This is a genomic window from Streptomyces sp. NPDC051909 (assembly GCF_040681095.1).
Lineage (GTDB): Bacteria > Actinomycetota > Actinomycetes > Streptomycetales > Streptomycetaceae > Streptomyces.
Map to the genome: position 1 here is coordinate 341,217 of NZ_JBFAYA010000004.1, position 57,671 is coordinate 398,887.

Sequence of the window (57,671 nt, forward strand, 5' to 3'; positions counted from 1 at the left end):
GTAGACGGTGGCCGAGTTGCCCCCGGCGGCGACGGCGCTGGGCGCGGTCATGCCGGGGAGCAGGGTGACGAGCAGTCCGAGCAGGACGGCGAGGACGCCGGCCGACAGGGGCGAGCGCCTCTTTCCGGGCGGGTGATGGGTCATGGTGGGGGAACTCCCTGGACGCGCGGGCGGGTGGTACGGGGCCGGTGGCATGAGCCGAGGGGGCCGGAGGAGCCTCTTGGCGGGGCGGGCTACTTGGCGATGAGGACGAGCGTGGCGCGGCCGTGGAGGCGGTAGACCGTGCCGGCGCCGCCGATCAGGGATTCGGTGCCCGGCTGGGCGAACTGGTCGGCGCCTTCGGCCCAGGTGGAGGTGTCGGTGACGCGGTACCAGTTCTTGCCGGCGCCGGGGGAGGGGAGGGTGAAGTCGACGTCGCCGGACCAGCCGTTGTAGCCGACGTAGAGGGCGCTGTTCGGGTCGCCGAGTTCGGTGCCGTCGTAGCGCCAGGCCAGGGCGTGGTTGTTCGCGTTGCCCCAGTAGGCGCCGTCGGGCGCGGTCCCCGCCGGGGTGAACCAGTCCAGCTGTCCCATGCCGTTGGCGTTGCCGTCGGAGGCGCTGTAGAAGTTCGCCGGGCGCAGGGCGGGGTGGGCCTTGCGGAAGGCGATGAGACGCTGGGCGTAGCTGCGGAAGGTGCTCTGGTCGGCGCTCCAGGAGGTGGTGAGCCAGTTGGCGGAGGAGTCGAGGTTGTAGGGGTTGTTGTTGCACTGGAGCGAGCGCAGGTACTCGTCTCCGCCGGTCATCATCGGGACGCCGGCCGACAGCATGAGCAGGGCGAGGCCGTTGCGGGCGGCCTTGCGCTGGTCGGCGGCGTTGCCGCCCTGGTCCCAGGAGATGTTGTAGTCGGATCCGCCGTCGGACGGCCCGTACGGCCATGCCTGGCCGTTGTTCTTGCCGTTGCAGGAGTACAGGTCCTTGAGGGTGAATCCGTCGTGTGCCACCACGAAGTTGACGGAGGCGGCGGGCTTGCGGCCGGCCGCCTGGTACAGGTCGGAGGAGCCGGCGAAGCGGGTGGCGAGGTCGGTGGGGGTGACGTTCTCGCTGCCCATGGCGTTCTGGTCACGGCGCACGGTGTCGCGGAACTTGTCGTTCCATTCGGACCAGCCGGAGGGGAAGTTGCCGACCTGGTAGGTGCCGGCGCCCAGGGCCCAGGGCTCGGCGATCCAGTCGGTGCCCGTGCCGCCCGCTGCGGGGCGGGCGGGCATCAGCGCGGTGATGCGGTTGAGCGCGGTGTCCGGGTCGGTCCGGCTGTACTGGAAGCAGCCGTGCTGGCAGGTGTTGCCGAGCACGGGGGCGAGGTCGAAGCGGAAGCCGTCGACGCCGAGGGTGTCCTTCCAGTGCGCGAGCGAGTCGGTGATCAGGGCGCGCGTGACGGGGTTGTAGGTGTTGAGATTGCCGTTGACACCGGTGTTGTCCCAGGACGCCTGCATGTCGCCGGTCAGCGAGTAGTAGGTGGGGTTGTCCAGGCCGCGCATGTTGAACAGGCTGTAGGTGTTCTTGTCGCCGGCGTTCCACGGGCCGCCCTCGGCGGCGTGGTTGTAGACCACGTCCGTGAGGACCTTGATCCCGGCGTCGTGGTAGGCCTTCACCATCTCCTTGAACTCGCGCGTCGGTCCGCCGGCGCTCTTGTCGGCCGCGTAACGGCGGTCCGGCGCGAAGAAGTTGAGCGTCTCGTAGCCCCAGTAGTTGTCACCCGCGGTGCCGGTCGGGTCGACGTCGTCGGTGTCGTTCTGGGTCTCCTGCACGGGCAGGAACTCCACCGCGGTCACGCCGAGGGCGGCGAGGTCGGCGGCCTTGAGCCCGGCGCCCTTGTACGTGCCCCGGTAGGCCGCCGGTATGGCGGGATCGCTCTTGGTCAGGCCCCTGACGTGCACCTCGTAGACGATGTCGTCCTTCAGCGCGCGCGTCGGCTTGCTGCCGGTGCTCGTCGTGTCGGCCGCGAGGACGATGCCCTTGGGCGCCTGCGCGCCGTTGTCCACCGCGCGGTACGAGGGGCCCGTGCCGTACACGGTCTTCGACGGGCCACCCGGAGTGAGCGGGTCGTGGCTGAGCTCCAGGGCGTACGGGTCGGTCAGCAGCTTGTTCGGGTTGAACCGGTTGCCCGCGCTGTCCACGTCCGAGACGAAACCGGCGCTGGATCCCTTGGTCCACGCCGCGGCGTAGGGCCAGTTCGGGCCCCAGGCGCGGTACCCGTAGTGGATCGCGCCGGTGATGCCGTACTGCTGCCGGATCGTGGTGACCGGAACGGTCACGGACCAGACCCCGGTCGCGGAGTCCAGGGTCAGGGGGATCCGGGCGGCCTCCTGAACGCCGGTCGCCGCCGCATACAGGTAGAGCTCGACGCGGGTGGCACGGGAGGAGTGGATCCGGAACTCCACGTTGGCGCCGGACGCGTCGTAGCGGGCGCCGAGCGGGCCGCCCGCAGCGGCCGCCGCGGGCGTGGCGAACGGACCGGGCGCGATCGGTGCGGCAAGGGCGGCGGCGACGGCCAGGACCGCGGTCGCGGTGCGTATCCCGCGACGGTGGGCTGTCCGCTGGAGGGCACGGGTGAGCGAAGACACGGCGGCTCCCGAAGGCAGGCAGGGGCAGTCCCCGGCACCTGTCCCTGGTGCCGTGACTGAAAGTGGTTGCTGAATCTTGCGGAAAAGTAGTGCAACCTTGGATCGCCGTAAAGAGTCTGCGCACGGTCGGAGACCGGGGAATCCGGTTGCGCGCGGGAGACCCGTCCCCGCCTGGTACGCGAAACGCGGCAGCGCCGCCGCGGCCGGAGCCGAGCAGCACTGCCGCGCCGATGCATGCGTCGCGTACGCGGCCCCGGTCGTCGGGGCCGTGGTCGAAGGTCGCCGCCCAGCCGGCGCAGACCCGCGGTTACCGGTAGCGGATGTGCAGGTGGTTGTCGTGGTTCGGGTAGCTGGTGGTCAGCCCTTCCGAGATCAGCTGCGGATCGTTGAAGAAGATCAGCTCGACGTGACCGGGGGCCTTCGCCCGGATCTCCTGCACGAGCCGGCGGGTGGCGGCGCGGTCGTACGTCCCCGACTGCCAGGTGATGCGCCCCGCGGTGCACTGCGCCGAGTCGGTGCGGATCGGCCACACGTCGATGTCCATGCCGACTTCGTGGCTGGCGTGGCCGGGGATGTCCCCACCGTGCTCGAAGCCCGCGTCACCGACGGGCAGTCTGCCGTTGCCGGTGGTGGCGAACACGGCGGCGGCCGCCTCCAGCTGCCCGACGGCGCCCGCGGTCGCCCAGTGCGCGTCGGCGTTCCCGTCGGGGCTCTGCGCGCACATCGTTCCGGTGCCGAAAGAGATGTTCTCGTAGTGCCAGAGCAGGTTCTTCCACGCGGCCGGTCCGACGACGCCGTCCGCGCCGAGCCCGGCATGGGACTGGAAGGTGCGGACGGCGGAGTCGGTACCGGGGCCGAACGCGCCGTCGACCGCGAGACCGGACCCCCGCTTGGCGTTCAGCAACGACTGGACGGCCTTCACCGCCGGCCCGTTGTCGCCTTGGCGTACGGTGAGGGCGAGCGCGCTCCAGGTGGCGGACCCGACGATGCCGTCCGCGGTGAGGCCCTTGGCCTGCTGGAAGCCCACCACCGCGCTGCGCGTGCCCGAGCCGAAGACGCCGTCGACCGCCACGGCACGGCCGTGCGCGGCGAGCAGGTGCTGGAGCGCGACGACGTCGGAGCCCCGGTTGCCGCTGCTCACCAGCGGGAAGGCGGCCTGGGAGAAGGCCTGCGCGGGGACGCCGAGGCCGAAGAGCAGGCCCGCGACCGCGGCGAACAGTGTGATGATCCTTGCGAGTCGTCTCATGGTCTGTTCCTCACTTTCCCGACTGGAGGGCGCCCCAGGTGCCGGACCCGACGATGCCGTCGGCGGTCAGCCCGCGGGAGGACTGGTAGTCGCGCACGGCCTGATCGGTGCCCGGGCCGAAGACGCCGTCGATGGCCACCGTCCGGCCGAGCGCGGCGGTCAGGGCACGCTGGAGCCGGGTGACGGCCTCTCCCGTCGAGCCGTTCTGGACGGTGGGGGTGGAGCCGCGGGACAGCAGGGCCGTCCAGGTCTTCGGACCGATCACGCCGTCCGCGGTGAGCCCCCTGCTGGTCTGGAAGTTCTTGGCGGCGGTGGTCGTGGCGGGACCGAAGACGCCGTCCGGGGAGCCCGGGTCGTATCCGGCCGCCTTCAGCAGGCACTGGGCCGCCTTGACCTGGTCGCCGGTCGAGCCGCTCTGGACGGTGGGGTACGAGGCGAAGTCGAGGTTCGCTCCGGAACAGGTGGGCGCGGGCGGGGTGCCGGTGCCCACGTCCAGGTAGTCGCGGTCGATGTTGATCGAGTAGCCGCCGTACGACTCGGTGACCTCGCCGACGTACTGGTGGATCCGCTGGTGGCCGGCCCAGTACGTGGAGGGCACGTAGGAGCCGGTGCCGGTGTCGGCGGCGCCGTTCCACCACGCGTAGAAGATGTGGTCGACCCGCGTGTACGCGCTGTTGTCGTACTCGCTCGCGGCGTCCTTGATGCCGGAGGCGGCGCTGGAGTAGAAGCCCGACAGATAGCCGCTGCTGTGCAGGCGCTGGGTCCAGCCGGACAGGTACGACAGCACGGCGGCCTTGCAGGAGGCCGTGGAGGTGTAGGCCTCGATGTCGCTGTAGATCGCGCTGCCAGCCGGGATGCCGAGGCCCGACGCGGCGGTGACGGCGGCGGCCGCCGCGCTGACGCCCTGGGACCTGGCCGTGGCCGGGTCGGTGGACATCTTCAGCGAGTAGCCGGTGCACGGGGCCTGGCGGCCGACGTCGATGGGGATGAGCCGCCATCCGTTGCCGGTCTGGCTGCTCACCCAGCTCGCGGTCAGATTCGGCTGCGCGCAGCCGCGGAAGGAGCCGCTGATGTAGACACCGACCGCGCTGTACGGCGAGTTCGCCTGCCAGGCGTTCATGGCGGCCCCCGAGGGTGCGGCGCAGGCGTCGAAGCCCTTGCCCAGGTAGCTGCCGGGCTGCGGCCCGGCCGCGGCCAGGGGAGTGGCCTCGGTCCGCTGGGCGGCACGGGGCAGTTCGGTGCGGCCGGCGCTCACGGTGAGCTCGGCCGAGCCGAGAACGCCGCGCACCAGGCTCTCGGTCTCCGGGGTGTGGGCGGCGGTGACGAGCACACCGGCGTCCTCGACCGCGATCTGGATGGTGTCGTTGCTGGACACGGCGGTCGGGGCGGTGGCCTGGCCGTGCCGGGCCCGCGCGGTCGCCGCCGTCGCCCGGGCGGCGGAGCGGGCGGTGAGGGGCTCCACGACGATGCCCGCCGTGCGGCCCACGAGGTGTGCGGGGCAGTCGTTCTCCTCGGCGGGTTCACCGAGGTAGACGGCGGGTCTGTCGAAGCGGAGACAGGCGCGGGGGTTCGCGGTCAGATCGACGACCTGCCAGTCGGCGGGCACCTCGACGCGGTAGCCGTGGTAGCTGACGGTCTGTCGGCCGGTCTCGGGCGGGGAGGCCGCCGCGGCGGAGCCGGGAACGGCGAACGCGCCGATTCCGGCGAGCACCGCCAGCAGGGTGGTTCCGGCGCGGGCACGCCAGGGGGTGCGGGACGACATCAGGGCACTCCTACTCGGATGCGGGGAGAGCGAGGGGGAGCGGCGCGGCAGGTCTGCTCCGTGCCGGGATGAGCGGTGGCCGCCCGCCGGTCGCCCGTGGCCGATGCCTCGCCGGACGCGCGCCTCGGGCGGTGCGGGTCCTCCTCCGGCCCGGCCCCGGCCCGGAGGAGGACTGCCGTGCGTGCCGTACGCGCTGTTCAGACGCCGCAGTTGGGCGCGGACCAGGAGCGGCTGGTGCGTCCGTCCACATGGGTGTGGTCGTTGTGGTCGGGGTAACCGGGGCCGAAGATCCCGCCGAAGCCGTGGTAGCGGGCCTGCTGCGCCAGCTTGCACAGCGACGGGCTGCCGGTCAGATCGGCGGCGTCGCCGTACAGGTGCCGGCTGTTCGAGGCGCCGCCCGCCGCGCTGTTGCAGGCGTACGAGCGGAATCCGCTGGACACGGTGATCGGCACGTCGCCCAGGGCGTGCCGCATGGCCTCCAGCTTCCACATCGTGCGCAGGCCGTTGGACTTGGCCGTCGCCGCGCTGACGGCGCCGCCGGACCAGTCCGAGTTGCACTTGTTCAGCTCGGCGTAGGTGAAGTGGATCGGCGTGCAGTCCGGGTCCTGCAGGGCGTAGATCTTGCTGAAGGTCTGGGGGCCCGCGACGCCGTCCGCGGACAGCCCGTACGCCTGCTGGAAGCGGGTCACCGCGGCCTTCGTGGCCGGGCCGAAGGAACCGTCGACGGCGATGACCTCGCCGTACGCGGCATGCCCGGCCACCCGGATCTGCAGCTGTGTCACGTCGGAGCCCGACATGCCCTGGGACAGGGTGCGGCCCCAGGTGTAGCACTCGTCGGCCTGGGCCGGGCCGGCCGTGGCCAGCACCCCGCCCATCGTGGCGGCCATGACCATGACAAGCGAAAGGATGAGTTGGATCACGCGCCGTGGCATCACGTCTCCGTCCGGATTCCTGGTCCCCGCCAGGGGGCTGAGGAGAGTGTGGCGTCCGGCAGCGAGCCGTGTCCACACCGTCACCGTCTGCCACAGGACCAGACCTCCGGCACAACCGGCTTGTAGGTAACGGTCGTTGCGGTGCCTGGTAGGCGCCGTCAGCCCTCCGAGGGTTCCCGGGGGCGCGCGGCGCTTGGCGCGGGGGTGCCGAGGAGTTCGGCGAGCCCACGGCGTGTGGTGGCGACGACGACCCGGTCCCCGGCTTGCAGGACGTGGCCGGGGTGGAGGTCCCACAGGAGCGAGGGGTGCTGGTCGTCGTGGCTCGAGTTGGCCAGGTCGGGTGAGCGGGACTCGGGCCTCGCGGTGTCGAGGGCGAGGACGCGCCAGGCGCCGGGACGGAAGGCTTCGGCGACGGTACGGCCTTCGAGCTGGGGGTGACCGGCGACCAGGAGCGCGGCGAAGAGCAGCACCTTGCGTTCCACGAAGATGGCGCCGAGGATCTGGCGGCCCATCATGGCTCCGGCGAAGGCCGGGGCGGCCAGGTGGGAGACGCTGCGGCTGCGGGTGACGGCGTGGGGGTGTGCGGAGCGCAGGGTGCGGTAGACGGCGGTGGCGACGTCGTCGTCGTAGAGCCGGAGCGCGACCCGGAGATCGTTCTTGAGCGCCCGGGCGGCCAGCGTGGCCTCCAGGTTGGTGGTGTCCGAGCTGGTGAGGGCGAGCAGGGCGTCCGCTCGACGTATGCGTGCCGCGTCGAGTACGCCGTCCTCCGTGACGTCACCGAGTACCACCGGCACGCCGAGGTCGCGGGCGAGCGGGATGCCCCGGGCGTCGGGGTCCTGTTCGACGCAGACGACGGGGATGCCGAGTTCGTGCAGACGGGCCAGGACACGGGCACCGATCTTGCCCAGGCCCAACAGCACGATGTGGCCCTGGAGCCCTCGGGGCGGGCGGCGCAGCGCACCGGTCGTGCGGAAGGTGCCGAGGGCCTCCAGCGCGCCGGCGACGAGCAGGGGCAGGAGGGCCAGGCCGACCAGCCCGGACAGGAGCTGGAGGACCTGCCGGGTGGTGGACTCCTCCAGCGCGGGATCGTTGATGGAGAACAGGTCGAGCAGCGTCAGATAGGCGGCATGCAAGGGGTCCGCGTCCGTGAGCACCGTGGTCGTGACCGTCAGCGCGACGACCGCGGCGAAGATGCCCGCGAGTGACCACCGCAGCCGGGCGGAGAACACCTCCCCGAGGGGAGCGCCCCGCCGGGCGAGCCGACGCGCGGGCAGAGCGGGGCCTTCGCGCCGCACCGCCTCCAGAACCACCGTGCCGCGCCCGGCGCTTCCCCGAACGGTCCGGTCGTCGGGAAGGAGTTCCGGCCCACGGGTGCCGCTCGCTTCCGAGCCGTCGGAGCCGGCCGGGTCGGCCGTGGTCGAGGTCAGCAGAGCCAGCGTGCACAGGCCGGGAACGGGCACTTCTCCCCGGCCGGGGGCCGGGCGCTCGGCGGCGCGCAGCAGCAGCCCGTCGGCCTGGACCACCTTGTTGGTGTCGGCGACGGCGGTGGCCGCCAACGCCGGAGCGGCGGTGTCGGCGTCGGAGAGCACGGTCGTGGACGCCTCCAGCACTGTCCGGTCGATACCGGGTGCGGCCACGAGGGCGGCCTGGTCGAGGAGCTCCTCCAGATGCTGGCCGAGCTTGCGGTTGTACATGCGGACCACGAGGCGCAGGCCGGGGCTCAGGCGCCGGGCGGCGAGCGCGGCCCGCAGGTTGGTCTCGTCGTCCTCGTAGAGCAGGGCCAGCGCGGTCGCGCGGTCGACTCCGGCGCGCAGCAACGCCTCCTTCGTGGGGGCCTGCGCTGTCACGAGCCGCACGGGCGCGACGGCGTCGTCGGACGACGAGTCCGCGGGCTGTCCCGCCGGCTGCGCCTCGACCTGGTCCGCCGGGACGACGAGGACGACCTGTTGCCGGTAGACCTCCCGCAGCTCGGCGGCCAGCCGGTGCGCGAGCCCGTCGTCGCCGCAGACCACCATGTGTTCACCGATGTATGACAGTGCGTCACCCTGGCGGGGCAGCCCGCTCATGTCTTCCCCCGTGGCGTCGAGATGTGGTGTGGTCGATCATCCCTCAGTCCGCTGCCGGCCGACGGCGCCACGGCGGGGTCCTTTGCGGAGGACACGCCGGCGGTGGGCCAGGAATGCGCCGGCCGCCGCGGCGGCGGGTGTCCAGAGGGTGAGGAACAGAGTGAGACTCGCGTCCTGGCTGCCCAGGGCGACCATCAGCACGAAGGTGTGAACGACCAGGCCGGTCGCCGCCCAGCCGGCGGCGGCGAGGGCGGGCGGATGCCCCCGCCGGGTGTGTTCGGGACAGCGGATCCACCACCACGCGGCGTACGCGCCGAGCGCTCCGGTCACGAGCAGCAGGATGCCGAATGCGACGGTGAGCAGGGAGTCGCCCACGGGGTGGTCGACGGTGCGCTGACCGCCTTCGCCGTCCGACAGTGCGACGATCTCGCCCCGCCATACCGTGCCCGTGACACCGTCGCCCGGGCGCACCCGCTTCAGGAACTCGCTGACACCATCGAATTTCACCGGAGCCGGGCCGGCTCCGGCCCCCGAGAGCCGGACCCGGCCGCCCGCGTTCTTGCCGTCGTGGATGGTGACCGACTCGACGGTGAAGGGGGCCGCCCGCAGGCAGTCGCGTGCGGACGTCACGCGGCATTCGGTGGCGGACAGGAAGGCCCGTTCGTTCGCCGATGCCTGGGGCAGCACGATGGTCAGCAGTACGGTTCCCGTGAGCAGGGCGAGGACTCCGCCGATGGCGACCAGGATGTTCTGGAGACGTCGTCTGACGGCGCTGTAGGGCTTGCCGTGCCGGGTACCCCTGCTCGTCACTCGCCGGCCCAGGCGTCGAGTTTCGCGAAGACAAGCGTCAGGCCTCCACCGCCGGCCGCGATGAGGCCGTACCCCGCGAAGAGCGACGTCTGCTCGTCCTTGCGCAGGGCTTCGTACGTGACCCGTGTGATCTCTGTCCGCTGCCGTCTCGGATCGGTGGTCTCCACGGCGAAGTACCGACCTTCTGCGGAGCCGGGGTTCACGAGGTGCGAGGGGGCGTTGTCCGTGCCGACGAACAACGCCGCCCCGGCCAGGCCCGCACCCGCCAGCAGGAGCCGGGTCGGGCGCGGGAGGGCGCGGAGGGCACGCCACTGGTTCGCCTTGGTCGTGAGGCCGTCCGTGCGCAGAGCGACGATGTTGCTGCGGACGATCGTCGCCACGTGGAGTGGTACGAGCAGGGCGATGCCGATGCCGAGCGCGATCCACTCGTCGCCGAGGGGCGGCAGGTGCGGCAGAGCGGTATACGTCGCGGCGAGCAGCCCTGCGAGAGAGAGGGCGAACTGCAGCCCCGCGTGGACCTTGAAGCTGGTTCTCAACGTGCCCCCTCCCCCTGCTTCTAGTCGGTGATCTCGACGGGCGTGCCCGGGCCGGCCGGGGCCGGAGCGGTCTCGGGTGCGGTCTTCTTCTGGGTGATGCCCTGGAGGAGCGAGGCGAGGTCGACCCCGGTGGCGGAGGAGAGCAGTTCCATGCCCTGGGCGACGTTGTCCGTGACCGTGCGGGTCAGCCGGCTCGCGCCGTCGGTGGAGATGACGGTCATCTTGTCGACGGCGGCGAGCGGCTCGGACGCCTTGGCGACGACCTGCGGAAGGACCTCGACGAGCATCTGCAGGACGGCGGCGTCGCCGTACTGGGCGAAGGCGTCGGCCTTCTTCTGCATGGCCTCGGCCTCGGCGGAACCCCTGGCGGCGATGGCGGCGGCCTGGGCCTCGCCCTCGATGCGTACGGCCTCGGCGAGCGCGGCGCGGTGGGCCTTCTCGCCCTCACCGGTCAGCCGGGAACGCTGGGCGTCGGCCTCGGCCTGCTTCACCAGCGCGATACGGCGGGCCTCCGCCTCCTGCTCGGCCTGGTAGCGGGCGGCGTCGGCGGGCTTGCGGACCTGCGTGTCGAGCTGGCGGTCGGTCAGCGCGGCCTGGCGGGCGGCGACCTTCTCCTGCTCGCTGAGGATGTCCTGCTGCCGCGCCGCCTCGGCGAGCGGCCCCGCGGCGTTGGCCTGGGCCGTCGCCTCGTCGGTCTGTGCCTTGATCTCGGCCTGCTTCAGGTGGAGGGTCCGCTGCGCGATCGCGATCTCCTCCTCCGCCTTCAGCCGGGCCTGCTCGGCGGCCCGCCGGGCGACGGCTTCGGCGATGTCGGCCTCCTGCTTGGCGCGGGCGGCCTCCGGCCGGCCCAGGTCCTCCAGGTAGGAGCCCTCGGTGGTGATGTCCTGGATCTGGAAGGCGTCGAGCACCAGGCCCTGCCCGGACAGGCTCGCCTCCGCCTCCTCGGCGACCTGGCCGGCGAACGCCGCGCGGTCGCGGATGATGTCCTCCACCGACATCCGGCCGACGATGGAGCGCAGCGCGCCCGACAGCACCTCCTGCGTGAAGCCGACGATGCCGTCCTGCTGCATCAGGAAGCGCTGGGCCGCCGCCCGGATCGAGTCCTCGGTGCCGCCGACCTTGACGATCGCGACACCCTCCAGGTTGGCCTTCACACCGCGCAGGGTGACGGCGCCGCGCACGGCGACCGGGATGTGCCGGCTGGACAGGTCGAGGCTGAACTTCTGCTGCACGAACGGCACGACGAACACGCCGCCGCCGACCACGACCTTCTGCCCGCTGTTGTCGGTGAACACGCGCCCGGTGGCCGGATCGGTGGCCTTCTTGCCGCGTCGGCCGGTGATGATGAACGCCTCGCTGGGACCGGCGACCTTGTACCGGGTGACGACGGCGAGGCCGAGCAGCACGACGAGGACGACGATGCCCACCACAGCGGTGAGGACAGGGCTCATGAGGAAACCCCCTTCGATCAGAATGAGAAGGACAGAACGTGGCTCCGGGCCCGCGTTCGACGGGTCAGCGTTCGACCGGGCGGACGCAGACGGAGGTCGGTGAGAGCACGGCTTCGACCCACACCTCGGTGCCACGCGTGACGGGAGTCGCGGCCTTCGCGGCGTACTTCACGGGCTGGCCCGCGAGATAGAGCAGGACCTCGCCGTAACCGCCCGCCGGGATCGCCGTGACCACCGAACCGCTCGTGCCGGTCAGATCCTCGCCACGCGGTGCGGGCGTCACGCCGTCACGCAGGAGCGCACGGCCGAAACGCCATGTCCCCCACCCGACGACAGCCCCCGCCACCACGCCCGCACCGCCGGCGATCCCCGCCCCGGTACCGAAGGCACCCATCGTGATCGCGCCCGTGAAGCCGACCGCGGACACGAAACCGGCGATCACCGGCAGCGACAGAAGCCCGTCCAGCCCCCCACCGAGCGAGTCGAGGATCCCCTCCAGCACCCCGTCGAAGACCAGGGACACGACGAGCAGGACAAGGCCCGCGATGCCGAGACCAAGAAACCAGCCCATCCAATCCACCTGCCCGTGCCTTGCTTCTCCCGTTGTCCACGCACGCTTTCACAGAACAGCACAGGCGTTCACTGCCGGACCCCGGCAGTCTTTATGCGTTCTTGATGCCGTCCGCCCACGGTCGCGCCCCAGTCGTCGGCGTCAAGCGCCCGGGCGAGGGCTTCACGCCGGTCAGCGAGCTGACGGGGGAACGGGCGAAGGCGGGTCCGGGCGTACGGGCTCTCCGTTCAGGTGTCCGTGTCCGTGTCCGTACCGCTGCTCGTGCCGCGGAGTGAGTGCCGCTGGACGAGCCGGGTGATGTCACGTGCGGTGATGATGCCTTCCAGGAGGCCGGCCTCGATGACGAGGATCCGCAGGCCGCTCCTGCTCGGGCGGGCCCTTTCGAGGACTTCTTCCAGGAGGTCGTCAGGCGTGCAGGTGGTGCACTGCGCGAGCGGGGACGCGATGTCACGTACGCGCGACGTCGTGCGCTGGGCCGCGGGGATCCTGGCGAGCCGCGACAGGTCGAGCAGGCCGCTGGGACGGCCTGCGAAGTCGAGCAGGGGCAGGGCGGAATGGCGGGCCCGCATCGCCACGTCGTCGACGCAGCGTTCCACGGTGAGCCAGTCGGGGCAGGTCTCCACCGGGCTCGACATGGCGTCGGCGGCTCGCACCCCGTGCAGGGCCGACGCCGTTCCCGCCTGGCGGTGTTCCGCGTTGGCGACGATCAGGACGAAGAAGCCGATGACCATCGACCACAGGCCGCCCGGGGCGCCGCGCAGGACGAGGATCCAGCCGCCCGCGATCAGCAGGAAGCCGAGCACCTGACCACTGCGCGCGGCTGCTCGCTCGGCCCGGTCCCGGTCTCCGGTACGCCACCAGATCACCGACTGCACGACACGGCCCCCGTCGAGCGGTGCGGCGGGCAGCAGGTTGAACACTCCCAGCAGGAGGTTCACCCACGCCAGCCACACCAGGACCGCCGCCGGCACGTCCCAGCCGAACAGCGCGTTCAGTCCGACGCCCGCGCCGAGCGCCGCGCCGCCGACGACAAGGCTGGTGAGCGGCCCGCCGACGGCCACCAGGAAGGCCGCGCCGGCCGTACGCGGCTTGCCCATCTGAGTCATCCCGCCCAGCGCCCAGAGGGTGACGTCCTGGACGGGGATGTCCTTCCTCCGGGCGATGACCGCGTGCGCGGCCTCATGAGCGAGCAGACTCCCGACGAGCAGCAGGGCTCCGACCAGCCCGGCCACCGTGTACACGGCGTTCGACCGGCCCGGCAGCCAGGCGGGAAGTGTCTGCGCTCCCAGGCCGTACCCGAAGAGGACCACGAGCAGCGGCACGGTCCAGTGGACGCGCAGCGGCACGCCGAGCAGTCGTCCGATGCGCACCGAGCCGTTCATCGCCGTCTCCCGTGGCTCAAGCAGGCGGCTCTCCGCCCGTCCCGCAGGCCTGTGGGGCGCTCACGGTGACCGGATCGAGTGCGGTGTCCGCCTACTCACAGTGTCGCAGGGTGTTCCAGCCGGTCCCTCGATGTCGGTGGTGGCCGGCCCGGCGGCGTCGAGTGCCTGCCGCAGCCCCTCCCCGGCGAGCCGCTTGAGGAGGGCCAGGGGGTCACCGGCGTATGGATCGCGTCAAGAGAGGTGATGGCCGCGTAAGGACGTCGTCAAGAAGGGTCGGGTTCACGCCAGGCATGGGGTCTTCTCGTCAACCCGGCCCGCACGGTGACAGCAGGAAGGCGGCCTACCGAATGACCCGGGTGTTGGTGGTCGAGGACGACCCTCAGCTGGTCAGAGCGCTCACGATCGACTTCCAGGCGCGCTCGTACGTGTCGCCGTCCGCCGCGGCCGCCCGTCCTCGTCGGGCGAGTCGGCGGACGCCGTCATCACCACGCCGGATTTCACCATCGACCTCGCGGCCGAGAAGGTCCGCTCAGCTACGGCGCAAACTGGAGAGGGATCCCTCCCATCCGCGCTACATCGCCACAGAACCCGGGTCGGGCTCGGGCTACCGCTTCGGAGGCTGAGCCTCCGACGCGCCGGTTGTCGACCAGAAAGATCACGCACATGGGACGCGGCAAGCTCCGGATCTACCTCGGCGCCGCACCGGGCGTCGGCAAGACGTACGCCATGCTCTCCGAAGGACATCGACGCGTCGAGCGCGGCACGGATGTCGTCGTCGCCTTCGTGGAACACCACAGCCGGCCCCGCACCGAGGTCATGCTGCACGGCCTGGAGCAGATTCCGCGCCGCACGATCGAGTACCGGGGTGCCACGTTCGCGGAGATGGACGTCGACGCCGTCCTGGCCCGCAGGCCGGCCGTGGCGCTCGTCGACGAACTCCCGCACACCAATGTGCCGGGCTGCCGCAATCCGAAGCGCTGGCAGGACATCGAAGAGCTCCTCGCGGCCGGGATCGACGTCGTCACCACGGCGAACATCCAGCACCTGGAGTCCCTCGGCGACGTCGTCGAGTCGATCACCGGGGTACGGCAGCAGGAGACCGTCCCCGACGAGGTGATCCGCCGGGCCGACCAGATCGAGCTGGTCGACATGTCTCCCGAGGCCCTGCGCAGACGCATGGCCCACGGCAACATCTACAAGCCCGACAAGATCGACGCGGCCCTGTCGAACTACTTCCGGCCCGGCAACCTGACCGCGCTGCGCGAGCTGGCACTGCTGTGGACCGCCGACCGGGTCGACGAATACCTGAACCAGTACCGCACCGACCACGAGGTCTCCACCATCTGGGGTTCGCGTGAGCGGATCGTGGTCGGCCTCACCGGCGGCCCGGAGGGCCGCCAGCTCATCCGCCGTGCGGCCCGGCTCGCCGAGAAGGGTGCCGGCGGCGAGGTCCTGGCCGTGTACATCGCCCGCAGCGACGGCCTCACCTCGGCCTCGCCGAAGGAGCTGGCGGTCCAGCGGACCCTCGTCGAAGACCTCGGCGGCACCTTCCACCACGTCATAGGCGACGACATTCCCACCGCGCTGCTCGCCTTCGCGCGCGGCGTCAACGCCACCCAGATCGTCCTCGGCGTCAGCCGCCGCCGCTCCTGGCAGTACGCGTTCGGCCCGGGTGTCAGCGCCACCGTCGCCCGTGAGTCGGGTCCGGACCTCGACGTCCACATGGTCACCCACGACGCCGTCGGCCGGGGCCGGGGCCTGTCCAAGCCGCGGCGGAGCCGACTCGGAGGGCCGCGCACCGTGGCGGGCTGGCTCGTCGGCGTGGCCGGCCCGCTGCTGCTCACCCTGGCGTTGACGTCGTTGAACGGCGGTCCTGGGCTCGCGAACGAGATGCTCCTGTTCATGGCGGTGAACGTCGCCGCCGCGCTCCTGGGCGGGATGTGGCCGGCGCTGGCGTCCGCCACGGTCAGTTCACTGCTGCTGAACTGGTACTTCACGCCACCCGTCCACACCTGGACGATCGCCGACCCCGAGAACATCGTCGCCTTCTTCGTCTTCTTCGCCGTCGCGGTCTCCGTGGCCTCGGTCGTCGGCCACGCGGCCCGCCGTACGCAACAGGCCGCGAGGCTGCGCGCGGAGTCCGAGACCCTGTCCCTCCTCGCGGGCAGTGTGCTGCGCGGCGAGACCAGCCTGGAAGCGATCCTCGAACGGGTACGGGAGACCTTCGCCATGGAATCGGTGGCCCTGCTGGAGCGGGAGAGCGAGGTCGACCCCTGGAAGTGCGCCGGGTACGTCGGAGGACGGCCCGTGGGCCGCCCGGAGGACGCGGACGTCGACATGCCCGTCGGCGACCACCTGGCGCTCGCCCTGACCGGCCGGGTCCTGCCCGCCGAGGACCGGCGTGTCCTCGGTGCCTTCGCAGCCCAGGCCGCGGTCGTCCTCGACCGGCAGCGGCTCGTCGGTCAGGCCGCGGAGGCCCGCAAGCTCGCCGAGGGCAACAAGATCCGCACCGCGCTCCTGGCGGCCGTCAGCCACGACCTGCGTACGCCCCTGGCCGGCATCAAGGCCTCGGTGACCTCGCTGCGCTCGCCGGACGTCGAATGGTCCGACGAGGACCGGGCCGAGCTGCTCGCCGGCATCGAGGAGGGGACGGACCGGCTCCCGGCTGCAGACGGGCACGGTCATGCCGCTGCTGCGCGAGACGGACCTGGACGAGGTCGTGCCGATGGCTCTGGGCGGCGTGCCGGTGGAGAGCGTCGAGCTGGACATCCCCGAGACGCTGCCCATGGTCGCCGTCGACCGGGGCCTGCTTGAGCGGGCCGTCGCCAACGTCGTCGAGAACGCCGTCAAGTACTGTCCCGAGAACATCCCGGTCCTCGTCGCGGCGAGCGCCATAGAGGACCGGGTCGAACTGCGCGTCGTGGACCGTGGACCCGGAGTCCCGGACGAGGCCAAGGAAGCGATCTTCGAACCCTTCCAGCGCTACGGGGACGCCCCGCGCGGCGCCGGTGTCGGCCTCGGGCTCGCGGTCGCCCGCGGTTTCGTGGAGGCCATGGGCGGGACCGTCACCGCCGAGGACACCCCGGGCGGCGGCCTGACGATGGTGATCGCCCTGCCGAAGGCGGCGGGGCACGACCTCGTGCGGCCCGCGCTGCCGGCGGAGACCACCACCTGACATCCGCCCGGGCGGAGGCCACTGTCGCCCGGCGCGCCGGCGGTGCCGACCGCCGGACACCTCGTCGGGCCGGTCGGCACCGCCGGTGAACTTCCGTCGCGCCGCCACCTCCTGACGTACCGTCAACCGCTGCGTGCGGCGCTCGTGTCCCTCGGTGAAGGCGTCCACGCCCTGCTCGCCGACTGCGACCGGGCGGACCTGGAACTCGTCGTCCGTGGCTCGCGACACGCCGAGTTCGCCGCCCTGCTCAGGCAGTGCCTCTGACCGGCCATGATCCTGCTACCGCACCGAGGAGCGCCGGGCATGCCCTGCGCACGGTCGGGGCGGAGGGCCGATTCCGCCGGCGTGGCCGATCGGTCCGGCCCTTTGGCGGCGGGCGCAGGGGTCAGTCGAGGAGTGCGGTCGCCTCGACCTCGACGAGGACGTCCGGCTCGAAGAGGTGGTCGACACCGATGAGGGAGGCCGGCGGCAGGGGAAGCCGGAGACCGATCTCATCGGCGACGGCCTCCACGCCGGCCATGAAGTCGCCGATCCTCTCGGGGCTCCACCGGGTCACGTAGAACGTCAGGCGCAGTACGTCTGCGAACGACGCCCCCGCGCCCGCCAGCCCGATCGCCGTGTTGCGCAGCGCTTGGGCGACCTGCCCGGCCAGATCGCCGGTCGCCACCGGAGTCCCGTCGGCCCGGCGCGCGACCTGGCCGCTGACGTGGACGTGCTTCGTCCCGGTGCCCACGGCGACGTGGTGGTAGGGGACCGGCTGCAGCATGCCTTCCGGGGTCAGGTACTGAACAGTCATGGGCTTCTCTCCTCCTGGGTAGGTATCTGTAAGCTACTTAGTAGGAGAAGGACACTTCAACGAGACCAGGTTTCGCCATGGATACCGACGACGAACTCCGCATCGACACCCCACACCGCGAACTGCTCGACCAGATCCTCGACAAGTGGTCGCTCAGCGTTCTCAACGAGCTCTGCGAACGCCCCTGCCGCTTCAACGAACTGCGCCGGGCCATCCCCCGGGTCACGCAGAAGTCGCTGACCGCGACACTGCGGCGACTCGAGCGCAACGGTGTGATCGAGCGCGAGGTCGTCTCCACCCGCCCCGTGGCGGTCAGCTACCGGATCACCCCCCTCGGCAAGACTCTTCGGCACCCCGTCGACGTGCTGCTGGCGTGGGCCGCGCAGAACATGCCCGCCATCGAACGCGCGCGCGAAGGCTTCGACGCGCGGGAGGAGGCGGCCGAGCTCTGACCTTTCGATCCTCGGAGCCGTGGCGTCCTGTGCCCAGCGGGCTTCCAGTACCCCGGAAGGAGACGTGGAAGCCCGCGCCCGGCCGGATCAGCAGGCGCCGTCGTCGCGCCACACCGCCCACGAGCTGGGGTCGTTCGGCACCGCGCCGGTGGAGTAGTAGGTCGCGGTGTACTTGTGGCCCGCGTACGAGACGACGTCACCCGGGACGTACGACGTGGTCGAGCTACAGGCGGCCGGGCAGGCCGAGCCGCCGCCCCCGCCGCCCCCGCCGCCGCCCCCGCCACCACCGTCGGTGGAGACGAACTTCCAGGTGATACCGCTGACGACACCGAGGTCGAGGTCGGCCAGCTTCTGGAAGGCGGTCTTGCTGAGGTCGATGTGCTCGGAACCGCACGACGGGCACTTGTCCTTGACCGGGACCGTGATCGTCCTGCCGTTGTAGGTGACCTGCACGGAGATGCCCTTGCACAGGTCGTCGTCGTTCGGGTTGGCGGCGGTCCACCACTGGTACGAGACCGCGACCAGGTCCTCGGCGGCGGCGTTGATGGCGGTGCCGCAGGCACCGGTGCCTGTGTCGTCGTACCAGGTCATCTTGCCCGTACGGGACTCGCCGATCGGGATCGCGGCGAAGGCGGGCCCGATGCCTGACGCCGTGAAGACCACGGCGCCGAGCAGGGCGGTGGCCCACAGACCTATGCGCTTCAGAGCGCGGTGCATGCGTCCTCCTGGACTCTCCGGTCCGAACCACGCGTCGGGAGACGCGTGTTGACGGACGCAGAGAACGACGGCGAGGCCGTCCCGGTCAACGCGCTCCGGTGCCGACGGCCGCGCTTCCGCTCGAGGAACGGCCCAGGGGCCGCGCGTCGGTCGCGGCGCCGTGGGCGCGTTTCCGGTGTGATCCCGACGCTCCGGCGTCACATCGAGGCAGATCAGCCGCCCTTGAGGGAACGCCGTGCGGCGGACCCCGCGTCCGGGCACGAATGGAATTCGAATGGAATCGCGCTACCGGTGTCTTCCGTTCGGCTGCCGCGGCCTCGGTGGCCGCAGGGTGGCACGCGGGGCGGGCGGGAGACCGTGAATCCCGTGCTCACCAGGGGGATCGCCGGTGCGACGGCAGGCCCGGCCGCCGTACGGGGCGCATGAACCGACGTTCGGCGACGAGTGGCGCGGCGGCAGCACGCCCCATGTCACGGCCTTGACCGACGAATTGGTCCAGGCCAGTGTGGGCGCGCACTCCGGGCCGGCCGGTCGCGACGCCACCGAGCGTTCGTGCGCGCCGGGCCCCTTCCCATCCCCCCGACTTCCTCTGGAGGTGCGGTGCGTACCCGTAATCGTGTGGTGGCGTCGCTGGGCGCGGCCCTGCTCGGCGCGGCGGCGGTGGTCGCCGTCCCCGGCTCGGCGCACGCCGCGAACCTGCTGACCAACCCGGGCTTCGAGTCCGGCAGCCTGTCCGGCTGGAGCTGCACCGGCGGCCTCGGCTCGATCGTGTCCAGCCCTGTGCACAGCGGGACCAAGGCCCTTGCCGGCGCGGCGAATTCGAGCGACAACGCCAAGTGCAGCCAGACCGTCTCCGTCCAGCCGAACACCACGTACACGTTGTCGGGCTGGGTCCGCGGCAACTACGTCTACCTGGGTGTGGAAGGCGGCTCGTCGACCTGGACGCCGTCGGCGTCCTCGTACACCCAGCTGACCTTCTCCTTCACCACGGGTTCGGCGCAGACCAGCGCGACGATCTACACGCACGGCTGGTACGGCCAGGGCACCTATTACGCCGACGACATCAGCCTCGACGGCCCCGGTGGCGGGGGCGGTGGCACCGACACGCAGGCGCCGAGCGCGCCGACGGGTCTGAACTCGACCGGGAAGACGTCCTCCAGTGTCTCGCTGGCCTGGAACGCCTCGACCGACAACGTGGGCGTGACCGGTTACGACGTCTACCGCGGTACCACCAAGGTGTCCACGGTCACCGGGACCGGCGCCACCGTGTCCGGGCTGTCCGCGAGCACCACGTACAGCTTCACCGTGAAGGCCCGTGACGCCGCCGGGAACGTGTCCGGCTCCTCCAACAGCGTCTCCGTCACCACCGACACCGGCGGAGGCGGCGGCACCGGCTTCAAGCAGGCCGCGCCCTACCTGTACCTCGGCTGGGGCGAGCCGCCGAGCGCGACCTCGGTGATGAGCGCGACCGGGATCAAGACCTTCACCATGGCCTTCATCCTCTCCTCCGGCGGCTGCAACCCGGCCTGGGACGGCAACCGTCCGCTGACCGGCGGCACCGACCAGTCCACCATCAACGCGATCCGCAACGCCGGCGGTGACATCGTCCCGTCGATCGGCGGCTGGCAGGGCAACAAGCTCGGCCCGAACTGCGCCACCGCCGCCGACCTCGCCGGCGCGTACCAGAAGGTCATCGACGCGTACGGGCTCAAGTCCATCGACGTCGACATCGAGAACACCGACGAGTTCGAGAACGCCGCCGTGCAGGACAAGATCCTCACCGCACTGAAGACGGTCAAGGCCGACAACCCCGGCCTGCGGACCATCCTCACCTTCGGCACCTCGACCACCGGACCCACCTACTGGGGCAACCGGCTCATCGAGCAGTCCAAGGCCCTGAACGCGAACATCGACGTGTTCACCATCATGCCCTTCGACTTCAACGGCGGCGCCGACATGTACGGCAACACGGTCAACGCCGCCAACGGGCTCAAGAACAAGCTGAAGTCGACCTTCGGCTGGGACGACGCCACCGCGTACGCCCACGTCGGCATCTCCGGCATGAACGGACTCTCCGACCAGCAGGAGACGACCTCGCCGTCGACCTGGACCCAGATCCGGGACTGGGCCAACACCAACCACATCGCGCGGCTCGCCTTCTGGTCCGTCAACCGCGACCGGCCGTGCCCCGGCGGCGGTGTGACCTCCAACTGCTCCGGCATCAGCCAGGACAACTGGCAGTTCACGAGGATCACGGCCGGCTTCACCGGCTAACGACCGCCGGGCCCGCCCCCCGAGCCGTCCCACTCGGGCCGGGCCCGGCTTCCACCGCACCGTCTCCCTGACGGTGGCTCACCCGCGTACGAGGAGGACTTCGATGGACAGACGCATGTTCCTGGCCGGCGGCGCGGCCGCCGGCGCCACCGCCGCCCTGGCGACGGCCGGTCTCTGGACGGCACGGCCCGCGCACGCCGCGGCGATCGGCTCGGGCTGGAGCGAGGTCGGCGGCGGCTACAAGGTCCACCAGCCGCCCAACATGACCCGGCACACCGTCGACAGCACCGGCCTGCACCGCTTCTGGCTCTACGACACCGATCCCAGCACCTTCCCCGGTCAGGACTCCGGGCCACGCAGCGAGCTTCGCTTCCTCGACGAGTACACCTCGGGTTCGGCGCAGTTCGAGTGCGACATGAAGATCACCTCGGGAGCGCACAACGTCTGCGTCCAGCAGGTCTTCGGCGGCGCCACCTCCGCCACGGCGTTCATGGCTCTGGCGATGAACACCGACAGCATCAACCGCTACGGCACGACACCGATCCACTCCCCGGTGTACGACCGGTGGATCCGCCTCAACGTCGTGCACGACGCCGGCGCGGGCAAGGTCTACGTCTACGTCAACGGCCAGTTGAAGAACACCTCCAACGACCACGGCGACAACACGCACTACTTCAAGTGCGGGATCTACGGCCGCGCCGGCATGTCCCCGTACTCGGAGGTGTACATCAAGAACATCCATCTCTATCGCAAGAGCGGCGGCGCCTCTCCGTCACCGACCCCGACGTCCACGGCGACCTCGTCCCCCAGCCCGACCCCGAGCCCGACCCCCACGTCGACGTCCACCCAGGCGCCCGCCTGGGCGCCCGGTGTCGCGTACCGCGTGGGCGACCGGGTGACCTACGCCGGGCTGCTCTACTCCTGCCTCCAGGCGCACACCTCCCAGACCACCTGGGAGCCGCCGAACACCCCCGCCCTCTGGCAGCGCGTCTGAGGCGCGCGTCTCACCACACGGAACGCACCATTCCCTCACGTCCTCGCGGGTCCTACCCTGAACGCTCATCTGCCACGCACGGGATGCGAAGGGGTGGGACGCGCACGTTGTCGCTCCGCTACGAATTACTGGGACCTGTAAGGGTGTTCGAAGGTTCGGGGGAGGTCGACACGGGTCCGGCGAAGCAGCGTGCGGTGCTCGCCATGCTGCTCTGCGCCGACGGGACCTACGTGGCCCGCCGGGACATCGTGCGGGGCGTCTGGGGAGGTTCCGCGCCCGCCACGGCGCCCCAGCTGGTGGTCACGTACGTGGCCCGGCTCCGCAAGGCTCTGGAGCCGGGCCGCGCGCACCGTTCCAGAGCCACCGTGCTGCTGTCGCGCGGCGACTCGTACGCCCTGCCGGCCGCGCCCGGGCACCTGGACGCACGCGAGTTCGAGGAGAGCCGGCACGCGGCCCGGAGACGGCGGGCCGAGGGCGATCTCGACGGATGCGCGCGGGAGCTGGAGCGCGGGCTCGCGCTGTGGCGCGGGCGGGCACTGGAGGGTGTCGTCGGCCCGCACGCCGAGCGGCAGCGGTGCCGGCTGGAGGAACTGCGGCTCGCCGCCCAGGAGGAGCGGCTCGCACTGCTCCTCGACCAGGGGCGGCACGACGAGACGGTGCCCGAACTGTCCTCGCTGGCCGCGGCGCACCCCTTCCGGGAGCGCATCCGCGCCCTGCTGATGCTCGCGCTCCACCGGGCCGACCGCCAGGCGGAGGCCCTCGCCGTCTTCCAGGACACCTGGCGCACCCTGGTGGAGCAGGCCGGTGTCGAACCGGGACACGAACTGCGCGACCTGCAACGGCGCATTCTGGAAGCCGACCCCGGGCTGCGGCCCGCGCGTGCGGACGCGCCGGTGACGGTGCGGGTGGTGACCTAGCAACTCCCGCCCGACACGGCGGACTTCGTGGGCAGGCGACGCGAACTCGTCGAGATCAGAAGAACCGCGGCCCGCGCCACCGCCCGGCAGGCGGCCCGGAGCCCGGGGGCGGCCTCCGCGAGCGGCACCGTCCCGCGCATCGCCGTCATCAACGGCCCCGGCGGGATCGGCAAGACCACCCTCGCCGTACACGCCGCGCATCAACTCGGCTCCCGCTACCCGGACGGGCACCTGTACGCGCGGCTCGACGGCGACCGCGAGCGTCCCGTCCGGCCGGAGGACCTCCTCGGCCGCTTCCTCGAGGACCTCGGCGTCCCCGGTGATCGGATCCCGGCCGGCCTGGATCGCCGCGTTGCCCTGTACCGCACCGTCACCGCCGGTCGACGACTGCTCCTGCTGCTCGACGACGCCCGGCGCGCCGCGCAGGTGCGGCCGCTGCTGCCTGCCTCCGGGGACTGCCTGGTCCTGGTGACCAGCAGGTCCCGGCTGACCGACCTGTCCACCAGGACCGTGCTGCGGCTGGGGGCCCTCGCCACCCAGGAGGCGCGCGGGATGCTCCGCCAGGCGGTCGGTGCCGACCCGGTCGACGGCGAGGCCGACAGTGTGGACGAGATCCTTCAGGTGTGTTCCGGGCATCCTCTGGCCCTGCGGGTGGTCGCGGCGCGGGTCGCCGGACGGCCGCCGGGCGCCTTCGGCGTGATGGCCCGCAGGCTGCGGGACGAGGAGCGGCGTCTGGCCGAGCTGGCGGCGGGGGACCTGGCGGTGGTGAGCAGTCTCCGGGTCGGTTACGAGAGCCTCGCAGACGCCGAAGCCGCCTCCGCCTTCCGGCTGTTGAGCCTCATCGCCGCTCCGGACATCGGCGTGTCCGACGCCGCGGCCGCCCTGGGCGTGGCCGACCACCGTGCGGAAGAACACCTGGAGACGCTGACGGACGCCCACCTCCTTGAGGTCTTCCTGCCGGACCGGGGGCCGTCCGACCCTGGTCCGCGCGGCCGTGCCGAGCGTCACCGCTACCGGTTCCACGACCTGCTCAGGGTCTTCGGCCGCGGCCTGGGCGGCGGCGCGGCCCGGGCCTCCGCCCTGACCGCGATGCTGGGCCGGCTCACCCGCAGTCACCTGGCCGCCGTCCACGCCGCCGACCTGCTGCTCCGCCCCGGTCACAGCGCGGGAACCGGATATCAGGGCCCCGAAACCCGCTATGCGGAGCACCACTTCGAGACGGCGGAGCAGGCGCTGGCCTGGCTGGAGGAGGCGCGCGGCACCGTCCTCGGAGCGGCACTCCAGGGCGCCGCCGCCGGAGCGATTCCACCCGGCGTCCTGGCCGAACTCACCACCCGGATAAGAGGGTTCCTCCAGCGGCGTGGCCACTGGCGGGACTGGGAGCAGCTGGCGCGGGAGACCGTACGGCTCGCGCGTGCCGAAGCCGGTCCCGACCCGCTCGCCGAGGCGACGGGCCGACTGGAACTCGGCACGCTGGCCGCCGCCCGTCACCTCCTCGACGAGGCCGTGGAAGAACTCCACGCCTCGGCCGCCCTGTTCACCGCGGCGGGGGACACCCGCGGTGAGGCCCGGGTGCTCAACAACCTGGGACTGGTCCACCTGGAACGCGGCGAGCACGCCGAGTCCGGCGCCTGCCTGGAACGGGCCCTCGCGCTCCACCGCACCGCCGGCCGGCCCACCGACACCGCCATCGCCCTGGACAACCTGGCCCTGCTGCACCTGCGCCTGGGCGCCCTGGACCGGGCCGAGCGGGCGTGCGAGGAGGGGCTGGCCCTCCATGAGGCCGGCGGGACGCCCGAGCTCGCAGCCGCCACGTACAACATCCTGGGCCTGATCCGCTGCGGACAGGGCCGTCCTGCCGAGGCCGTGGAATGCCACGAGCGCAGCCGTGCCCTGGCAGGCGGGCAGGGCAATGTGTACCGGGAGGCGTTCGCCCTGCTCGACGCCGCCACCGCCCACCGGGCCCTGGCGCGGTGGCGGGAGGCCATCGAGTCCGGCGAACAGGCACTGGCGCTCCGGCTGCGGCTCGGCGACCCGCACGGGATCGCCACCGCCTTCACCGAGCTGGCCACCACCCTGGAGGCCGCGGGACACCCGGACCGGGCCGAGGCCTGCCGTGCGGAGGCGCGGACGGCGCTCGACGCCAGGGCGGGGTAGCAGGCGGCCGGGCGGCGCGCACCGCCGCACCGGGCATGCGTGGAAGCGGTAACTCCCTTTCCCAGTAGGGGGCTTGCGTCTGACCCGAGGACAGCCCTACTGTCGTTCCGGTCAGTCTGTTAGGAATCTTTCCTAATACTTCAGACGGTTCCGGCCGAGCCGAGGCCTCCCCCTGCGGCCACACGACAGCCGTCCCTTGTCTCCCTCCCGTCCCACTGCATGAACGGAAAGGGCACAGCCATGCGAAGAAACGCCATGCTCTGGCAGGCGATCACCGCGACCGTCCTCACCGGTGGTCTGATCGCCGGCTTCGTCGGACTCACACCCGCGTCCGCCGCCGGTACGAACCTCGCCCTCGGCAAGTCCGTCACGGCCTCCTCCGTGGAGGGCGCCGGCCTGGAGCCGGCCAAGGCCGTGGACGGCTCCACCTCCACCCGCTGGGCCAGTGTCGAAGGCGTCGACAACCAGTGGATCCAGATCGACCTGGGCTCGGTCACCGACGTCGGCCAGGTCGTGCTCAAGTGGGAGGCGGCGTACGCCAAGTCGTACCGTGTCGAGCTGTCCGACGACGGCTCCGCCTGGCGCCAGGTCTACAGCACCACCTCCGGCGACGGAGCCACCGACGACCTCACGGTCAGCGGCTCCGGACGCTACCTGCGCGTCTACGGCACCCAGCGCGGCACCGCGTACGGCTACTCCCTCTACGAGGTCGAGGTCTACGGCGGTACGACCACAAGCCCCAGCCCCACGACACCGCCGGACAGCACGACCAACCTGCTCGCCGGGCGGCCGACGTCCGTCTCCTCGGTCGAGGGCACCGGCTTCGAGGGCGGAAAGGCCGTGGACGGCTCCACCTCGACCCGCTGGGCCAGTGTCGAAGGGGTCGACCCGCAGTGGATCCGGGTCGACATGGGCGGTGCGCGGACCGTCGGCCGGGTCGTGCTCAAGTGGGAGGCGGCGTACGCCAAGTCGTACCGTGTCGAGCTGTCCGACGACGGCTCCGCCTGGCGCCAGGTCTACAGCACGACCAGCGGTGACGGCGGCACCGACGACATCGGCGTGAGTGGCAGCGGGCGTTACCTGCGGGTCTACGGCACTCAGCGCGGGACGGCGTACGGCTACTCGCTCTACGAGGTCGAGGCGTACGGCAGCGGCTCGACCACGAGCCCCGGCCCCACCACGCCGCCGCCGTCCGGCACCGCGCCTCTGGACGACCCGTACAAGAAGGAGATCGCCATGAAACTGGTGTCCTCCTTCGAGAACTCCTCCCTCGACTGGCGCGCGCAGTTCGCCTACATCGAGGACATCGGCGACGGCCGCGGTTACACCGCCGGCATCATCGGCTTCTGCTCCGGCACCGGCGACATGCTCGACCTCGTCGAGCGCTACACGCAGAAGAAGCCCGGCAACCCGCTGGCCCCGTATCTGCCGGCCCTGCGTGAGGTCAACGGCACCGACTCGCACGCCGGGTTGGGCACCTCCTTCGAGAACGCCTGGCGCACCGCCGCCCAGGACTCCGTCTTCCGTGACACCCAGGAGGAGGAGCGCGACCGGGTCTACTTCAACCCGGCCGTCGGCCAGGCCAAGACGGACGGCCTGAAGACGCTCGGCCAGTTCGCCTATTACGACGCCGCCGTCATGCACGGCGAGGACGGCTTCCGCGCGATCCGCTCGCGGGCCGTCTCCCGGGTGAAGCCGCCGTCCCAGGGCGGCAACGAGGTCACGTTCCTGAACGCCTTCCTCGACGAGCGAGAGGCGGAGATGCGCAAGGAGGAGGCGCACAGCGACACCACACGGGTCAGCACCGCTCAGCGCAGGTTCCTGAACGAGGGCAACCTCTACCTCAACACCCCCCTGTACTGGAGCGTCTACGGGGAGTCCTTCTCCATCACCTCGTGACAGCGACACGCGGCGGGTCCGGCGGCGGCCCCTGCCGACGCACCCCGCTCACGGTCCGATCCAGACAAGCTCGCTGAAGGGTGACACATGACGTACCGACGTTCGCTGGCGGCTCTCGTGGCCGCACTCGCCCTGGGACTGCTCGCCCTGAGCCTCCCCTCCACCCCCGCCGAAGCGGCTCCGACCTGGACGCTCCGGTGGGCTCCCGATCCCGCGGTCCAGGGACTCGGCGCCTTCGAGACCCTTGAGGACGACCGGGCCGACTCGCACACGAGTTTCGGGCCGCACATCAAGGTGGCGGGCGACGCCTACCGCTTCGACATGCACATGGTCGACCGGGACACCTCCACCGACCGGCAGCGCCACGAGGTCACCGGCAACCGCACCTCGTCCTCCTCCTACCTCCAGTGGAGGCTCGGGGAGACCTGGCGGGTCACGTACTCGATGTACGTCCCCAGCTCACTGATGGCCACGACCACGTTCACGCACATCATGCAGACCAAGCAGCCCGGCACCGGCAGCTCCCCGATCACGGTCACCTCGCTGCGCCGGGTCAACGGCGTGCAGACCATCGAGCACAAGGTCATCGCCGGGGACGTCCTGGTCGGCCGGACCAATCTGGAGCCCCTCCAGAACAAGTGGATCGACATCGAGTACGAGATGAAGATCGGCGACGGCACCGCGGGCTCCGTCCGCTGGGTGGTCAAGAGCGCCGGCACCACGATCGTCGACGCGACCAAGACCGGTGTCGACACCTTCCTCGCCGACCGGGTACGCCCCAAGTGGGGCATCTACCGCTCCCTCGGCGACACCTCCGGCTCCCTGCGCGACACCTACCTGCTGCTGCGGAACATGCGCGCGTATCAGCTCACCGCCGGCACCCCGGGAACCGACACCCAGGCGCCGACGGTCCCGGGCGGTCTGCGGACGACCGGCACCACCGCCGACAGCGTCTCGCTGGCCTGGAACGCGTCCGCCGACGACACCGGCGTGACCGGATACGAGGTCTACCGCGGCACCACTCTCGCCGGCACGGTCACCGGCACCGCCTACACCGACACCGGCCTCGCCGCCTCCACCGCCTACAGCTACACCATCCGGGCCAAGGACGCCGCCGGCAACCGCTCCGCCGCCTCCACGGCCCTCTCCGTCACCACCGCCGCGACTCCGGGCACCGAGACCCTGCTCTCCCAGGGCAGGCCGGCCACCGCCTCCTCGACCGAGGGCACCGGCTACGAGCCCGCCAGGGCCGTCGACGGCCAGACCGGGACGCGCTGGGCCTCCGCCGAGGGCATCGACCCCCAGTGGCTCGCCGTCGACCTCGGCACGACCGCCGCGCTCTCCCGGGTACGGCTCGACTGGGAGGCCGCGTACGCCTCCGCGTACAAGATCCAGTCCTCCGCCGACGGAACCTCCTGGACCGACCTCGCCACGGTCACCGGCGGCGACGGCGGAACCGACGAACTGACCGTAAGCGGCAACGCCCGCTACGTGCGGGTGTACGGCACCCAGCGGGGCACTTCGTACGGCTACTCGCTCTACGAACTCAAGGTCTACGGCACCACCGACACCCCGTCGCCGTCTCCGACCCCCACGGCGACGTCGACCCCCACCCCCACCCCTACTCCGACCCCCACCCCCACCCCCACTCCTACGCCGACGGCGTCGGACAGCTGGCAGGCGGGCATCGCGTACGCCGTGGGCGATCAGGTCACCTATGCCGGCAGCGGCTACCGCTGTCTGCAGGCCCACACCGCGCAGGCGGGCTGGGAACCTCCCACCACCCCCGCCCTCTGGGAACGCTCGGCCTGACCCGGTTCGAGCGGCGCGACGCCCGCACGGCGGGCCGAGCGGTTCCCCGAAGAGACCCCGGCCTGACCGGCCACCCGCGAGCTGGGCCAAGTAAAGGAACGATCAAGTAAACGGAAGATGTATCAGAAGTGGGGGCAATGTGAACCGGAGTCGGGTGACTGATAGTCGACAGAGGGTTTTCAGTCGCCCGCCTGACTGCTTAGATTCCGTTCGAATCAGAGATCGACTGGGGGAGGACCCTGCATGTCCCGCACCATGGAATCTCCGTCGCAGCCACGGGACTTGACGACGCGGAGGGCTCGGTCCGCAGGTCCGGTCAGCCGGCGGCGGTTCGCCCGTCTCGCTTCGGGGGCCGTCCTGATCGCGTCGCTCACGACGGCCTGTGCCGACGCCGACGCCGCCGGCAGCGGCGCGGGCAAGGCGCTGCAGGCGAGCGGGTCCACCACGGTGGCGCCCGTCGCCGCGGACGCCGCCGAGGCGCTGAAGGCGCAGGGGATGAACATCACCGTCGCCACGCAGGGTGGTTCGGCCGGCGGGATCTCGCAGCTCGGGGCCGGGCAGATCGACATCGCGCTCAGCTCGAAGCCGGTATCGGACAAGGACCGCGCCGCCAGCCCCAAGACCGACTATGTCGAGACGCAGCTCGGCGCCGACGCCGTGGGCGTGATCATCACCAGGCAGGTCGCCGACGCCGGGGTCAAGAACCTGACCGTCGATCAGGTGAAGGGCCTCTTCGAGGGGAAGATCACCAACTGGAAGCAGGTCGGCGGCCCCGACCTCCCGGTCTTCGTGTACGACAAGGAGCCCGGGCGCGGCACGCGCGAGGTGCTCGACAAGTACCTCTACCACGGGGAGAAGCCCCCGCCGCCGCCGAACTCCGGCAACTTCGCGATCGTGGGCGGCAACCTGGAGACCCGGAACAAGCTCGAGTCGACGCCGGGCGCCGTCGCGCCGCTGTCGACCGGCTTCGTCGAGGGACGCGACAAGCTCGTCGTGGTCACCCTCGACGGCATCGCCCCCTCCAAGGAGAACATCGCCAGCGGCACGTACCCGATGAGCCGCCCGCTCTTCATGGTCACCAACGGCAAGCCGCAGGGCGACGCCAAGAAGTTCATCGACTACATCCTCTCCGACCAGGGGCAGCCGCTCCTGACCAAGCACGGCTACCTCACTCTCAAGCAAATCGGGAAGTAGCCCGTGACCCTGGAGACGCCGGTGCGGCAGCCTGCCGCACCGGACACAGCACCCCGCCCGCGCCCCTCTCGGTGGGTGTGGGCCTGGGTGGGCGCCGGCACGGTCTCCGTCGCCGGCGTCATGCTGGTGCTCGTCGGCTACCTGGGCGTCGGGCTGCTCAGCGGCGCGGTCGACTGGACCGGCCTCCTGGCGGAGCCGATGTGGAGTCCGTCCGACTCCGTCTTCGGCGGCCTCGCCATGATCTACGGCTCGGCCGTCGTGTGCCTCGTCTCGCTGGTGCTCGCCGTGCCGGTCGGGTGGGCGGGGGCCATCGCGCTCTCGGAGTACCTGCCGCCGCGGCTCGCCCGACCCCTGCGCATGAGCGTGGAGCTCCTCGCCGCCGTCCCGTCCATCGTGTACGGCCTCATCGGCATCATGGCGGTGCGCCCGCTCATCGCGTGGCTCGGGGACGTGCCGGGCGGTGACAGCCTCCTGGCGGCCGGCATCGTCCTGGCCGTCATGATCACGCCGACGATCGTGGCCGTGAGCGTGGACGCGCTGTCCGCCGTACCGGACCGGTATCGCGAGGCCGCCTACTCGCTGGGGCTCACACGGCGGGAAGTCGTCCGGTCCGCCGTGCTGCCGCAGGCCCGGCAGGGGATGCGGGCCGGTGTGCTCCTGGGCCTGGCCCGGGCGCTCGGTGAGGCGATCGCCGTGTTCCTGGTCGTGGGAAGGGCCGACGGGAGACTGCCCACGTCGTTCGGCGAACTGCTCGACTCGCTCGTCCACCCCGGGCAGACGCTCACCACCAAGCTGGCGGGACCCGAGCCGGTCCTGGCAGGCACGTCCGGCCCCTACTTCGCCGCGATCTGCGGCCTGGGACTCATCCTTCTCGCGCTCGTCGCCGCTTCGACCGTGTGGGGCATCCGGCGCTCGTCGGGCTCGGGCCCGGGCGCGGGTTCCGCGGCGCGCGGGATCCGGAAGCGGCAGCCCGTGAGGATGCGCGGAGAGCTCGACAGGGCCGTGGGCGTGCTCCGCATGGGGGCGCTGCTGCTCCCCGGCGCCCTGCTCGTGGCCATGCTCGCCATCCTCGCGACGCGGGGGAGCGCGGCCTTCGCGCCGGCGTTCTGGTTCACGTCCGCGGCCGGTTCGGCCGGCGGCGGGGTGAGCGACCAGATCCTCGGTACGCTCCTCCTCGTCGTCACCACGGGGCTCATCTCGCTCCCGCTGGGGTTCGGGGCCGGCATCCTGCTCGGCGTGTACGCCTCCGCCCGCGCCGGGCGCGTCCTGCAGACGGTGACCGTGGTGGTGGGCGGGACGCCGACCATCCTCCTCGGCCTCGCCGGGTTCGTGATCATCTGCACCACCATGGGCTGGGGCCGGTCGTGGCTGGCGGGCGCCATCGTGCTCGTGCCGGTGGTCGTACCCGTGGTCGCGCTGACGACGGCCGGCCGGGTCGGCGGCATGCCCGTGGAGATGACCGAGAGTGCGCTGGCGCTGGGCCTGTCGCGCGCTCAGTACATCCGGTCCGTCGTCGTTCCGTACGCCTGGCCGGCCACGCTCACCGGGCTCCTGCTCGGCCTGGCCCGTGCCGCGGGGGAGACCGCGCCGCTGCTGTTCACCGCCACGGTGTTCTTCGGCGCGCCGGCGCTGCCCGGCGGAATCGTGAACGCTCCCGTGCAGGCCCTGCCCACCCACATCTTCACCCTGTCCCAGGACTCGGGCGACCCGCAGGCGGTCTCGCAGGCGTGGGGCAGCGCGCTGGTCCTGGTGCTCATCACGGCTGTACTGCTCTGCGTGGCGGTCGCGCTGCGCAACCGCTTCGAGGGGGAGCGATGGACCACGTGATCGCTGTACGGGAACTCCGGGTGCGGGACCGGGAGAAGACCCTCGTCGGACCCGTCTCCTTCGGCCTGGAGCAGGGGTCGACCACCGGCCTCTGCGGGCCGTCGGGGGCCGGCAAGTCGACGGTGCTGCGCGCCCTCGTCGACCTCCTTCCCGCCGGGCTCACCCGGGACGGGCATCTTGAGGTCCTGGGCCGGCCGATCGCGCCCCGGAAGGGCGACGCCGACCTCAGGACCAAGGCCGTCCTCGTGCCACAGACGCCGGTGGTCTTCGGCGGCAGCATCCTCGACAACGCCCTCTTCGGGATCCGGCACGTCGTGCGGGCGTCCCGCGAGACCCTGCGCGACCGGGCCGAACAGGCCCTGAACGAGGCAGGGTTGTGGAAGGAGGTCTGCGACCGGCTCGACTCCCCGGCGCAGAACCTGTCCGCCGGCCAGCGCCAGCGGCTGTGTCTCGCCCGTGCCCTCGCCCTGGAGCCGGCCGCCCTGCTCCTCGACGAGCCGACGAGCGCCCTGGACGAGCGGAGCCGGGACACGGTCGAGGAGTCCGTGGCGGCTCTGCGCGGTCGCCGGACCGTCCTGCTCGTGTCGCACGACCCTGCCCAGGTGGCGCGGCTCTGCGACAGGACGGTGCGGCTGGACCCGCCCGTGGCGGTGCCGAGCCCTGCTCCGGTGTGTTGACCGTTCGGAGGGCAGTGGCTCTCCCGGTGGGCGGTCGGCGTCTTGCGCCGGCCGCCCACCGGCGTGCCCGGCGGCCATGCTTTCGGGATGTCGGTTCCTGTCGATGTCAGCAGCTCCGCTTGCGGCCGCCGCTCTCGGCGGTCTCCTGTGCCACTGTCGCGAGGTGGGTCAGCTCGCCGGCGAGTGCGGACAGTGCCTCGGGCCTGAGGCGGTAGTACGTCCACCGTCCGCAGGGTTCGGCGTCGACGAGACCGGCCTCGCGCAGCACCTTCAGATGGTTGGACAGGTTGGTCTGCCGCGCTCCCGTCTCCTCGACCAGGTGGGTCGTGCAGAGGGACTCGCGTGCCAGCAGTGTCACGATCTGGAGGCGCAGGGGGTCGGCCAGCACCTTTAATACATCACTCTTGACTGATGTCAGCATGTGCTGATACTCCCATGTCGGAGGGTGCCGCGGCGACCGCTTTCCCCATTCTTCCGCAGGTTTCCGGTCGGCAAGCCACCCCTCCCGTCGCCGCCATGGTCAGCGGAGATCGAGCGGACGACGCAGCGTGACCTGGTCGACGTCGGAGGTCCGCACGGTCAGCGCCAGCTCCCAGGCGCCCGGTGCCGGCACCTGGAAGCCGGAGACGGTCCAGTGGCCTTCGGACGCGCGCCGTATGGGGACCGGCAAGGGGCCGATGCCTTCGGACGACGTCAGCGCGGCCCGTATCTCGGGAACGTCGAGGAGCCTGCCGGCCGGGTCCGTCACGGTCACATGGACCGCGTTGGCGCCGACCCGCCCGGGGTCCACGACGATGTCGGCCGTTCCCCTCCCCCTGGGGCCCCCGCTGTCGAACGAGGCCTCGACCGACACGACGGCGACGGGCTCCGCCTTCGTCGCCGACTGCGCCGAGCGCGCGGGTTCCGTCGTGGTCAGCACCGTGGTGATCGCCAGAACGGCCACCCCGAGGGCGGCCTCCGTCGCCACCCAGCGCCGGAGGGTCCGCAGCGGGGTCTGGCCCTCCTCCAGACGGGCGGTCCAGCGGCGTGAGACGTAGCCGAGGCAGAGCAGCAGCGCCACGCCGCCCGCCTTGGCGAGCAGCAGGAGCCCGAAGCGGGTCTCGGTCAGGGCGGGCAGCGTGCCGACCTGACGCCACGACTGATAGAGCCCGGTGACCACGAGAACACCCACGCTGACGAGCGCGACCCGCGAGAACCGGGCCACCGCCTCCGCGGGTGGAGCGTCGGCCCGTGCCAACGCGAGGGTCAGCACGCACAACCCGCCGATCCACGCGCCGGCCGCCAGCAGATGCACCACATCGACGGGTACGGCGACGGCCGACTGCGGTCCCGCCGAGGCGTGCTCGGCGCCGGCCCAGGTCCAGGCGAGTGCGCATCCCAGGAGCAGTGCGCCGACCCGCGTGACACGGGTGGTGCCCTCGGCGGCGGTCCTCCGCCACCGGGCCCACGCCAGGGCGCCCGCGGCCAGCAGCCCCAGGCGCACACCGAAGAGCACCCCCGCCCTGGTTCCCCACGCCTCGCCGAGGCGTGCGACGTCGGCGACCTCCCCGAGCTCCCCGGAGCCGGTGTACGCGCCCCGGAGGACGAGCAGGGCGAGCGTGCACGCGAGCAGCACCGACCACCCCACCACCACCGCACGGCGCGACAGGCGGTGCTCCCGTCCTTCCGGCCGGCACACCATCAGGAAGCAGACCGCACCCGCCAGGAGGACCATCCCGGCGTACGCGCCGAAGCGCGCCGCCGCGTAGGCCCACCCGACGGGGCCCGCGTCCGGATCGCGCACGGTCGGTGCCGCGCCCGCGGAGGTCGCCGAAGGGGCGCCCACGGAGAACGTGAACGCGCCCGCGACCGGGTGACTGTCGGCGGACACCACCTGGTACGCCACCGTGTACGTCCCGCGCGGCAGCCTGCCCCGCAGGTCGACCGCGTACGAGCCGCCGCCCACCTCCACGGGCCGGGCGTCGTCCACCCGTCGGCCCGTGGGATCCAGCACGCGTACGGCGTCGGCGCTGAGCGCGATCTCCTCGGTGAAGGTCAGCGCCACCCGGGACGGGGCCTCGGCGACCACCGCCCCGCGCGCGGGCGTACTGCCGGTGAGCACGGCATGCGCGTCGGCCGGCGGGGCCCCGGCGACGAGCAGGCCGAGAGCGGCCGGCAGGACGAGGACCCAGCGGCGCGCGCGGGAGACGGTGACCGTCATGGCGGCCCTTCCGGATCAGGCGTCGCCGCGGCGACGGCTGGTGACCAGAGCCGTGCCGAGTCCGGCCGCGCCCAGGACGATCCCGGCGATGCCGAGCCACCGCTCGGTACCGTGCTCGCCGTCGTCGTGCGCCTGCGCCTGCTCGGCGCCGTGGCCGCCGCCGCCCGAGGGCTTCGCGGCGGGCGCGTTCGAAGCGGGCGCACCGCCGTGGTGGTCGTCGGTCGCCGCGGAGAGCTTCAGCACGGCGGCCGGGTGCTCCGGCTCCTCCTGGCCCGCCACCGGCGGCTCGATCCAGCGCACGACCTCCTTGTTGTCGTACGTCTGCAGCGCCTTGAGGACGAGTTCGTCCGCGTCCTCGGGCAGCCGGCCGAGCGACAGCGGGAACTTCTGGAAGTAGCCCGGCTGGATGCCCTTGTCGGTGGCGGTCCAGGTGACCTTGCTGACGGCCTCGGTGATGCTCTTGCCGTGCAGCGTCAGCGGCTTGGCGAGCTTCGTCCTGGTCACCTCGATGGTCCAGCCGGGCACCGCCTGCGGCATGACCGAGGCCAGCGGGTGATCGGCCGGGAACGACACCTCGACCTTGGTGGTCGAGGCGTTCGGCCGCTCGTTGGGGACCTTGACGTTCACGGTGGCGTAGCCGCCCTTGGCGGCGGTGCCCTCCGGCTGGACGGACACATGGGCGAAGGCGGGGGAGGAGGCGAGAGCGAGACCGGCGACCGTGGTCGCGGCGAGGAGACCGAGGCGTGCGGAAGTGCGCATGGGTGTGACTCCGTTGGTGCGGGGCCCCGAACGGTGCCTCGTAGGCACACGCGTACCGGGACGGGACGGATGGACGACGACGTCAGCCGAGGACGGCCATCCATCGCGGGGGTCCGCGTCGGGTCACCTCGTGCGCGAGGAGGGGCTGAGGGCCGAGGGGCGTCGCGGCCGGCCAGGACCGAGCACGCGGAAGACGGAGTGCGGGTGCGCTTGTGCGGCAACGTCCCTGACGCACCAGGTGGTTGAGGGTGTGTCGTATGTACGCGACGACGTCGGAGCCGTACAGGTGGGCGAGTTCGCGGAGCCGGGACACCGCCGCATCCCCGCCGCGGAGCAGCCACGCGACGCCGGCCGCCGCCACGACGTGAGCACAGATCATCGGGATGGTGGGAAGAACGGCCGCCCAGGGCAGGGGAGTCGTGCCCCCGTGCATCGCGCCCATGGTGTGCGGCATCGGGCTCTTCGGCATCGTGGCCGAGAAGAAGGCGTGCAGTCCGATCTGGAGCGCGGCGAGAACACCCGAGTTCGCGGCCGTGGTCATCCGGCGACGAGCGAGGGGTGCCACCACGAGGGCGACGGCCGCGGAGCCCACCGTGATCGCACTCCATGAGGGCGACACTCCCGTGGCCACACTGTGGCCGCAGGCCGACATCACCACGCTCAGCCAGGTGAGGAGCAGAGCGCGGACGAGCCCCGCTCCCGGCAGCGAGCGCGCACACGGATTCATCCCCACCCCCCTGCGGGTCTCGTGTCGGCATGCACGGATCTGGAAATGCACGGATCTGGAAACGAACGGGATCTGGAAAGGAGCTGACAGAGCGTCAAGGCAGCGCGAGAACAGGCCGGTCCAGGCGACAGGGCGGCGCGCGCCTCACTGTAACCCTTTGATTCGATGATTCTCTAGACAGAGAGTGGTGATCACCATAGGCTCTCGACGCCTGCCACACCACAGGGGGAGTCGGACGTGTCCCAGAGCAACAAGCCTGTCTCCAGAAGGAACGTCGTCCAGGGTGCCGTGCTCACCGGCGCGGCCCTGATGGTCAACGTCCCGACCGCGTCCGCGGCCGGAGGCAACCCCGTGAACGTCGCATCACCTACCACCGTCGGCGAGGGCGGTCTGTTGAACTTCACCGAGGGCTCGGCGGCCCTCCACCCCGACCGGACGGTCAAGAGCGCCTGCCAGTTCTGCAACTCGAACTGCGCCATCTCCGTCGGTGTCCGTGCCGACCGTGTCATCAGCGTCCAGGGCGCGCCGGGCGACCCGGTGCAGCAGGGCAACATCTGCGTCAAGGCCCCGATGATGGCCGAGATCACCCACAACCCGCTGCGCCTGACCAAGCCCCTGATCCGTACCGGCGGCAGGAAGGGCTCGAAGGACTCCGTCTTCCGTGAGGCCACGTGGGACGAGGCGCTCGACCTGATCGCCCGCCGCCTCCTCGCGCTGCGCGATCGCGGCGAGGCCGCCGCGATCGCCAACCGGACCACCGGCCGTCTCCCCCGGGGCACCGGTTCCCTGGTGGCCCGTCTGTTCGCGCTCCTCGGCAGCCCCAACAACACCGACGTCGGCCCGGTCTGCAACGACGCCGGCGGCAATGCCCTCAAGGCCACCTTCGGCCTCGGGAACTTCACCAACGGCTACGGCACGGACGGCGCCACCGGCGAGGACGACCTGGGCTCCGCCGACTACTTCCTCTTCCTCGGCACCAACCAGGCCGAGACCCACCCCGTCACGTTCGACTACCTGCTCCGCGGGAAGGCCCGTACGGGCGCCAAGCTCGTCGTCGTCGACCCCCGGGAGACTCCCACGGGCGCGCTCGCCGACGAATGGATCTCCCCGAAGCCGCACACCGACCTCGCCCTGGCCCTGGGCATCCTCCACCACATCCTCGACAAGCACCTGTACGACCGGGAGTTCGTCGACCGCTGGGTCCTCGGCTTCAAGGAGCTCCAGGCCCACATGGCGGCGTCCGGACACACCCCGGAGTGGGCCGCCGACGTCACGGGTGTCCCGGCCGACACCATCCGCCGCATCGCGCGCGAGTACGCCCGCGCCGACAAGGCGGCCGTCTTCTGCAACGCCGGCATCTCGCACCAGCTCGGCGCCTTCGACACGTACCGCGTGCTCACGTTCCTCGCCGCGGTCACGGGCAACATCGGCCGGCTCGGCACCGGGTGCGACTTCATGCACAACACCTGGCCCGGCGACCTGCACCTGCCCGAACTCACCGTCCGCACGCCCGACGTGGGCACCGCCCTGCCCGTGGGCCCCGACTACTTCGCCGAGGCCATCCTCACCGGCAGGCCGTACCCCCTCAAGGCGATCATCACCCAGGGCAACCCGCTGATCTCCTCCGCCAACACGGAGAAGGTCAAGGAGGCGTTCCGCAAGCTCGACTTCTACGTCTACACCGGCCTCTTCATGGAGGAGGCCGCCTACTACGCCGACGTCGTCCTCCCGGTGAGCTCGCCGCTGGAGTACGAGGGCGTGTACATGCGGCGCGACGACCGGGCGATCCGCTGGCAGGAGGCCGCCGTCCCGCGCTGCGGCGAGTCGAAGACCGACTGCGAGATCTGGATCGACCTCGCCCACGCCTTCGCGCGCCAGGACCGGCGGAAGGGGCACGCGTACTGGGCCGACTCCTTCCCCCTGGCCTGGAAGGACTACTCGACCCTCTGGGCCGAGTTCGTCAAGCACACCCCGGGCGTGGGCGGCATGACGCGGGAACGGATGCGGAAGCGCGCCGAGCCGCTGCGCTGGCCCTGCCCGACGCCCGACCACCCCGGCGTCAGCGCGCTCTACCAGGACCACCCGTCCTGGTACGAGGCCGCGGAGTCGCTCGGTGCCAAGAAGGGGCAGCGCTTCCTCACCCCCAGCGGCAAGATCGAGATCTACACCGAGGAGCTGGACCGGCGACTCGCCACGGCCGGCCACGCCGCCCTGCCCGGCTTCTACACCCACCCGGAGGTGACCGGCGCCCACCCCACGCTCAGGTACGAGAACCGCTTCGTCACCAGCCCCCTCAACCCGCAGGCCGTCACGCATCCGGTGCGGCTCGGAGTACGGGGCGACGGCTCCGTCCACCGGGACTACCCGCTCATGGGCATGACCGGCCGGCCGAGCGTGGTCCACTTCGCCTCCGTCACCCACTGGACCCCCACCGGGGCACGTCTCAACGGGATCAGGCTTCTCCAGATCCACCCCGACACGGCCCGCCGGCTCGGCATCGAGGACCGCGACGACGTGGTCGTGGAGAGCCCACGGGGCAAGGTCACCGCCACGGCCCTGTACTGGGAGGGCATCCGGGAGGACACCGTCTTCCTGCCCAACACGTTCGGCCCCGCGCAGAAGCTCGCGGGGGAGCTGGGAGCCGATCACTACGAGGCGGCGAACGCCCTCGTCGACGACCGCTATTACGACAACCTCTCCGGCCAGCAGGCGTACAAGTGCTTCGCCTGCCGCGTCTCCAAGGCACCCGCCTGATCCGGTTCTCCGCGGTCCGCCCGACGGACCTCCTCCGCATGGCGTCCCCGTCGGGCACCCCGGCCCTGCCTCCGTCGCGCGTCCCCACCGCCCGGAGGCAGGGCCATTTCCCTTGGCGGAGGCAGGGCCATTTCCCTTGTCAGAGAGGCGAATGAGGTGCCTCTCGTCACGTCTCAGGTCAGTTGCGCAAAGAGTTCGACAACTGTAAAACTAGACAGATGGCACAGCTTGAGGTGATCGACCCCGTAACCTGCTGCACCCCCGTGGTGGCCGCGCCCCTCGACGAGGAGCAGGCCGCGGGCACGGCCAAGATGTTCAAGGCCCTGGGCGACCCGATCCGGCTCCGCCTGCTGTCGATGATCGCGTCCGCAACGGGTGACGGGGAAGTGTGCGTCTGCGACCTGACCGGCCCCTTCGACCTGTCGGCGCCGACGATCTCGTACCACCTCAAGATCCTCCGCGAGGCGAATCTGGTGAGGTCCGAGCGCCGTGGCACCTGGGTCTACTACCGCCTCCGGCGGGACAACCTGAGCCGGCTCTCCGGTCTGCTCGCCGTTCCGAGTCTGGAGGAGCTGGCGGTCGCCGAGGCCTGACGCTCACACCAGCACGCCGACGTCCAGCCCTTCGGCGACCGAGGCGGACAGGGCGGCGGCGGCCTTCGGATCCTTCGCCCGCACGGGCTGGTCGCCGCCGCACGCGCAGGGGCGCAGCCAGCCGCGTTCGACGGCCTTGGCCCCGGCCTCGAATCTGCTGCGGGCGCCCAGCCGCTCCATGATGTCGGCGATCGAGCGGCGCGCGGTGCGCAGGCCCAGGCCGAGCTTCTTGCACACCGCTTCGTCGGTGAGTCCCTGACCCATCAGGCGGAGCAGCTCCTTTTCGAGCGGTGTGGGCTGGTCGCCGTCGCAGGCGCCCGGCGCGTCCAGCGGCGTCATGCTCTCGCACAGGCGCTCGAACAGCGCGATCAGCCCGGTGATGTACCCGGCACCCGACACCTGCACGGCCCCGGCGCCCGGGTCGGCCGGGTCGGCGGGCAGCAGAGCCGTGGTCCGGTCGTAGACGACGAGCCAGAGGGGGAGGGTCGGCGCCGTGCCGACCTTGCCGCCGCTGTGGGCGATCCAGCGGGCGTAGGCGAGGCCGGCCCGGTCGTTGTAGACACTGTCCAGGTAGACGTTCCAGACCAGGATCCCGCGGTCCAGCATGTGCTGGTCGATCGGGCGCCGGGCGTGCATCGCCTCGGCGCTGTTGGCGCCGGCGGGGAGCAGGGAGACGCACTCGGTGGTGGTCCGGCCGGCCAGGCGCTCCATACGCGCGTGGATCGCGGCCTGGGACTCGAGGCGCTCCCAGCCGGCGTGGGCGCCCCGGGCCTGAGCGTCCTCGTACTCCTCGGAGAGCCGGTCCACGGCCGCCTTGATGTGGACGAACTCCTGCTGCCGGCGTAGGAGTTCGGACTGCTGCCGCTCCAGCATCGTGCGCAGGGCGAGCGGCGGCCGGGTCGGCACGAGAGTGCCGGACAGCTGGCGCAGCAGCGAGAGCTCCACGAGCCGGTTCACCCTCTGGCGTACGGCGACCTCCGGCGCGTCGACGCCGAGCGGGAGGTCGTTCAGATGGCACCCCGGCCGGTCGAGTGCGAAGCGGTAGATCGCGTGCGCCAGTTCGTCCAATCCCAATGACTGCAACATCCGCCCCCCAGGCCTGCTGCTGAATTGAATTTCTTCAAGATAGCACGGTGTTTGATCATCTGACCGTCGCCGAGTGATCGGATCCGATGCCGGGAGGCAGCATGCTGCCCGGCAACTTGCTGCCCCCGGAAGGAACTTCTCAGCCATACCGCGGGGCCCGCAGTCTCGATCGTGTCACCGGCGGCGTCGTGAGGACACGACGCCATGACCATCGGGAGAGGCTTTGAGCTCGTTCGAGACAGATCTGCGGATGAAGGCCGAGAGCGTCACGATCCGACCCCTGCAGAGCTTCGACAAGCGGGTGAAGGTCCTCGGCTCCAAGAGCTACTCCAACCGCTACCTGGCGCTCGCCGCCCTGTCCGGTGAGGCCACGACGCTCGAGGGCGCCCTGGTCTGCGACGACACGCAGTTCCTCGCGGGTGCGCTGCGGGCCTTCGGCCATGTCGACGTGGACATCGACGCCGCGGCCGAGCGGATCACCGTCACGCCCACCGGCCGGCCGATGGTGGCCCCGGCCGAGGAGGTGTACGTCGGCGCGGCCGGCACCCCGATCCGGTTCCTGATCGCCATGGCCGGCCACGCCGAGGGGACGACCGTGCTCACCGGCACCAAGCGCATGCAGGAGCGCCCCATGGGCTCCCTCCTCGAAGCGCTGCCCGGCCTCGGTGTGACGGCCGAGGCCGTCCGCGGCAACGGCAGCCCGCCGATCAAGGTCACCGGCCCGAGCTTCCGCGGCGGAACCACCCGGATCAGCGGCGCGGTCAGCTCCCAGTTCACCTCCAGCCTGCTGGTCAACGCCACGCGTGCCGAGCAGGACACCGAGGTCCACGTCATCGACGACCTGATCTCCAAGCCCTACGTCGAGATGACGATCGCCGCCCTCGCCGAGATGGGCGTCGTCGTCGAGCGCGACGGCTACACCCGCTTCAAGGTCGCCGCCGGACAGAAGCTGCGCGGCGGCACGGTCGACGTCGAGCCCGACGCCTCCGGCATGTCGTACTTCCTCGCCGCCGCCGCGGTGCTCGGCGGCACGGTCACCATCCCGGGCATCGGGAAGTCGTCCAAGCAGGGCGACGTCGGCCTCGTCGAGGCCCTGGTCCGCATGGGCTGCACGGCCGACGTCACGGACGACTCGATCACCCTGACCGGCGGGGAACTCCACGGCATCGACATCGACATGGAGACCATGCCCGACGTCGTCCCGACCCTCGCGGTCGTCGCCGCCTTCGCCCAGGGCACCACGCACATCAGCAACATCGCCAGCCTCCGGATCAAGGAGTGCGACCGCATCGCGGCCGTCACCGCCGAACTGCGCAAGATGGGCATCACCGTCGAGGAGTTCCCCGACGCCATGACCATCACCGGAGGCACCCCGCGGGGCGCGGTCGTCGACACCTACGACGACCACCGCATCGCCATGTGCTTCGCCATCGCCGGCCTGCGCACCGAGGGCGTCGTCATCAAGGACCCCGGCTGCGTCGCGAAGTCCTTCCCGACCTTCTGGAAGACGCTCGACAGCCTCCACGACGGCGACACCACGAGCACCCTGTGAGCGCCGGAACCCCGGGCATCCTCCTGGTGCTCGACGGCTGGGGGCACGCGGAGTCCGGCGCGGCCAACGCCCTGACCGCGGCCGCCACGCCGTACCTCGACGGCCTGCTCGCCACCTGCCCGACCGTCCTCGCCGACGCCTCCGGCACCGCCGTCGGACTGCTCCCCGGAACGGTGGGCAACTCGGAGATCGGGCACATGGTCATCGGCGCCGGCCGCCCCATCCCGTACGACAGCGTGCTCGTCCAGGAGGAGATCTCCAGCGGGCGCATGCGCTCGAACGAGACCCTGACCGAGGTGCTGACGGGCCTCGCCGGGAGTGGCGGAACCCTGCACCTCGTCGGGCTCTGCTCCGACGGCATGATCCACGCCGACGTGCGGCACCTGCAGGAACTGCTCCGCATCGCGGCGCGGTTCGCGGTGCCTCAGGTCCGCGTCCACGCCATCACCGACGGGCGGGACGTCGCCGACCACACGGCCGCCGCCTACCTCGGCCTGGTCGACACCTTCCTCGCCGAGGCGGGCATCGGTGAGGTGGCGACGGTCGTCGGGCGCGGCTACGCGCTCGACAAGAGCGGCAACCTCGAACTGACCGAGAAGGTCTCCCTCGCCCTCGTCGACGGCAAGGGAGAGGCGATCGGCGAGCCGCAGGAGGCGCTGGAGCTGACCCGGCGCGGTGACGAATGGGTGCCGCCCTGCGTCGTCACGGGCGCCGACGGCCGGCCGCTCGGTCCCGTCCGGGACGGCGACGCCATCCTGTTCACGAACTTCCGCAGCGACCGCATCCAGCAGCTCGCGGACGACCTGCACGGCCGGCTCGCCGGCCGGCGGGTCACCTTCCTCAGCCTCGCCCAGTACGACACCGAGGCGGACATCCCGCCGCTGGTGCGCCGGTCGGACGCGGGCGGCGGCCTCGCCTCCGTACTGGCCGAGCACGGCGTGCGCTCCGTACGCGTCGCCGAGGCCGAGAAGTTCGAGCACGTCACCTACTACCTCAACGGCCGGGACGCGACCGTCGTCCCCGTCGAGGAGCACGTCAGGATCACCGGTGACACGGCTGCCGACTACACGGCGCGACCCGCGATGAACATCGACCGGGTCACCGAAGCCGTGATCTCGGCCGCCCGCCGCGAGGACGTACCCCTGGTGGTCGCGAACCTCGCCAACATCGACGTGGTCGGCCACACCGGTCACTTCGACGCGACCCGCCAGGCCGCCGAGCACACCGACCGAGCCGTGGAGGCCGTCTGCGGTGCGGCGCGGGCGACCGGCCGCTGGGTGCTGCTCGTCGGGGACCACGGCAATGCCGAGAAGATGCTCACCGATGCCCCCGACGGTGGTGGCCGGCCGTACGGCGGGCACACGACCAACCCGGTTCCCGCCGTGCTCGTTCCGGCCGCCGGGCAGCAGCCGGCCGCACCCGCCGGACCGGCCACCCTCGCCGACATCGCGCCCAGCGTCCTCGCGCTGCTCGGGCTCGCCCCCGCGCCTCGCATGACCGGGCGGCCCCTGTGGTGAGCGCGGAGACCCACCGGCACCGCACCGACCGCACGTCCCCTTCCACCTCCATCGAACCGGAGACATCCCGATGACCTCGCGCCCCAGGCTCGCCCTCGTCGGCGACCGCAGCGACCGTGTTCCCGCCCACGCCCGGTTCGACGAGATCGTCCCCGCCTTCGGCGTCGACGTCGACTGGCTCCCCAGCAGCACCGTGACCGAGGCCATCGCCGAGTACGACGGGATCTGGGTGGTCCCCGGATCGCCGTACGTCAGCCAGGCGAACGTGCTCCTCGCCATCCGCACCGCCCGCACCCTCGGCATCCCCTACCTCGGCACCTGCGGCGGCTTCCAGCACGCGCTGATCGAGTACGCGCGCAACGTCCTGGGCCTGGCGGACGCGGAGGACGTGCAGTACGACTCGGAGGCCGCCACGCCGCTGATCGTCCCGCTCTGCTGCTCGCTGGTGGGCGAGACGGCGCCGCTGTACTTCGCGCCCGGCAGCCGGCTGGCCTCCGCCTACCCGGACCTGGTGGAGACCGTGGAGACGTACCACTGCAAGTACGGCCTCAACCCGGACTACGAGGACAAGATCCTCGCCGGAGCCCTGCGCATCAGTGGCTGGGACGCGGAGAAGGCGCCCCGCGCGGTGGAGCTGCCCGACCATCCCTTCTTCGTCGGCAGCCTCTTCCAGCCCGAGTTGTCGTCGTCGGCGGCCCGACTCCACCCGCTCATCAGGGCGTTCCTGGACGCGGTCGGCGAGCGGGCGCGTCGCGGCCATTGACATGACGATCACTCTGATTCGATACTTGTTTAAGTAAAGAGAGTTCGAATCAGATGAGCGGGAAGGAAGTGAGTCATGACCACGGACTCGACCGAGGCGGCCGAGCAGGAGCCCGTCGGCGGATTCGTCACGGACCCGACGGCCACCGCGGGTGCCTCGCAGGGCGGCTGCTGCGGCGAGCCGGCCGATGCCACCGGCTCGGTCGCCGGCGGTCAGGGCGGCGGCTGCTGTGGTGAGCCCGGCGGCGGCTGCTGAGAAAGACGCCTCAGATGAAGGACACAGTCCAGGGCCGGGAGCCCGTCGCGGCGCGGTCGGCGGCGGACGCGTTCGACGCGGACCGAGCCGTGACGACGCTCCGGGCCCTGTGCACGCCCGACATGCAGGGGCGTGCGCCCGGCACGGCCGGGCACGAACTGGCGGCCGAGTTCCTCGTCGCGGAGCTGACGTCGTACGGCCTCGCGCCCGTGCGCGAACGCTTCGCCATCCGCGAGATCATGCGACTGGCGGGCCCGCCCACCCTCCGGGCGAAAGGCGGACGGCTCGACCGTGAGCTCGTCCACCGCGCCGAGTTCGCCGAGCACCCGCGCTCGGGACCGATGCCCGGACCCGTCACCGGAACGGTCTCCGCAGACGCGGGAGCGGGGGAGTGGGCAGCGCTGCCCACGGTCCCTCAGGGGAACGCCTTCGCGGAGCTCGCCGACGCTCTGGCGGCGCGCGGCGCGGTGGGCATCCTCACGGCGCAGAACGCGGACGCCTCGGGATTTCTCACCAAGCGGGTCCAGGGCCCCGCGCCGGTCGGCCTCCCCGTCGTGGCCGTACGGCCGGATCTGCTCGCCGACGCGGTCGGCGGCGTGGTCACCGCCCATGTGCCGCTGGTCCGTGTGCCCGCCACCGGCACGAACATCGTCGCCACCCTGCCGGGCGGCGACCCGGAGGCGAAGCCCATCCTCCTCACCGCGCACTACGACGGAGTCGGATCGGACCCCGAGCGGCACTTCCCGTGCGCGGGCGACAACGCCAGCGGAACCGCGGTGATGTGCGAGGTCGCCCGCGTGCTGACCTCGTCCGAGCCGCTGCCCCGGCCCGTCGTCCTCGCCCTGGTCGACGCCGAGGAGATCGGCACGCTCGGCTCCGGCCACCACGCCCGCACCCTGCGTGAGGCGGGCGTCGAACCCGACGCGATCAACCTCGACATGGCCGGCAAGTTCAACGGCAAGATCGCGATCGAGCTCGGACCGGCCGACCCGGCCCCGCGGCACATCATCGCCGCACTCGACAGCGCGGGCCGGCGCCTCGGCATCCAGCTGTACGCGGGGACGGTGTCGTCCGACAACCGGCGCTACGCGTCCGCCGGCTTCCCCGCGGCCGGCATCGGCGTCGGCGCGGCGCACTACCACTCGCCGCTCGACGGCCCCGAGCGGATCGACCCCGACGCGCTCGGCAAGGCGGGAAGGCTCGTCCTGGAGACGATCCACCACCTCGCCACCCGGAACTAGTTCTCTCTCACCGTCCTTTTCCGATTCAGGAGTATCGCCATGGCCGCGGCCCAGCAGTCCGTCTCCACCCAGCTCATCCAGCTCGCCCCCTCGGTCGGCGAGCACCACGCCGCCTTCTCCAAGAGCTACCAGGAGTTCTTCGGCGCCGTCTTCGACCACGACGCCCTGGAGCCCAGGACCCGCGCCGCCGTCGCCCTGTGCGCCGCGCTCATGCAGGACCGCGAGGAGACCGTGCGGTCCTTCCTCGCCGCCGCCAAGAAGCTCGGTCTGAAGAACGAGGAGATAGGCCAGATCGCCGGCATCGTCGAGGCGATGAAGCTCGACGCCCTCCAGCGCCCCGCCGTCCAGGCCGTCGCCGCCGCGGCCAAGAAGGCCAACACCTGCTGCTGATCCGGTCGTCGCTCGTCGCCGGGTTCCCATCCGACCTCACCTCGAAGGACCGCAGCACGTGACTGATCCCCTCAACAGCGGCGCCGGCTCCGTCGTCGTGCTCGGAGGCCGCAGCGAACGCGAATTCGCCGTCGTGCGCGACCTCGGGTACCGCGTGGTGCTCGTGGACGAGCAGGTGCCATGGCACTGCATGCCCTGGGTCGACACCCACCTGGACGTCGCGCTCGACGACTGGGACGCGGTGGCCGACGCCATTCGCGCCGAGCTCGGCGACGAGGCCCCCGTGGCCGTGCTCACCCACACGGAGCCGCGACTGCCCCTGATGGCCCACCTGGGCCGGCTCCTCGTCGACGCCCCTCGGGGCCTCGACGGGACCGCGGCGACGAACTGCCGTGACAAGTGGCGCACCCGGACCGTGCTGAGCGAGGCGGGTCTGCCCGTGCCCCGCTTCGCGCTCGCCGGCACCGTGGAGGAGGCGATCGCGGCGGCCGAGGACATCGGCTACCCCGTGGTCGTCAAACCCCGGGACGGAGCAGGCGCGTTCGGGGTGCGGTGCTGCCAGGACGAGCGCGAACTGCGCGCGGCCGTCGGTGCCCTGTTCGCCTCTCCGGCCGGCTCCCTGGCCGGAGCTCTGATCGAGGAGTACGTCGACGGGCCCGAGTACGCCGTCCAGACCCTCACCCAGGACTCGAGGACCAGCGTCCTGAGCGTCTTCCGGCAGCGCATGACTCCGCCGCCGGTCTTCGTCGAGCTGGGATACGAGAACCCGAGCGGACTGTCCGCGGAAGAGCGCGACGAACTGGACGGACTCATGCGGGACGTCCTCGCCGCCCTGGGCGTGCACGACTGGATCAGCCACACCCAGATCCGGCGCGGCCCGGACGGATTCCGCGTCATCGAGGTCAACGCGCGGCGCCCCGGCGGCCGGCTCGTCGAGATGACCACCGCCGTCAGCGGCGTCGACATGACGGAGGCCGTCACCCGGCAGGCGCTCGGCCTTCCGCAGGCCGACGCGAAGGCCGCCGTGCCGTACGCGCGCTACGCGAGCATCGTCTTCGACACCGCGGGCACCCTGCTGTACGACGAAGTCGACGCGGAGCCGGGGCCGTTCGGCCCGATCGTCGAGATCGAGGTCGAACCCGGCGAGACCGTCCGGCCCAAGGAGCATCCCCACGGCGGTGTCTACGGCCGCATCGTGGTCTACGGCGAGACGCCCGAGGAGCTCGACCGGGCGGAGCAGGAGGTCCGCAAGGCCCTCAGCCTGCAGGTGGTGTTCGCAGACGGCCTCGGTCCGGCGGAGACCGACAGCCGCGAGTTCAAGTCGTGCTGCTGAGGTGGCGCGGATGAACCTCACCGAACCCGCCCCGAAGATCCTGGCGCCGCACCGGATCGAGGTGCGGACCTCCATACGGACGGTCGACGCCGAGCGGTGGAACCACGTCGTCGCCCGGGCCGGCGGGACCGTCTTCCACACGTGGGAGTGGCTCGCCGCCTTCGAGGACGCCCCGCCGGGCCGCTTCGAGCCCCGCCACCTGCTGGCGTACCACGGAGACGACCTGGTCGGGGTGTGCCCGGCGTACGTCGTGCACGAGTGCCCCCGGCTCTCCTACCTGACCGACCTCGCACAGCTCGACCTCGGCGGTCCGGTCCTCCTGGCCCACAGCCTCGCCGCGCTCGACGGCGGTCCGCTCGCCCTGCCCGGCCACGAGGACGCGCTGGTCTCCCTGCTCGGCGCCCTGGAGACGACCGCGGGCGACGAGGGCGTACGGACCTGGGGCGTGGCGAACGCCCCCGCCGGCGACCTCGGCGGACTGCTGCTGCGGCACGGCTACGCCACCGCCCACATCACGACCTCGTACCGCTGCTCCACCGACGTGCCCACCGTCGCGGACTACTGGGGCTTCGTCCCCGGGCGGCTGCGCCGCAAGCGGGAGAAGGAACGCCGGGTCTCGGGCCGCGAGTTCACCGTGGCGGAGGCGCCGGCGGACGCCGGCACCCTCGTACGCCTCCTGCACTCCATCCTCGAGAACCGCGGAACGCCCACGGACGTGCTGCCCGAGACCTTCCTCCACGCGGTCAAGGCCCGCCTCGCTCCGTACGAGCGCATGGTGACCGCCGCCGACGCCGACGGGCGGACCGTGGCGGTCTTCGCCGGCTGGCAGTTCGCCGGGAAGTGGTCCATGTGGCTGGCCGGACTCGACACCGAGCGGCTCTCCCACTTCGTGCCGTACCGGGCCATGGCCGCCCGCCTCATCGAGGGCGCGGTCGCCACCGAGGTCGGCTCCATCGACCTGGGCCGGTCCAACGGCGTGGAGAAGCGCAAGCTCGGTGCCCACCCCGTCCCGCTCTACCTCGCCCTCAACACCTCCGACCGCGCCGACCGCGCCGCCCTGCACGCGGCCTGCCGACGCCTCGAGGAGCGGTGCCAGGGCGCCGACGAGCAGCTCGACATCGTCAGGCGGTGCTGCTGATGAACGCCGACCTCACCGCCGACACGCGACCGAGCGTGGCGTGCGTCTCGGGACGCCGCGTCGTCGACGTCCTCAACCGGCTCGACGTGCGGTCCGTCCTCCTCGACAACCCCACACCGCTGGACCTCGCCTGCCAGGTCGACGTCCCCCTGGACATCGACCTGGACGACTGGGACGCCGCCGAGGCGGCGCTGCGCTGGCTGCATGCGAGCCGCCCCATCGACGCGGTCTTCAGCGTCTACGACGCGCACCTGCCGCTGGCGAGCTATCTGGCCGCTCGGCTCGGTACCCGAGGCCTCGACCTCCGGGCCGCGCTCGCCTGCCACGACAAGATCCGCATGCGGATGGTGCTCGCCGGCGGGGGAGTGCGGGTCCCCGACCACCTGCCGGCCGCCGACCCGGCCGATGCCGCGGCCGCCGCCCAGCGCCTCGGCCTGCCCGCCGTGCCCGTCGTCGTCAAGAAGGCGACCGGCTCCGGCGGACGGGGCAGCATGCTCTGCCACAGCCCCGAGGACGTGGCCCGCGCCGTGGAACTGTTCGGACCCGGCGCGCTCCTCGTGGAGCGCGCGGTCGAAGGACCCGAGTACGCCGTGCAGAGCATCACCGGCGACGGCCGGACCGAGGTCGTGAGCATCCTCGCCCAGCACGTCGGCCCCGGTCCCCGGCAGGCCGAGACCGGGTACGACTTCCCGAGCGGCCTCGGTCCGGAGCGGGAGGCCGAGGTGGCGTCCTTCGTCACCCACGCCCTGGCCGTCCTCGGCTTCGACCACGCCGTCTCCCACACGCAGATACGGCTCGCGGAGGACGGCCCCGTCCTCGTCAACGTCGCGGCCCGTCCCCCCGGCGGGCAGCTCTGCGCCGCGACCGAACGCGTCAGCGGCATCGACCTCACACGCGCCGCCGCCGAGATCGCGCTCGGGATGCCGGTGACACGGGGGACGCCCTCCGCGACCCGGGTCCTGTACCGGTGCGTCACCTCCGAGAGCCCCGGCACGGCCTGGTACGACCTCGACGGCATCGACGCACCCGCCGTCACGCTCGACGTCGAGCCCGGCGACAGCGTCCGCAGCGTCGACGACCCGCACGGCGGCAGCTACGGCCGCATCGTGGTCTACGGCGACGACCCCGCGGACCTCGAAAGCCGGTACCGCGCCATCTTCGAATCGCTCCGACTCCACGTCGAGCCCGACACCCAGCAGGTGATGCTCCCTTGACCCCTCGCGTCCTCGTCCTCGGCGGCCAGCGCACGGTGCAGCAGCTGAAGGAACACACCGACTACGACGTGGTGTTCGCCGAGGAGAACATGACGATCGATCAGCTGATGCTCGCCGACTACCCCCTGGAGGTCGACTTCGACGACTGGGACGACGTGATCGCCCTGGTCGCCGCGGCCCACGCCGATCAGCCCGTCGACGCGGTCGTCACCGGAGTCGAGCGCCTCGTCCCGCTCGCCGGGCGGCTGCGCGCCGAGCTGGGGCTCGGCCACGGCATCACGGAACAGGCCGCCCGCGACTGCATCGACAAGGCGGCCACCCACCGGCTCCTCGCGGAGGCGGGCGTCCCCGTGCCCCGTAACCGAGTGGTCTCCGGCACCGCAGAAGGAGCCGAGGCCGCCGAGGAGCTGGGCCTCCCCGTGGTGGTCAAACCGCGTGACGCCTCCAGCGCCGCCGGCCTGAAGTACTGCGAGAGCCGCGAGGAGGTGACACAGGCGGTCGGGGACATCCTGACCGGCGGCCGGGACACGGCGCTCATCGAGGAGTACGTGACCGGGCCGGAGATCGGCGTCTTCGCCTCCAGGGTCGGCGGGCGGACCCAGGTCGTGTGGGTGGTCGAGGGGGAGGTCGGACCTCCGCCGACCTTCGTCAAGGTCGGCGGGTTCTTCCCGAGCCGCCTCGACGAGGGGCGGCTCGCCGAACTGGAGGACCTCGCGGACCGGGTCCTCGCGGCCGTCGGCCTCGACGACTGGGTCGCGGCCCTCCAGTTCACCCTCACCTCGGACGGCTGGCGCGCCGGCGAGGTCAACCCCCGTGTGCCCGGGGGCCAGGCCGTCGAGATGATCCGGTCGACCACCGGCTACGAACCAAGCCTGATCGCCACCGAGGCGGCCCTGGGCCGGCACGCCCGGCCCGGGATCCCCAGGGCTCCCTTCGGGCTCTACCGCAGCATCGTCTTCGACGGGAGCGGGCGCATCGACTACGACGCGCAGGCCGCCGGATCACTGAGCGGTCTCGAGTCCCCGGTCCCGCCTTTCGTCGAGTTCGACGTCAAGCCCGGCGACGCCGTGCTCCCCGTCGAGCACCCCAAGGGCGGCGCGTTCGGCCGCATCGTGCTCGCCGGCGAGAGCCTGGAACAGCTGGAGCGCGACTACGCCAAGGTCCGGGAGCAGCTCGCCGTCCGGCTGGTCGACGACGCGGCCGCGGACGCCGCCGTGGACCGTCCGCACACCAGCTGCTGCTGACGACTTCCGCTTGATGAAGATCTGTTGACGGTCAACCAGCGCACGTGATTCGATACTTTTGAAAGTATCGAATCAAGAATTCGGGAGGAGGAAGCATGGCTGACGACATGATCGGCTCGGGCTGCTGCGAGACCAGTGGCGCCGAGGACGTGGCCGAGGACGGCCAGGAGTGCGGCTGCGCCTGCGCCTGCTGCGACTGATCCCGTCCAGGGACGCTACGGCGGACCGCACCCGGCGGGTGCGGTCCGCTGAAACACCACCCACCACCACACATCAGAGGGGGCTCGACGTTGAACGACTCGCTTCGCGCGCTGCGCTTCATCTATGGCTACCCGCTGCGCTACCGCCGCGAGATCATCAGCGCCACGGTGATCATGTTCATCGGCCTCCTGGGCAACATCGCCGTGCCGCTCCTGACCCGCTACGCCATCGACATCGGCGTCCTCGGCGGCAGGTCGAGCAGCCTGCTGGTGACCTCGGCCGGCGTCCTCGTCGCCGGCATCGCCACCACGGCCCTGCTGCACTACGGCAAGCGCATGCGGTTCAACGTGGCCAGCAAGGCCGTCAACGACCTGCGTGAGGACATGGTGCGCAAGATGATGCACCTGGGTCCCGCGGACGTGGCCGAGGCGTCCGGCGGCCGCGCGCTCACCAGGCTCATCTCCGACGCGGTCTCGGTCCGCGGCCTCACCAACGGCGGCCTGCTCGAACTCGCCAACCAACTGCTCGTCATGCTCGCCATGCTGGTCACGGCGCTGATCATCGACCCGCGCACGACCCTGCTGGCCTGCATCCCGATGATCTTCGTCGTCATCGGCAACTTCACCGTGCAGCTCCGCCTGCAGCGGGCCTTCATCGAGCTCAAGAGCCAGTTCACCAAGCTCCTCGCCGGCGTCGGCGAGTCGCTCGCCAACATCAACGTGGTCAAGTCGTACGGCCGCGAGGCGGACGCCTCCGACCGCCTGAACAAGGTCAACGAGGCCCACACGACCCGCGACGGCCAGATGAAGCGCACCTACAGCCGCTGGGAAGCCGTCCTGAACGTCATCGGCGGCCTGCCCACCCCGATCGCCCTGTGGGCCGGCGGCAACGCCGTCCTGAACGGCACCAGCACGGTCGGCGACCTCGTCGCCGTCGTCGCCCTGGTCATGATGTTCCAGATGAGCGTCCACATGCTCGCCATGCACGTGAACGGAGCGTTCCGCAGCGTCGTCACCGCACAGCGCCTGCTGCGCGTCATGGACGCCCGCTCCGTCCTCGCCACCGGAGAGGGCCGCACCGAGGTCCCCGCCGTGGGCGGGATCCACGCCTCCGGCATCGTCGTCGACGTGGCCGGCCGGCGGATCCTCGACAAGGCCGAGTTCCGGGTCGAGCCCGGCGAGGCCGTCCTGCTCACCGGCCCCACCGGCAGCGGCAAGTCCACCCTGCTGCACGTGCTGGCCCGACTGCGCGACCCCGAGGCCGGCAGCGTCACCTACGACGGCGTCGACGCCCGTACGTACTCCTCCGAGGCGCTGCGCCGCCGGATCGTCTGCCTGCCCCAGCGCCAGTGGATCTTCGAGGGCACCCTTGAGGAGAACGTCCGCTTCGCCCGCCCCGAGGCCACCCGCCAGGAGACGGCCGACGCCGTCGAGGCCGCCGGACTCTCCCACATCCCGCTGGACCGGCGCTTCGGCGCCAGCACCCTGGACCTGTCCGCCGGCGAGCGCCAGCGCATCGGCCTGGCCCGCGTCCTGCTCGTGGACCCCGACATCCTGCTGCTCGACAACCCCACGGCGAACCTGGACGCCCAGACCGAGGCCGCGCTCCTGGAGACGGTCCTCCGGGTCCGCCGGGGCCGCACCCTGGTCATCGCCTCCCAGCAGCCCGCCGTCGCCGGCTACGTCGACCGCACCGTCAGCCTCGCCTCCCCGGAGCCCTCCGCGGCATCCGCCGCGGGCGCCACGGCCACCCTCGCGGGCGCGACCAGCGCGGACGGAGGAAAGGAATCATGACCACCACGTCGCCCCGGGCGACCGCGGCGCTCCCGGACGAGCGCGCGGCACGCCGGACGCTCCTGCTCGCCGTACGCCGCTTCCTCCCCTATCTGCGCCCCCACTGGGGCTGGCTGACGATCGCCACGTCCATGGCCGTCGTCAACACCATCGTCACGATCGCGGTGATGTACACGGTGATGGCCGGCATCGGCCACATCGTCCTCGGCGACATGGAGGCCGTCCGCTCGACGGCACTCAACCTCGTCCTGCTGACCGTCCTCGACAACGTCATCCGCATCACCTACAACGCGGCGATGATCCGCGTGAACGAGCGCCTGACGATCACCATCCGCAACGACCTCGTGGCCCGCCTGCACAACGTCCAGCTCTCGCGGCACGTCGCCCAGGAGAGCGGCGCGTGGGTCACCCGCATCCTCTTCGAGGCCAATCGTTTCCGCGGCTTCCTGACCAAGACGCTGATGGAGTTCACCAACAGCGCCATCTGGTTCCTCGCGTTCGCCGTCTTCCTGCTCGCCCTCAGCCCCCTGGTCGCCCTGCCCACACTCTTCACGATCCCGCTGATGGTGTGGATCGCGGTGAAGTGGACGGCACGCCTGCGACCCGACACCCGTGCGCAGCGCGAGGGCTGGGACCAGATGGTCGGCTACCTCAACCAGCGGATCGACGGCCTCGCGGACATCCGCGCCTTCGGCCAGGAGGAGGCGGTCCTCGCCCAGCTCCGCGAGCGCTCGGAGGAGTACAGCGAGGTCCACAACCGGCTCTCCCGCAAGCGGCTCTGGCTCACCTCGCACCTCGGCTTCAGCGTCTTCCTGGCCCTCGCCCTGCTCATCTTCTTCGGCGGCCTCCAGATCATCAACGGGCACCAGCTGGGCTCCGGGTTCTTCTTCGACATGGCCTCCGGCATGATGCCGATGACCTGGATGCTCATGGGCACCGACACGATGATGGCGTCCATGGGCATGGCCTCCGGCACCGCGCTGGCGGCCGGAACCCTCGCCGCGTTCGCGCTCTTCGTGAAGCGCATGCTGAACCCCGTCCGCGACCTCGCCAACCAGATGGGCCAGGCCTCCGACATCGCCGCCTCCGCGCAGCGCATGCTCGACGTGCTCGACCTGGAGGAGGAGCAGAGCGGCTCCGGCACCCTGCCGCCGGTCGAGGGCGCGGTCGACGTCGACGACGTCACCTTCGCGTACGGCGACGGGCCCGAGGTCCTCCACGGCATCAGCCTGCACGCCGAGCCCGGCCAGCACATCGGCATCGTCGGCACCAGCGGCGCCGGCAAGAGCACCCTGATGCAGCTGCTCGTCCGCCTCTACACGCCGAACAGCGGCACCGTCCGCATCGACGGCCACGACCTCGCCGACATCAGCAGCGCCTCCGTGCGCTCCCAGGTGCTCCTGGTCACCCAGGAGGCCCAGCTCTTCGACGGCACCGTCATCGAGAACATCCTCTTCGGCCGGCCCGAGGCCACCGAGGAGCAGGTCGTCGAGGCGGCCAGGGCCGTCGGCGCCCACGAGGTGATCTCCGGCCTGCGCGACGGCTACAAGACCCGGGTCGGCGAACGGGGTTCGCGCCTGTCCGTCGGCGAGCGCCAGATCATCGCGCTAGCGCGGGCCATGCTCGTCGACCCGCGCGTCATCGTCCTCGACGAGGCCATCTCCAGCGTCGACCCGGACCGCCAGCGCCTGGTCTTCGCCGCGATCCGGCGCCTCCTCGAAGGCCGCACGGCGATCGTCGTCGCCCACTGGCTGACCCTCATCGAGGACCTCGACCAGGTCTTCGTCCTGGAGGACGGCCGCATCGTCGAGTCCGGCCGCCCCGTCGAACTGCTCACCGCTGGCGGACGGCTCACCGAGCTCTGCCAGGCCCACGAGGGCCGCACCCGCAAGAACACCACCGGAAAGGACAACGCCCATGTCTGACACCAACCTCGGAAACATGTTCTGGAACGCCGCCCAGGGGACCGCGGCCCCGACGGTCGAGGCGCCGAAGGCGTCGTCGTGCTGCGGCCCCAAGCCGGCCGCCGAGGCCGCCAAGCCCGCCGAGGCGGAGCAGGCCGCCGCACCGAAGAAGTCGTCCTGCTGCGGCCCGAAGCCCGCCGCCGACGCCGCCGAGGCCCCCAAGAAGTCCTCGTGCTGCGGCCCCAAGCCCGCCGCGGAGACCGCCGAGACCGCCGCGACCGCCGAGGCCGCGGCGCCCAAGAAGTCGTCCTGCTGCGGCTGACCCGCACCCGCCCACCCCTTTCCGAAGGAGCACAGATGACCCGGCGCACGGCCACCTCCCGGCCCGCCGCACGCGGCACGAAGGCAGTGCGCCTGGCCGCCGTGACGAGCGCGGCCCTGGCCGCGGTCCTCGTCACCGGATGCGGCACCCCCGCCTCCTCGGCCGGCGGCAGCGCGGGCGGCACCGCCCTCGACGCGAGCTGCCGCGGTACGAAGACCGAGGCGGGCCTGGAGATCACGCTCGCGGTCAGCCCCTGCCCCGCCAAGGGCGGAGGCGCGGCCGCCACGGCGACCATCACCGTCAAGGACGCCGCGGGCAAGGCGGTGGAGGGCGCGAAGGTCGAGATCAACCCGGAGATGCCCAACATGAAGATGAAGGGCGGCAACCAGTCCGCCGAGGCCAAGGGCGACGGGTACGAGGCCAAGCTCGTCCTGGGCATGCCCGGCGACTGGCTGGTCTCGGTGGTCGTCACACCGGCGTCCGGCAAGGCCGCCACCGCCGCGTTCGACGTGAAGGCGGAGTAGGCGTCGTGCTCAGTACCCGAGCGCGGACCCTGCCCGCCTCCAGCACCGCCGCCCTGGACGCGCACATCAAAGCCCTGCTCGCGGAGGGCGCCGACATCGTCAACCTCACCGGCGGCGAGCTCGACTTCCCCACCCCCGAGCAGGCGGCCGACGGGGCGCGACAGGCGATCGCCGAGGGCCGCACGCGATACACCCCCGTCGCCGGCATCGCACCGCTGCGCGAGGCGATCGCCCGGCGGCTCGCCACCCACTGGGGCTGCGCCTACGAAGCGAACCAGATCGTCACCACGAACGGCGCCAAGCAGGCCCTCGCCCAGATCTTCACCGTGCTCTGCGAGCCCGGCGACGAGGTCATCCTGCCCGCCCCGTACTGGGTGAGCTTCCCGCACATGATCGCCCTCGCCGGGGCCGTCCCGGTCGTCGTCGACACGGCCGGCACCGGCTTCAGGCTCACCCCCGAGGCGCTCAGGGAGCGGATCACCCCGAAGACCAGGGTCCTCCTTCTCAACAGCCCCTCGAACCCGACCGGCGTCGTCTACACCCGTGCGGAGCTCCAGGCGCTGACGGCCGTGGCCGTCGAGCACGACCTCGTCGTCGTCAGCGACGAGATCTACGGAGACCTCGTCCACGAGGGAGCCGTCTTCACGAGCGTGGCCTCCCTCGGCCAGGACGTCGCCGAACGGACGGTCACCATCGGCGGGTTCTCCAAGACCTACGCGATGACGGGCTGGCGCATCGGCTTCGCCGCCGCTCCCGCGCCCGTCGCCGCCGCCCTCTCGGCCGTACAGGGACACACCAGCTCCGCCCCCTCCTCCATCTCCCAGTACGCGGCGCTCGCCGCACTCACCGGCGACACCGACATCGAACTCGCGCGACGGGCGGGCGAGCTGAACCATCGGCGGACCCTGATGCGGGACGGCCTCGCGGCCCTCCCGCCCCTCCGGCTCACGGCCGACCCCCAGGGCGGCTTCTTCGCCTTCGTCGACGTCCAGGGTCTCTACACCCGGCCCGACGACGACGCGGCCACCGTCGCCCGGGACCTCCTGGAGCACGCCGGAGTCGCGGTCATGCCCGGGCGCGACTTCGCCGCCCCCGACCACGTGCGCCTCTCGTACGCGGTCGGCACCGACGACATCTCCCAGGCGCTGCACCGCATCGGCACCTATCTGAAGAGCACCGACCCGAAGAGCACCGCCCCGAAGACCACCGACCTCAAGACCAGCAACGAACGGAGCACCTCATGAGCGACATCGCCACCACCGTCTTCGACGTCCGCGGCATGACCTGCGGCGGCTGCGCCAAGCGCATCCGCACCGCCATCGAGACGGACCTCGGCGAGGGCACCGAGGTGGTCGTCGACCACAAGGCCGGCCGGGTCACCGTCACCGCGCCCGGAGGGGTCGACGCCGGGTCGGTCCAGGCGGCCGTCGAGCGCACCGGGTACGAGTTCGCCGGAACGGCCGCCTGACCGTGAATCCGCCCGCCAAGCTCGCCCTCTTCGCCGTCGGCCTCGTCGCCTGCTTCGGCATCTCGTACCTGCTCGGCAGCGCGCTGCCGCCCTTGTAACCCCAGTCCACCGTCCTAAGGAGTACGCAGTCATGGCAGGCACTGCCACGACGGCACCGGCCGTGGTCACGCTCGACATCGGCGGCATGACCTGCGGTGCCTGCTCGGCCCGGATAGAGAAGAAACTCAACCGCCTCGAAGGCGTGACCGCCGAGGTCAACTTCGCCCTCGAACGGGCCCATGTCAGCTTCGACGAGCGGCACTCGGTCGACGACCTCATCGGCACCGTCGTGAAGATGGGTTACACCGCCGAGCTTCCGCCGCCCCCCGAGGCGGCGGCCTCGGCGGCGCCGGACGCCGCGGAGACGGCCGAAGAGGCCGCGGACCGCGAACTGGCGGCCATGCGCC

At 71.6% G+C, this 57,671-nt stretch carries 47 protein-coding genes and 3 pseudogenes (2 of these 50 cut by a window edge); 32 read left to right on the forward strand and 18 right to left on the reverse strand.

Annotated features, from left to right (window positions below):
- The 11 genes from AB0M18_RS09055 to AB0M18_RS09105 form a co-directional block, all read right to left on the reverse strand.
- On the reverse strand, positions 1-144 hold the 5' portion of the coding sequence (locus tag AB0M18_RS09055) for a carbohydrate binding domain-containing protein (protein ID WP_365756153.1). It extends 2,850 nt beyond the left edge of the window; only the first 144 of its 2,994 coding nucleotides appear in the window; the start codon lies at positions 142-144; the stop codon falls past the left edge of the window.
- 89 nt (positions 145-233) lie between these two features.
- The gene (locus tag AB0M18_RS09060; RefSeq protein ID WP_365756154.1) at positions 234-2,600 is read right to left on the reverse strand and encodes an isoamylase; all 2,367 of its coding nucleotides are present in this window, start codon (positions 2,598-2,600) and stop codon (positions 234-236) included.
- A 307-nt stretch (positions 2,601-2,907) separates the two neighbouring features.
- A complete protein-coding gene (locus AB0M18_RS09065; protein WP_365756155.1) occupies positions 2,908-3,846 on the reverse strand; it encodes a penicillin-insensitive murein endopeptidase in 939 nt (312 codons plus the stop codon).
- A gap of 10 nt (positions 3,847-3,856) precedes the next feature.
- Positions 3,857-5,608 (reverse strand): glycoside hydrolase domain-containing protein, encoded by a 1,752-nt coding sequence (locus AB0M18_RS09070; RefSeq protein ID WP_365756156.1) that lies wholly within the window; start codon positions 5,606-5,608, stop codon positions 3,857-3,859.
- Positions 5,609-5,805: 197 nt separating this feature from the next.
- Positions 5,806-6,540, reverse strand: coding sequence for a D-Ala-D-Ala carboxypeptidase family metallohydrolase (locus AB0M18_RS09075; protein WP_365756157.1), 735 nt, complete (start codon positions 6,538-6,540; stop codon positions 5,806-5,808).
- A 158-nt stretch (positions 6,541-6,698) separates the two neighbouring features.
- Positions 6,699-8,606 carry an NAD-binding protein gene (locus tag AB0M18_RS09080; protein ID WP_365756158.1) on the reverse strand — a complete coding sequence of 636 codons (1,908 nt, stop codon included), beginning with the start codon at positions 8,604-8,606 and terminating at the stop codon, positions 6,699-6,701.
- Between the two features lie 36 nt (positions 8,607-8,642).
- Positions 8,643-9,416 (reverse strand): hypothetical protein, encoded by a 774-nt coding sequence (locus AB0M18_RS09085; protein ID WP_365756159.1) that lies wholly within the window; start codon positions 9,414-9,416, stop codon positions 8,643-8,645.
- Positions 9,413-9,952, reverse strand: a complete 540-nt coding sequence (locus tag AB0M18_RS09090) for a hypothetical protein (RefSeq protein WP_365756160.1) — start codon at positions 9,950-9,952, stop codon at positions 9,413-9,415. Before AB0M18_RS09090 ends, AB0M18_RS09085 begins: the two co-directional genes overlap by 4 nt.
- Before the next feature lie 20 nt (positions 9,953-9,972).
- Positions 9,973-11,403, reverse strand: coding sequence for an SPFH domain-containing protein (locus AB0M18_RS09095; RefSeq protein WP_365756161.1), 1,431 nt, complete (start codon positions 11,401-11,403; stop codon positions 9,973-9,975).
- Between the two features lie 64 nt (positions 11,404-11,467).
- Entirely contained in the window at positions 11,468-11,974 is a 507-nt protein-coding gene (locus tag AB0M18_RS09100; protein WP_365756162.1) for a hypothetical protein, read from the reverse strand.
- A 227-nt stretch (positions 11,975-12,201) separates the two neighbouring features.
- Positions 12,202-13,356: a site-2 protease family protein gene (locus AB0M18_RS09105; protein ID WP_365756163.1), complete on the reverse strand. Its 1,155-nt coding sequence runs from the start codon at positions 13,354-13,356 to the stop codon at positions 12,202-12,204.
- Positions 13,357-14,019: 663 nt separating this feature from the next.
- Between AB0M18_RS09105 and AB0M18_RS09110 the strand changes: the two are divergent.
- A pseudogene (locus tag AB0M18_RS09110) lies at positions 14,020-16,531 on the forward strand (sensor histidine kinase KdpD).
- A 42-nt stretch (positions 16,532-16,573) separates the two neighbouring features.
- A complete protein-coding gene (locus AB0M18_RS09115) occupies positions 16,574-16,795 on the forward strand; it encodes a hypothetical protein (RefSeq protein WP_365756164.1) in 222 nt (73 codons plus the stop codon).
- Positions 16,796-16,916: 121 nt separating this feature from the next.
- Here AB0M18_RS09115 and AB0M18_RS09120 read toward each other — a convergent pair whose 3' ends face one another.
- Positions 16,917-17,327: a RidA family protein gene (locus AB0M18_RS09120; RefSeq protein ID WP_365756165.1), complete on the reverse strand. Its 411-nt coding sequence runs from the start codon at positions 17,325-17,327 to the stop codon at positions 16,917-16,919.
- Between the two features lie 77 nt (positions 17,328-17,404).
- On the opposite strand from AB0M18_RS09120, the gene AB0M18_RS09125 reads away from it, so the two are divergent.
- Positions 17,405-17,779 (forward strand): helix-turn-helix domain-containing protein, encoded by a 375-nt coding sequence (locus tag AB0M18_RS09125; protein ID WP_365756166.1) that lies wholly within the window; start codon positions 17,405-17,407, stop codon positions 17,777-17,779.
- A gap of 87 nt (positions 17,780-17,866) precedes the next feature.
- Here the strand turns inward: AB0M18_RS09125 and AB0M18_RS09130 are convergent, their stop codons facing one another.
- A complete protein-coding gene (locus AB0M18_RS09130; RefSeq protein WP_365756167.1) occupies positions 17,867-18,496 on the reverse strand; it encodes a cysteine/serine endopeptidase inhibitor in 630 nt (209 codons plus the stop codon).
- 600 nt (positions 18,497-19,096) lie between these two features.
- Between AB0M18_RS09130 and AB0M18_RS09135 the strand changes: the two genes are divergently transcribed.
- From AB0M18_RS09135 to AB0M18_RS09180, 10 genes and pseudogenes are all read left to right on the forward strand, one after another.
- Complete coding sequence (locus tag AB0M18_RS09135) at positions 19,097-20,770, forward strand: carbohydrate binding domain-containing protein (protein ID WP_365756168.1); 1,674 nt, start codon at positions 19,097-19,099, stop codon at positions 20,768-20,770.
- A gap of 103 nt (positions 20,771-20,873) precedes the next feature.
- Positions 20,874-21,764, forward strand: coding sequence for a carbohydrate-binding protein (locus AB0M18_RS09140; RefSeq protein WP_365756169.1), 891 nt, complete (start codon positions 20,874-20,876; stop codon positions 21,762-21,764).
- A 143-nt stretch (positions 21,765-21,907) separates the two neighbouring features.
- Positions 21,908-22,681 carry an AfsR/SARP family transcriptional regulator gene (locus AB0M18_RS09145; protein ID WP_365756170.1) on the forward strand — a complete coding sequence of 258 codons (774 nt, stop codon included), beginning with the start codon at positions 21,908-21,910 and terminating at the stop codon, positions 22,679-22,681.
- A 27-nt stretch (positions 22,682-22,708) separates the two neighbouring features.
- On the forward strand, positions 22,709-24,838 hold the full coding sequence (locus AB0M18_RS09150; protein ID WP_365756171.1) for a tetratricopeptide repeat protein: 2,130 nt from the start codon (positions 22,709-22,711) through the stop codon (positions 24,836-24,838).
- A gap of 255 nt (positions 24,839-25,093) precedes the next feature.
- Positions 25,094-25,960, forward strand: a pseudogene (locus tag AB0M18_RS09155) (discoidin domain-containing protein); the annotation flags it as partial.
- An 84-nt stretch (positions 25,961-26,044) separates the two neighbouring features.
- A pseudogene (locus tag AB0M18_RS09160) lies at positions 26,045-26,737 on the forward strand (chitosanase); the annotation flags it as partial.
- Between the two features lie 87 nt (positions 26,738-26,824).
- Positions 26,825-28,549 carry a discoidin domain-containing protein gene (locus AB0M18_RS09165; protein ID WP_365756172.1) on the forward strand — a complete coding sequence of 575 codons (1,725 nt, stop codon included), beginning with the start codon at positions 26,825-26,827 and terminating at the stop codon, positions 28,547-28,549.
- Positions 28,550-28,831: 282 nt separating this feature from the next.
- Positions 28,832-29,743 (forward strand): phosphate ABC transporter substrate-binding protein, encoded by a 912-nt coding sequence (locus tag AB0M18_RS09170; protein WP_365756173.1) that lies wholly within the window; start codon positions 28,832-28,834, stop codon positions 29,741-29,743.
- A 3-nt stretch (positions 29,744-29,746) separates the two neighbouring features.
- Positions 29,747-31,570 (forward strand): phosphate ABC transporter permease subunit PstC, encoded by a 1,824-nt coding sequence (gene pstC / locus AB0M18_RS09175; RefSeq protein WP_365756174.1) that lies wholly within the window; start codon positions 29,747-29,749, stop codon positions 31,568-31,570.
- Entirely contained in the window at positions 31,558-32,247 is a 690-nt protein-coding gene (locus AB0M18_RS09180) for an ATP-binding cassette domain-containing protein (RefSeq protein ID WP_365756175.1), read from the forward strand. Before pstC ends, AB0M18_RS09180 begins: the two co-directional genes overlap by 13 nt.
- 106 nt (positions 32,248-32,353) lie before the next feature.
- Here the strand turns inward: AB0M18_RS09180 and AB0M18_RS09185 are convergent, their stop codons facing one another.
- The 4 genes from AB0M18_RS09185 to AB0M18_RS09200 all read right to left on the reverse strand — a co-directional run bounded on the left by AB0M18_RS09185 (position 32,354) and on the right by AB0M18_RS09200 (position 35,933).
- Positions 32,354-32,668, reverse strand: a complete 315-nt coding sequence (locus tag AB0M18_RS09185) for a metalloregulator ArsR/SmtB family transcription factor (protein ID WP_365756176.1) — start codon at positions 32,666-32,668, stop codon at positions 32,354-32,356.
- 99 nt (positions 32,669-32,767) lie between these two features.
- Positions 32,768-34,447, reverse strand: coding sequence for a copper resistance protein CopC (locus AB0M18_RS09190; RefSeq protein ID WP_365756177.1), 1,680 nt, complete (start codon positions 34,445-34,447; stop codon positions 32,768-32,770).
- Between the two features lie 15 nt (positions 34,448-34,462).
- Complete coding sequence (locus tag AB0M18_RS09195; RefSeq protein WP_365756178.1) at positions 34,463-35,206, reverse strand: YcnI family protein; 744 nt, start codon at positions 35,204-35,206, stop codon at positions 34,463-34,465.
- 82 nt (positions 35,207-35,288) lie between these two features.
- On the reverse strand, positions 35,289-35,933 hold the full coding sequence (locus AB0M18_RS09200) for a hypothetical protein (protein ID WP_365756179.1): 645 nt from the start codon (positions 35,931-35,933) through the stop codon (positions 35,289-35,291).
- A gap of 237 nt (positions 35,934-36,170) precedes the next feature.
- On the opposite strand from AB0M18_RS09200, the gene AB0M18_RS09205 reads away from it, so the two are divergent.
- Positions 36,171-38,687, forward strand: coding sequence for a molybdopterin-dependent oxidoreductase (locus tag AB0M18_RS09205; protein WP_365756180.1), 2,517 nt, complete (start codon positions 36,171-36,173; stop codon positions 38,685-38,687).
- Between the two features lie 218 nt (positions 38,688-38,905).
- A complete protein-coding gene (locus AB0M18_RS09210) occupies positions 38,906-39,280 on the forward strand; it encodes a metalloregulator ArsR/SmtB family transcription factor (RefSeq protein ID WP_365756181.1) in 375 nt (124 codons plus the stop codon).
- Between the two features lie 3 nt (positions 39,281-39,283).
- Here AB0M18_RS09210 and AB0M18_RS09215 read toward each other — a convergent pair whose 3' ends face one another.
- Positions 39,284-40,354: a helix-turn-helix transcriptional regulator gene (locus tag AB0M18_RS09215; protein ID WP_365756182.1), complete on the reverse strand. Its 1,071-nt coding sequence runs from the start codon at positions 40,352-40,354 to the stop codon at positions 39,284-39,286.
- Positions 40,355-40,616: 262 nt separating this feature from the next.
- Here AB0M18_RS09215 and aroA point away from each other — a divergent pair, with 262 nt between their 5' ends.
- From aroA to AB0M18_RS09300, 17 genes are all read left to right on the forward strand, one after another.
- Positions 40,617-41,918: a 3-phosphoshikimate 1-carboxyvinyltransferase gene (gene aroA / locus AB0M18_RS09220; RefSeq protein ID WP_365756244.1), complete on the forward strand. Its 1,302-nt coding sequence runs from the start codon at positions 40,617-40,619 to the stop codon at positions 41,916-41,918.
- Positions 41,915-43,435, forward strand: a complete 1,521-nt coding sequence (gpmI, locus tag AB0M18_RS09225) for a 2,3-bisphosphoglycerate-independent phosphoglycerate mutase (protein ID WP_365756183.1) — start codon at positions 41,915-41,917, stop codon at positions 43,433-43,435. Before aroA ends, gpmI begins: the two co-directional genes overlap by 4 nt.
- A gap of 70 nt (positions 43,436-43,505) precedes the next feature.
- Entirely contained in the window at positions 43,506-44,198 is a 693-nt protein-coding gene (locus tag AB0M18_RS09230) for a hypothetical protein (RefSeq protein ID WP_365756184.1), read from the forward strand.
- Positions 44,199-44,273: 75 nt separating this feature from the next.
- Positions 44,274-44,453 carry a hypothetical protein gene (locus AB0M18_RS09235; RefSeq protein ID WP_365756185.1) on the forward strand — a complete coding sequence of 60 codons (180 nt, stop codon included), beginning with the start codon at positions 44,274-44,276 and terminating at the stop codon, positions 44,451-44,453.
- Positions 44,454-44,467: 14 nt separating this feature from the next.
- Positions 44,468-45,694, forward strand: coding sequence for a M28 family metallopeptidase (locus AB0M18_RS09240; protein WP_365756186.1), 1,227 nt, complete (start codon positions 44,468-44,470; stop codon positions 45,692-45,694).
- A gap of 39 nt (positions 45,695-45,733) precedes the next feature.
- The gene (locus AB0M18_RS09245) at positions 45,734-46,084 is read left to right on the forward strand and encodes a carboxymuconolactone decarboxylase family protein (RefSeq protein ID WP_365756187.1); all 351 of its coding nucleotides are present in this window, start codon (positions 45,734-45,736) and stop codon (positions 46,082-46,084) included.
- A 58-nt stretch (positions 46,085-46,142) separates the two neighbouring features.
- Positions 46,143-47,417 carry an ATP-grasp domain-containing protein gene (locus AB0M18_RS09250; protein WP_365756188.1) on the forward strand — a complete coding sequence of 425 codons (1,275 nt, stop codon included), beginning with the start codon at positions 46,143-46,145 and terminating at the stop codon, positions 47,415-47,417.
- Positions 47,418-47,427: 10 nt separating this feature from the next.
- Entirely contained in the window at positions 47,428-48,555 is a 1,128-nt protein-coding gene (locus tag AB0M18_RS09255; RefSeq protein WP_365756189.1) for a GNAT family N-acetyltransferase, read from the forward strand.
- Positions 48,555-49,769 (forward strand): ATP-grasp domain-containing protein, encoded by a 1,215-nt coding sequence (locus AB0M18_RS09260; RefSeq protein ID WP_365756245.1) that lies wholly within the window; start codon positions 48,555-48,557, stop codon positions 49,767-49,769. The genes AB0M18_RS09255 and AB0M18_RS09260 overlap by 1 nt, the downstream gene beginning before the upstream one ends.
- A complete protein-coding gene (locus tag AB0M18_RS09265) occupies positions 49,766-51,013 on the forward strand; it encodes an ATP-grasp domain-containing protein (protein ID WP_365756190.1) in 1,248 nt (415 codons plus the stop codon). The genes AB0M18_RS09260 and AB0M18_RS09265 overlap by 4 nt, the downstream gene beginning before the upstream one ends.
- A gap of 290 nt (positions 51,014-51,303) precedes the next feature.
- The gene (locus AB0M18_RS09270) at positions 51,304-53,007 is read left to right on the forward strand and encodes an ABC transporter ATP-binding protein (RefSeq protein ID WP_365756191.1); all 1,704 of its coding nucleotides are present in this window, start codon (positions 51,304-51,306) and stop codon (positions 53,005-53,007) included.
- Positions 53,004-54,932 carry an ABC transporter ATP-binding protein gene (locus AB0M18_RS09275; protein WP_365756192.1) on the forward strand — a complete coding sequence of 643 codons (1,929 nt, stop codon included), beginning with the start codon at positions 53,004-53,006 and terminating at the stop codon, positions 54,930-54,932. Before AB0M18_RS09270 ends, AB0M18_RS09275 begins: the two co-directional genes overlap by 4 nt.
- Positions 54,925-55,233, forward strand: coding sequence for a hypothetical protein (locus AB0M18_RS09280; RefSeq protein ID WP_365756193.1), 309 nt, complete (start codon positions 54,925-54,927; stop codon positions 55,231-55,233). Before AB0M18_RS09275 ends, AB0M18_RS09280 begins: the two co-directional genes overlap by 8 nt.
- Positions 55,234-55,268: 35 nt before the next feature.
- Complete coding sequence (locus AB0M18_RS09285; protein WP_365756194.1) at positions 55,269-55,757, forward strand: FixH family protein; 489 nt, start codon at positions 55,269-55,271, stop codon at positions 55,755-55,757.
- A gap of 5 nt (positions 55,758-55,762) precedes the next feature.
- On the forward strand, positions 55,763-57,001 hold the full coding sequence (locus AB0M18_RS09290; protein WP_365756195.1) for a pyridoxal phosphate-dependent aminotransferase: 1,239 nt from the start codon (positions 55,763-55,765) through the stop codon (positions 56,999-57,001).
- The gene (locus tag AB0M18_RS09295) at positions 56,998-57,225 is read left to right on the forward strand and encodes a heavy metal-associated domain-containing protein (RefSeq protein WP_365756196.1); all 228 of its coding nucleotides are present in this window, start codon (positions 56,998-57,000) and stop codon (positions 57,223-57,225) included. Before AB0M18_RS09290 ends, AB0M18_RS09295 begins: the two co-directional genes overlap by 4 nt.
- A gap of 130 nt (positions 57,226-57,355) precedes the next feature.
- Positions 57,356-57,671: the 5' end (the start) of a heavy metal translocating P-type ATPase gene (locus tag AB0M18_RS09300; RefSeq protein WP_365756197.1), read on the forward strand. Its footprint extends 2,021 nt past the window's final position; the window shows 316 of its 2,337 coding nt (coding positions 1-316); its start codon is at positions 57,356-57,358; its stop codon lies off the right edge, out of view.

Bases quoted from the DNA above. Each gene is read 5' to 3' on its own strand.
- AB0M18_RS09200 (WP_365756179.1), bottom strand. From the start codon at position 35,933: ATGAATCCGTGTGCGCGCTCGCTGCCGGGAGCGGGGCTCGTCCGCGCT.
- AB0M18_RS09210 (WP_365756181.1), top strand. From the start codon at position 38,906: ATGGCACAGCTTGAGGTGATCGACCCCGTAACCTGCTGCACCCCCGTG.
- AB0M18_RS09080 (WP_365756158.1), bottom strand. From the start codon at position 8,606: ATGAGCGGGCTGCCCCGCCAGGGTGACGCACTGTCATACATCGGTGAA.
- AB0M18_RS09140 (WP_365756169.1), top strand. From the start codon at position 20,874: ATGGACAGACGCATGTTCCTGGCCGGCGGCGCGGCCGCCGGCGCCACC.
- AB0M18_RS09120 (WP_365756165.1), bottom strand. From the start codon at position 17,327: ATGACTGTTCAGTACCTGACCCCGGAAGGCATGCTGCAGCCGGTCCCC.
- aroA (WP_365756244.1), top strand. From the start codon at position 40,617: ATGAAGGCCGAGAGCGTCACGATCCGACCCCTGCAGAGCTTCGACAAG.
- AB0M18_RS09125 (WP_365756166.1), top strand. From the start codon at position 17,405: ATGGATACCGACGACGAACTCCGCATCGACACCCCACACCGCGAACTG.
- AB0M18_RS09100 (WP_365756162.1), bottom strand. From the start codon at position 11,974: ATGGGCTGGTTTCTTGGTCTCGGCATCGCGGGCCTTGTCCTGCTCGTC.
- AB0M18_RS09190 (WP_365756177.1), bottom strand. From the start codon at position 34,447: ATGACGGTCACCGTCTCCCGCGCGCGCCGCTGGGTCCTCGTCCTGCCG.
- AB0M18_RS09230 (WP_365756184.1), top strand. From the start codon at position 43,506: ATGACCTCGCGCCCCAGGCTCGCCCTCGTCGGCGACCGCAGCGACCGT.
- AB0M18_RS09185 (WP_365756176.1), bottom strand. From the start codon at position 32,668: ATGCTGACATCAGTCAAGAGTGATGTATTAAAGGTGCTGGCCGACCCC.
- AB0M18_RS09065 (WP_365756155.1), bottom strand. From the start codon at position 3,846: ATGAGACGACTCGCAAGGATCATCACACTGTTCGCCGCGGTCGCGGGC.
- AB0M18_RS09240 (WP_365756186.1), top strand. From the start codon at position 44,468: ATGAAGGACACAGTCCAGGGCCGGGAGCCCGTCGCGGCGCGGTCGGCG.
- AB0M18_RS09280 (WP_365756193.1), top strand. From the start codon at position 54,925: ATGTCTGACACCAACCTCGGAAACATGTTCTGGAACGCCGCCCAGGGG.
- AB0M18_RS09235 (WP_365756185.1), top strand. From the start codon at position 44,274: ATGACCACGGACTCGACCGAGGCGGCCGAGCAGGAGCCCGTCGGCGGA.
- AB0M18_RS09195 (WP_365756178.1), bottom strand. From the start codon at position 35,206: ATGCGCACTTCCGCACGCCTCGGTCTCCTCGCCGCGACCACGGTCGCC.
- AB0M18_RS09295 (WP_365756196.1), top strand. From the start codon at position 56,998: ATGAGCGACATCGCCACCACCGTCTTCGACGTCCGCGGCATGACCTGC.
- AB0M18_RS09275 (WP_365756192.1), top strand. From the start codon at position 53,004: ATGACCACCACGTCGCCCCGGGCGACCGCGGCGCTCCCGGACGAGCGC.
- AB0M18_RS09245 (WP_365756187.1), top strand. From the start codon at position 45,734: ATGGCCGCGGCCCAGCAGTCCGTCTCCACCCAGCTCATCCAGCTCGCC.
- AB0M18_RS09255 (WP_365756189.1), top strand. From the start codon at position 47,428: ATGAACCTCACCGAACCCGCCCCGAAGATCCTGGCGCCGCACCGGATC.
- AB0M18_RS09180 (WP_365756175.1), top strand. From the start codon at position 31,558: ATGGACCACGTGATCGCTGTACGGGAACTCCGGGTGCGGGACCGGGAG.
- AB0M18_RS09070 (WP_365756156.1), bottom strand. From the start codon at position 5,608: ATGTCGTCCCGCACCCCCTGGCGTGCCCGCGCCGGAACCACCCTGCTG.
- AB0M18_RS09095 (WP_365756161.1), bottom strand. From the start codon at position 11,403: ATGAGCCCTGTCCTCACCGCTGTGGTGGGCATCGTCGTCCTCGTCGTG.
- AB0M18_RS09165 (WP_365756172.1), top strand. From the start codon at position 26,825: ATGACGTACCGACGTTCGCTGGCGGCTCTCGTGGCCGCACTCGCCCTG.
- AB0M18_RS09130 (WP_365756167.1), bottom strand. From the start codon at position 18,496: ATGCACCGCGCTCTGAAGCGCATAGGTCTGTGGGCCACCGCCCTGCTC.
- AB0M18_RS09075 (WP_365756157.1), bottom strand. From the start codon at position 6,540: ATGCCACGGCGCGTGATCCAACTCATCCTTTCGCTTGTCATGGTCATG.
- AB0M18_RS09260 (WP_365756245.1), top strand. From the start codon at position 48,555: ATGAACGCCGACCTCACCGCCGACACGCGACCGAGCGTGGCGTGCGTC.
- AB0M18_RS09285 (WP_365756194.1), top strand. From the start codon at position 55,269: ATGACCCGGCGCACGGCCACCTCCCGGCCCGCCGCACGCGGCACGAAG.
- AB0M18_RS09105 (WP_365756163.1), bottom strand. From the start codon at position 13,356: ATGAACGGCTCGGTGCGCATCGGACGACTGCTCGGCGTGCCGCTGCGC.